This is a genomic window from Bradyrhizobium sp. Arg237L (assembly GCF_029990105.1).
Taxonomy (GTDB): Bacteria; Pseudomonadota; Alphaproteobacteria; order Rhizobiales; family Xanthobacteraceae; genus Bradyrhizobium.
The window spans coordinates 1-52,794 of record NZ_JAQMIL010000074.1 but is presented as its reverse complement, the minus strand read 5'-3'; the positions used below and the strand labels follow the sequence as shown (position 1 = coordinate 52,794).

The window sequence follows — 52,794 nt, the reverse complement described above, 5'->3', positions numbered from 1 at the left end:
ACCCCCGTGCTTTTTGTTGCACGGGACCCATGGGTGCAACCGGCACCCGGCTTTCCCTGCGCCCTCTATTCGATGAGGGTGGAAAGTGAAGCAAAGCTCGGACGCAACGCGCCGCGAGAATGCGGATTCACATTCTCTCACCAACTCCACCGTCATGCCCCGCGCAGGCGGGGCATCCAGTAACCGGCGGCTTCTCGGCTCAAGCACTGCTGCCTCTGGAATACTGGATCGTCCGCCTTGGCGGACGATGACAGCGGGGAGCTGTTTGACATTTGAATCAGAAACCAAACCCACGTCGTCCCGGGCTTGACCCGGGGCCCATAACCACCGATCTGAGTTGTGGCGCGAGCAAGCGGCCCGAGTTTTCGCATCCCGAGCACCTGTGGCTATGGGTCCCGGGTCAAGCCCGGGACGACATCGAGAATGACGTGTAGAGCGGCGCACATGACCTATCTGCCCTTGCCGCGCGGCGAGCCCCAACCCGTTGACCCCGCAGCCAATTCTATGGCCTAGTCCGCCGTCTTCTAAACGGCCGAAAGGCCCCCCAAGAGCCCTGCTCCATGACCTCCGAACGTTACAACGCCCGTGAATCCGAGCCGCGCTGGCAACGCCAGTGGGACGAGAAGGCGATCTTTGCGTCGAAAAACGACGATCCGCGGCCGAAATACTATGTGCTCGAGATGTTCCCGTACCCGTCCGGGCGCATTCATATCGGCCATGTCCGGAACTACACGCTCGGCGACGTGCTGGCCCGCTACATGCGCGCCAAGGGCCTCAACGTGCTGCATCCGATGGGCTGGGACGCATTCGGCCTGCCGGCGGAGAATGCCGCGATCGAGCGCAAGGTGGCGCCGAAGGCGTGGACCTACGACAACATCGCGGCGATGAAGAAGCAGCTTCGCTCGATCGGCCTGTCGCTGGACTGGTCACGCGAGTTCGCGACCTGTGACCCCAGCTACTACAAGCATCAGCAGAAGATGTTCCTGGACTTCCTGCGCGCCGGCCTCGTCGAGCGCGAAAAGCGCAAGATCAACTGGGACCCGGTCGACATGACCGTGCTCGCCAACGAGCAGGTGATCGACGGCCGCGGCTGGCGCTCCGGCGCGGTCGTCGAGCAGCGCGAGATGAATCAGTGGGTCTTCAAGATCACGAAATATTCGCAGGAGCTGCTGGACGCGCTCGACGGGCTGGATCGCTGGCCCGACAAGGTGCGGCTGATGCAGCGCAACTGGATCGGCCGCTCCGAGGGCCTCTTGATCCGCTTCGCGCTGGATCGCACAACCACGCCGGACGGCGAGCGCGAATTGAAGATTTTCACGACGCGGCCGGACACGTTGTTCGGCGCCAAGTTCATGGCGATCTCGGCGGACCATCCGCTGGCGCAGGCTGCGGCGGCGAAGGATCCGAAGCTTGCCGAGTTCATCACTGAGGTCAAACGGATCGGCACCGCGCAGGAGGTCATCGACACCGCCGAGAAGCAGGGCTTTGACACCGGCATCCGGGCGATCCATCCGTTCGATCCGAACTGGAAATTGCCGGTCTATGTCGCGAACTTCGTGCTGATGGAATACGGCACCGGCGCCATCTTCGGCTGCCCGGCGCACGACCAGCGCGACCTCGACTTCGTCAACAAATACGACCTCGGCAACACGCCTGTTGTCTGTCCGGAGGGGCAGGATCCGAAGACGTTCGTGATCACGGACACCGCCTATGACGGCGACGGCCGCATGATCAATTCGCGCTTCCTCGACGGCATGACCATCGAGCAGGCGAAGGAAGAAGTTGCGAAGCGCTTGGAGAGCGAACTCCGTGGCAACGTGCCCGTCGGCGAGCGCCAGGTGAATTTCCGCCTGCGCGACTGGGGCATTTCACGCCAGCGCTATTGGGGCTGCCCGATCCCGATCATCCACTGCCCCAAATGCGACGTCGTGCTCGTGCCCGACAGCGCGCTGCCGGTGACGCTGCCGGAGGATGCGACCTTCGACAAGCCGGGCAATGCGCTCGACCACCATCCGACCTGGAAGCATGTCACCTGCCCGCAATGCGGCGGACCCGCTAGCCGCGAGACCGATACCATGGACACCTTCGTGGATTCGTCCTGGTATTTCGCGCGCTTCACCGATCCCTGGAACGAGACATCGCCGACTACGCCGGCCGTCGCCAACCGGATGATGCCGGTCGATCAGTATATCGGTGGCGTCGAGCACGCGATCCTGCATCTGCTCTACAGCCGCTTCTTCACCCGCGCGATGAAGGCGACCGGCCACATCGCGATGGATGAGCCGTTCGCCGGCATGTTCACGCAGGGCATGGTGGTGCACGAGACCTACCAGAAGGCCGACGGCACCTTTGTGATGCCGGCGGACGTGAAGATCGAGGCCGTCGATGGCGGCCGGCGCGCCACCACGATCGACACCGGCGAGGAGGTCACGATCGGCCCGATCGAGAAGATGTCGAAGTCGAAGAAGAACACGGTCGACCCCGACGACATCATCGCGACCTACGGCGCCGACGTCGCACGCTGGTTCATGCTGTCGGACTCCCCGCCGGACCGCGACGTGATCTGGAGCGACGAGCGCGTGCAGGGCGCGGCGCGCTTCGTGCAGCGGCTGTGGCGGCTGGTGAATGAATCCGCCGAGATCGCGAAGGCCGCGCCGGCGGCCCGGCCGGCGTCATTCGAGCTCGAGGCGGCCGCCTTGCGCAAGGCGGCCCATGGCGCGCTGGACAAGGTGTCCTCCGGGATCGAGCGGCTGCATTTCAATGTCTGCCTCGCCCATATCCGGGAATTCACCAATGCGCTCGCCGAGACCCTGGCCAGGGGCGGCAGGCCTGCCCCCGACCTCGCCTGGGCGGTCCGGGAAGCGGCGGTCATCCTTGTTCAACTGTTCGCGCCCATGATGCCGCACCTCGCCGAGGAATGCTGGCAGGTTCTAGGCCAGGAAGGGCTGATTTCGGAGGCTCCCTGGCCGCAAATCGAACGCGATTTGCTGGTTGAAGACAGCGTGACCCTGGTCGTGCAGGTCAACGGCAAGAAGCGGGGTGATGTTACCGTGCCACGGGCGGCGGAAAATCCTGAGATCGAGGCTGCCGTTCTGGCGCTTGATGCGGTAAAAGCCGCCTTGGACGGCAAGCCCGTCCGCAAGGTGATCGTGGTGCCCATGAGGATCGTGAATGTCGTCGGCTAGGATCCGGATCGCTCTCCGGCTCGTCGCGGTGGCCGCTTTGGCCGCGGTGACGGCAGGTTGTTTCCAGCCGATGTATGCCGAGCATACCGACGGCACGCCGGCGTTGCGCGAGAAGCTGATGGGCGTCGAGCTCCCGCCGATCAGCGACAAGCCGAACGCGTCCCGCGAGGCCCGCATCGGCGTGGAAGTCCGCAATGCGCTGGCGTTCAAGCTCTATGGCAACGCCACCGGCATGCCGCCGACCCATCGACTGGTGATCCGGTTCACGACCAGCCGCTCCTCGCTGATGATCGATCCGAACACCGCGCTGCCGACCGGCGAGAATTTCGGCATCGACGCGCAATACAATCTGGTCGATATCGCCTCCAACAAGTCGGTGATGACGGGCTCCACCTTCTCGCGGGTGTCCTACGACATGCCGGGCTCCTACCAGCGCTTCACCCGCACGCGCGCCTTGCGCGACGCCGAAGATCGCGCCGCGCAGGAGATCGCGGACAACATCAATACCCGGCTGGCGTCCTTCTTCACCGCCGGGACCTGATCGCCGTTGGTCGCGCTCCGCGGAAAAGAGATCGACGCCTTCCTCGCCCGGCCCGATCCAGGCCGACCGATCATCCTGCTCTACGGCCCCGACGCCGGCCTCGTGCGCGAGCGCGCCGATGCGCTGATGGCTTCCGCAGTCGATGACCCCAACGATCCGTTCTCCCTGGTCCGCCTCGACGGCGACGACCTTGCCGCCGAGCCTTCGCGATTGGTCGATGAAGCGATGACGGTGCCGCTGTTCGGCGGGCGGCGCGCGATTCGCGTCCGCGCCGGCTCGCGCAATTTTGCCAGCGGCGTCGAGACGCTCGCCGATTCGCCGGTGAAGGATTGCCGCATCGTGATCGAGGCCGGCGATATCAGGCCGGACTCGCCGCTGCGCAAGATCTGCGAGCGCGCCAAGAATGCGGTGGCGATCGGCTGCTATCCCGACACCGAGCGCGATCTCGCCAAGCTGATCGACGACGAACTGCGGGCCTCCGGCCTGCGCATCGCGTCCGACGCCCGCGCGGTGCTGATGTCACTGCTCGGCGGCGACCGCCAGGCCTCGCGCAACGAATTGCGCAAGCTCACGCTCTACGCCCATGGCAAAGGCGAGGTCACGCTCGAGGATGTGATGACGGTAGTCTCCGACGCATCCGAGCTGAAGCTCGATCCGATCGTGGACAGCGCCTTCGCCGGCAACGCCGCCGCGGTTGAGACTGAGTTCGCGAAAGCGATGGTTGCCGGCACCTATCCCGGCGTCATCATCGCAGCCGCGCAGCGCCAGGCGGCCTGGCTGCACAAATCGGCGCTGGCGATTGCCGATGGTGCGCCGGCCTCATCGGTGCTGGAGGGCGGATTTCCGCGATTGCATTTCTCACGGAAAGGCGCGGTCGAAATCGCACTCCGCAATCTCAGCCCGCAGCGGCTGGTCGGCATCATCGACCAGCTCGGCACCGCGGCGCTCGACATGCGCAAGCAGAATTCGCTCGCCGCCGTGATCGCGCAACGCGCCCTGCTCTCGATCGCCGCGAATGCGCGACGGCGGGGATGAGATACGATCCACCCCGAGGCGTCATTGCGAGCGAAGCGAAGCAATCCATCTCGCCGCTTGCGGCAGCATGGATTGCTTCGTCGCTATCGCTCCTCGCAATGACGAGGCGGGACGAGCGTGGCTAAACTAGCCGCCCTCGAGCCGCCGCATCACCTCGTCGAGCTGCTCGAGACTGCGGTAGCTGATCTGCACGGTGCCGCCGGGGTCGCGATGGTTGACGCTGACGGTCAAGCCCAGCGCATCGGAGACGCGCTTCTCCAGCGCGAGCGTGTCGGGGTCCTTCTCCTTGCCGGCGCCGGCGCGCGCCTTCTGCGGCTTGCGCACCGGCACGCCCTCGTCATGCGCCAGCGCTTCGGCCTGGCGCACGTTGAGGCCTTCCGCGACGATGCGCTTGGCGGCGCTGACAGGATCGGGCACGCCGATCAGCGCGCGTGCATGCCCTGCCGTCAACTCGCCGCTCGCGATGAAGGCCTGCACCTCGGCGGGCAGCTTGGTCAGCCGCATCATGTTGGCGACATGGCTGCGGCTCTTGCCGACGTCCCGCGCGATATCTTCCTGGCTGCGTTTGAACTCGTTGGCGAGCGCGTGATAGCCCTGCGCCTCTTCCATCGGGTTGAGATCTTCGCGCTGCACGTTCTCGATGATCATCATCTCGAGCGCGTCGCTATCGCTGACCTCGATCGGGACGATCGGGACCTCATGCAGGCCGGCGAGCTGGGAGGCGCGCCAGCGCCGCTCGCCGGCGATGATCTCGTAGCGGTCCTGCGCGCCCTTGACCGGCCGCACCACGATCGGCTGGATCACGCCGCGCTGCTTGATCGAATCGGCGAGCTCACGGAGCTCGGCATCGGCGAAGCTGCGGCGCGGATTGCGCGGATTGGCCTTGAGGAATTCGATCGGCACCTTGCGCTGCGTGCGCGGCCGTTCGACATGCGCGGCCTCGCCGCCGACGTCTCCGATCAGACTTGCAAGCCCACGGCCCAGTCGCGAACGCGCTTCGTCGGCCATTGTCGCCAGCTCCCTTGGATTCACGTAGCAAACTCCGAAAACAGAATCTTGGATCGTAGGGTGGGCAAAGCGAAGCGTGCCCACCAGGCGGCGTGGAGGAAGATGGCGGGCACGGCGAAGACGCCTTTGCCCACCCTACCGTCATTAATCCGCGCGCAACTCGCGTTCGCGCTGGATCACTTCGGTGGCGAGCTTGAGGTAGGCTTCGCTGCCGACGCATTTGAGGTCGTAGACCAGCACCGGCTTGCCGTAGGACGGCGCTTCGGAGATGCGCACGTTGCGCGGGATCATGGTGTTGTAGACCTTGCTGCCCATGAACTGCCGGACGTCGGCAACGACCTGGTTCGACAGGTTGTTGCGGGAATCGAACATCGTCAGCACGATGCCGTGGATCGACAGGTTCGGATTGAGCGTCGAGCGCACCTGCTCGACCGTCTGCAAGAGCTGCGACAAACCTTCGAGCGCGAAGAACTCGCATTGCAGCGGCACCAGGATCGCGTCCGACGCCGCCATCGCATTCACGGTGAGCAGGTTGAGCGACGGCGGGCAATCGATCAGCACATAGGTGTAGTCGGCATCCGGCGAGGTGTTGTTGTTGAGCCCGGCGATCGCGTCGCGCAGGCGGAACGCGCGACCCGGCGTCGTGCCGAGTTCGAGCTCGAGGCCGGAGAGATCCATGGTGGAAGGAGCGATGTGAAGCCGCGGCACCGCGGTCGCCACGACCGCCTCGCGCAGCGGCGCCTCGCCGATCAGAACGTCATAGGTCGAGCAGCCCCGATTGCGCCGGTCGATGCCGAGCCCGGTCGATGCATTGCCCTGAGGGTCGAGATCGACGACCAGGACCCGCTCGCCGATGGCCGCGAGTGCCGTCCCAAGATTGATCGCTGTGGTTGTCTTACCGACGCCCCCTTTTTGGTTGGCGAGCGACAAAATGCGCGGATGGCCGGCCGGTTGTGTCGGCCTATCCTCTTGATAAACCTCATCAATTACGGTCATATCGTTGCCCTGCTGATCCCCTGCGTGAAGCTCAACGTCGCCCAATGGAGTCGAGCTCGACAATCCAGCCGTGCCCGCCGGTTCGGCTGGGATGAAGTTGCGGCTCAATTGTCCAATATTTAGTGGCTTCGGTCAATTCAGCCTCTACATCTTGGCCCTTGAGAAACAGCGCTTTCGCACCCTTTCGCACCAGCGGTTCCGCGAAGCCGATGAGCTGATGTAGCGGAGCCAGCGCCCGCGCGGTTACGCAATCGATGGGGCCGGTGATTCTTTCCACAATATCCCCGATGTCAGCCAGATGCACCGTCCCCGGCGTAGCGGTCACGCGCAACGCTTCGCGAAGAAAGGCCGCTTTCTTGGCGTTGCGCTCGACCAGATGGACGGAGGTGCCAGGCGTGTCTGCGAGCGCGCAGGCGAGCACGACACCGGGAAAGCCGCCCCCGCTGCCGAGGTCGACCCAGACCTTGGCCGTTGGAGCGAGGTCAAGCAATTGCAGCGAATCAGCGATGTGACGGGTCCAGAGTTCGGGCAGCGTCGATGGCGCGACGAGATTGGTCTTGGCCTGCCACTCCAGGAGAAGCGCGACATAGCGGTTGAGTCGGGCTTCTGTTTCACGTGAAACGGGGGTGAGGGCGAGGGCCGCGGTCTTGTCGGCAATCGCGCTCCGCTGCGCTGTGTTTGGCGGTGCTTTGATCATCGGTTCGGGAGTGCCAGTCTGGAAGCAAGCCGTCATTGCAAGCGAAGCGAAGCAATCCACTGATTCGATCCGCGAGGGAAGATGTGGATTGCTTCACTGCGCTCGCAATGACGACGGCGCGGGAGGACCGCGCCTGTTTCACGTGAAACGCCTACGCCGTCGCCTTCGCCATCTTCCGCCGTGCCTCACGGCGCAGATAGGCGGCCAGGATGCCCAGCGCCGCCGGGGTCATTCCGTCGATCCGTCCTGCCTGACCGACGGTCCGCGGCCGCGCAGCCTTCAGCTTGGCGCGCGCCTCATTGGAGAGGCCGGGTACGTCATCATAGTCGACGCCGGTCAAGACAAGTCCCTCGTCGCGGCGGAAAGCGTCGACATCGGCGATCTGGCGCTTGAGATAGACATCGTATTTCGCGTCGATCTCCAGGTGGACGGCAATCGATGGATCAATGGCCGACAGCTCCGGCCAGATGCCGCGGAGCGTCGACCACTCCACTTCGGGGTAGGAGAGCAGTTCAAAGGCGGAGCGACGGACGCCATCGCGGTTCAGCGCGAGCCCGTGTTTCGTGGCCTCGTTGGGTGTGATGGAAAGCGATCTGGCCAGCGCCTTGGCAGCATTCAGCGCCGCCATCTTCGCGGCGTGGCGCCTGGAGCGAGCCTGGCCGACGCACCCCAACGCAATCCCTTTATCCGTCAGCCGCTGATCGGCGTTGTCGGCCCGCAGCGTCAGCCGGTATTCGGCCCGGGAGGTGAACATCCGATAGGGTTCGGTGATCCCGCGCGTGACGAGGTCATCGATCATCACACCGAGATAGCCGTCAGCGCGGTCGAAAACAATCGGATCGGTGCCGCCGGCAGAGAGCGCCGCATTCAAGCCGGCGACAACCCCCTGCCCCGCGGCTTCCTCATATCCGGTTGTGCCATTGATCTGACCAGCCAGGAACAGGCCTGGCAATCGCTTGGTCTCAAGTGTCGGCTCGAGCTCGCGCGAATCGACATGGTCGTACTCGATCGCATAGCCCGGCCGGATCATCCTGACCTGCTCGAGACCCGGAATGGAAGCGAGGATCGCCTGCTGAACCTCCTCCGGGAGCGAGGTCGAGATACCGTTGGGATAAACGGTGTTGTCGTCGAGGCCTTCGGGCTCCAGAAAGATCTGGTGGCCATCGCGGTCCCCAAAGCGGACAATCTTGTCCTCGATCGAGGGGCAATAGCGCGGCCCGGTGCTCTTGATCTGCCCGGAATACATCGGTGATCGGTGCACATTGGCCCGGATCACCTCATGCGTCCTGGGTGTGGTGCGGGTGATCCCGCACTGGATCTGCGGCGTGGTGATCCGGTCCGTCATGGTCGAGAACGGCTCAGGCGGATCATCGCCCGGCTGCATCTCGACCGCCGACCAGTCAATCGTGGTGCCATCCAGGCGCGGCGGCGTCCCGGTCTTCAAGCGGCCTAACGTAAAGCCCAGGCGCTCGAACGAGGCTGAAAGCCCCATGGCCGGCGCCTCGCCGACGCGGCCGGCCGGCCAATTCTTCTCGCCGAGATGGATCAGCCCGCGCAGGAAGGTGCCGGTCGTGATCACGACGGCGGCGGCAGACAGGACCCGTCCATCTCCCAGAAGGACTCCGCTGATGCGCCCGTTGGAGGTCAGAAGATCATCCGCCTCACCCTCCACCACGCTCAGGTTGGCGGTTTCGAGGATCGCGGCCTGCATGGCAGCGGCATAGAGCTTCCGGTCTGCCTGAGCACGAGGCCCGCGGACGGCAGGGCCCTTGCGACGGTTCAGCATCCGAAACTGAATGCCGCCGGCATCAGCGACCCGACCCATCAGACCGTCCAACGCGTCAACTTCGCGGACCAAATGGCCCTTGCCGAGGCCCCCAATCGCGGGATTGCAGGACATCGCGCCAATGGTCGAAAAACGGTGCGTCACCAGAGCCGTCTTCGCGCCCATCCGGGCGGCCGCGCTGGCGGCCTCGCAGCCGGCATGGCCGCCACCGATGACGATGACGTCGAATGAAAGCGATTGGGTAGACATGCGCGAACTTCTAGCGCGGAGCGGTGAAAGTCGAAAGACAAGTTTCAACGATCTGATCTGGCGCTGTTTCACGTGAAACAAGGTGCGAGTCTTGGCTCACGGTCCCATGTGAGCCCCGCCGGCTGTTTCACGTGAAACAGCGACCCGCCCCTTTTCACTGACTCAGGGGCCTACTGATCCAGCGGCCTACTTCCCGACGCAGAACTCTCGAAAGATCACGTCGAGGATGTCCTCAACGTCCACACGGCCGAGAAGCCGTCCAAGGCTATAGGCGGCCGCCCGCAGCTCCTCCGCGGCCAGTTCTTCGCCCGCCCCGACCACGTCGATCGCCCGACGCAACGAGTCGGCCGTCTCCTGCAAGAGCTTGCGCTGACGCGTCCGGGTAATCAGACCGCCTTCACCCGATCCGAAATAGTCGTGCGCAAAGCCAACGAGGGCTGTGATCAGTTCCGGAATGCCGTCCCCATTCCGAGCCGAGATCCTGAAGGAGGCGGACGCAGATCCAGATCCCGACAGTCCGGAGGTCGAAGCATCCAGATCGATCTTGTTACGCACCAGCCAGACCGGCACCGATCCTTCATGTGAAATCGCCGCGCTCATCCGGTCGGTGAGCCACAATACCAGGTCGGCCTCCTCGGCGCGGGCACGGGCGCGGCGCACCCCTTCCAGCTCGACCGGATCGTCGGTCTCGCGGATCCCCGCGGTGTCGATCACCGTCACCGGGTAGCCGTCGAGATCGAGCTGCACTTCAATGATGTCGCGCGTAGTGCCGGCGTGCGGCGAGACGATCGCGACGTCGCGCCGCGTAAGCTGGTTGATCAGGGTCGACTTGCCGACATTCGGGGGGCCCGTGATTGCGACCACCAGGCCATCGCGGAGTCGTTCGCTCTGCGCCTGGGCCGCCAACACCTGCTGAATTTCGCTCAGCAGCCCTTTGACCTTCTTGAGCGCCGGCGCGATCAATTCCGCCGGGACATCGCCCTCGTCGGAGAAATCAATACCGGCCTCGATCAGCGCCGACGCCTCGATGATCTCAGCGCGCCAGTCACGTGCACGATCGCCGAGCAGGCCCTTCAACTGGCGCAGCGCCTGGCGGCGCTGCCGGTCGGTGTCGGCATGAATAAGGTCGTCGAGGCCCTCGGCCTCGGTCAGATCGAGCTTGCCGTTCTCGAATGCGCGGCGGGTGAATTCGCCGGCCTCGGCGGGCCGAACACTATCGACGCCAGCGAGCGCATTGAACACCGCGCCGAGCACAGCCCGCCCGCCATGGACATGAAATTCGGCGACGTCCTCGCCCGTGGCGCTCGCGGGCGCGGGAAACCACAGGACCACCGCATCGTCGATCGGCTGGCCGGCCGCATCCTGCAGCAACGCTCTGGTCGCCATCCGCGCCGATGGAATCTTGCCGGCCAGCTTCACCAATGCTGGACCGGCTTGCGGCCCCGACACCCTGACGATGGCGATCGCACTTGGCGGCCGCCCCGAGGAAAGCGCAAAGATGGTCTGGTCTCGCGGATGCATCGCGTATTTGTTAGCGAACGGCCGGGAAAGCAACGCACAATTCGCGCGTTTGATCGTTCGCGCTTTTGCTGCGGTGCAACAAACAGTCTCTCTTGTTGCAGCAATTGTGCAGCAATCTGCTGCGACACCCGCGCCGCGAACCTGTCAGCAGGTCCGCCCGTCGAAGAAATATAAGACTTGTCAGATACTTAGATGACAGGAAATTTTGGGCAGAAATTTTGGGCAAACGAACACCCGCTTATGCTGCAGCCGTGCCGCGGCATAAGCGGGTTTATTGCGTCGCAACGTAAGCGGGCCCACCGGCCGCCGCTTACGTGTTCATCGAATCGAAGAACTCGGAGTTGCTCTTGGTGTTCCGGAGCTTGTCGAGCAGGAAGTCGATGGCGTCCATCGTGCCCATCGGATTAAGGATCCGGCGCAGCACGTACATCTTCTTCAGGAGCTGCGGATCGGTGATCAGCTCTTCCTTGCGCGTGCCGGAGCGGGAAATGTCGATCGCCGGGAAGGTCCGCTTGTCCGAGACCTTGCGGTCGAGGATCAATTCGGAGTTACCGGTGCCCTTGAACTCTTCGAAGATCACTTCGTCCATGCGGCTTCCGGTATCGACCAGCGCGGTGGCGATGATGGTGAGCGAGCCGCCCTCCTCGATATTGCGGGCGGCACCGAAGAAGCGCTTCGGCCGCTGCAGGGCGTTGGCGTCGACACCGCCGGTCAGCACCTTGCCCGATGACGGCACCACCGTGTTGTAGGCGCGGCCCAGGCGCGTAATCGAGTCGAGCAGGATGACCACGTCGCGGCCATGTTCGACCAGGCGCTTGGCCTTCTCGATCACCATTTCGGCCACCTGGACGTGACGCACGGCTGGCTCGTCGAAGGTCGAGGACACCACCTCACCCTTCACCGAGCGCTGCATGTCGGTGACTTCTTCCGGACGCTCGTCGATCAGAAGCACGATCAGATAGCATTCGGGATGATTGTGCGTGATCGAATGCGCGATGTTCTGCATCAGCACGGTCTTACCCGTGCGCGGCGGCGCCACGATCAAGGCCCGCTGGCCCTTGCCGATCGGCGCAACGATGTCGATCACCCTTGCAGAAAGGTCCTTTCGCGTCGGGTCATCGATTTCCATCCGAAACCGCTGATTGGGAAACAGCGGCGTCAGGTTGTCGAAATTGACCTTGTGCTTGGACTTCTCTGGGTCCTCGAAATTGAGCGAATTGACCTTCAGCAGTGCAAAATAGCGCTCGCCCTCTTTCGGGCTGCGGATGTGGCCTTCGATCGTATCGCCGGTGCGCAGGCCGAAGCGGCGGATCTGCGAGGGCGAGACGTAGATGTCGTCAGGGCCCGGCAGATAATTGGCATCGGGCGAACGGAGGAAGCCGAAACCATCGGACAAGACCTCGACGACGCCTTCGCCGATAATGTCGGTTTCCTGGATCGCGAGCTGTTTGAGAATGGCGAACATCAGCTCCTGCTTACGCATGGTGCTGGCGTTTTCGACCCCATTTTCCTCGGCAAACGAGACAAGCTCGGCCGGCGTCTTGGACTTGAGGTCTTGAAGTTTGATTTCCCGCATGGGGGTGGTCCTGTGGAGCATTTTTTGAGAAGGGTCTTGCGAGGTGGCTTTGAGAAAAAGCGGACGCAAAAATGAAGGTCCGCAGGTCTAAGCAAGGAAAGCGCCGGTGGGGCTTCAAACCTGATGTGGCGGCCGGCCCGTTGATGGAACCGGAACGCGATCACATCCGCCTGCGTGGGGTGGGATTGAGACAAATATAGAAAATCGGTTTGCGCTCCGCAAGAAGGACTGAAGCCTGATTCGTGGGCAATGAGCCTGCCTAGAACGGCTTGACCACCACCAGGATCACGATGCCGATCATCAGGACCGTCGGCACCTCATTGATAATCCGATAGAATTTCTGACTTCGGGTATTCCGGTCGGCGGCAAAATCCTTCATCCAGCGGGCAAAAAATCCGTGGACACCGGAGAGCACGAGCACCAGCAGAAGCTTGCCGTGGAGCCAGCCGGAGCTGAACCAGTGACCAGCCCAGGCCAGATAGAGGCCCGCGAGCCAGGTGATGATCATCGCCGGATTGATGATCGCCCTCAGAAGGCGCCGTTCCATCACCTTGAAGGTCTCGGACTGCTTCGAGCCTTTCTCGGCCTCGCAATGATAGACGAACAGCCGTGGCAGATAGAGCATGCCGGCCATCCAGGAGATGACCGCAATGATGTGCAGCGCCTTGATCCACTCGTAGATCCACCCTTGCATCGTGATCGCTGTGCTCCTGGAACATCTCGGACAGTCTCATCGTTCTCTGAGAAGGCCTGCCAGCGAGGTCACCGATACATATCCGCAAGCACCGCTCTCTTAAAACTAATAAATTTTAGAATCTTAGGTTTGAGTCTAAGTGGCCGTGGATTTGACTCACGCAACGCGATCCCGCCGTTCTCGAGCGCTTGTTCACACCGCTCAACAATTCCGCCCCTATCGTCGCGCAGCGAAATATCGTCCGGTGGCTCAAGTGCTTGCAGTGCTCCTTGGCCAGCTTATCAAGAGACAAATTCACATATTCTCACTATCATCCCACCGGCACGGCGGACTTGTCCTCGCAGGAGGCGCTGTGAAGAAAAGGTTTAGATATCCCTAAGGCGGCGATCTCGGCTGAATAGTTGTAGGCAACCTCCACAGGGATTCACAGGATAGACAGAGGTTCTGGTGCCCACATCAGGCAATTACTTTCACCTGCATCTGGTGTCGGACTCAACCGGCGAGACGCTGATCACAGTGGCGCGCGCGGTGGCCGCACAATACGCCAATGTCTCGCCGGTCGAACATGTCTATCCCCTGGTGCGAAGCCAGAAGCAGCTCGACCGCGTGCTCGATGAAATCGAAGAGTCGCCCGGGATCGTGCTGTTCACGCTGCTCGAGAAAGATCTCGTCAGCCGGCTGGAAGCCAAATGCAGGGAGATCAACGTTCCGAGCCTGTCGATCATTGGCCCGGTGATGCAGTTGTTCGAGGCGTATCTGGGTGCGGCGACCTCGGGTCGTGTCGGCGCGCAGCACGTGCTGAACGCGGAATATTTCAAGCGCATCGATGCGCTGAACTACACGATGATGCATGACGACGGCCAGCATGTCGAAGGCCTGGAGGAGGCCGATGTCGTCCTGGTCGGAGTATCCCGCACCTCGAAAACGCCGACGTCGATCTATCTCGCCAACCGCGGCATCCGCACTGCGAATGTCCCGCTCGTACCTGGCATTCCGCTGCCGCATCAACTGGAGCACCTCAAGAAGCCGCTGGTGGTCAGCCTCCATGCGACGCCGGAGCGCCTGATCCAGGTCCGGCAAAACCGGCTCTTGAGCATGGGCGCTGCGTCCGGCAACGACGAATATATCGACAGGCAGGCGGTCGCCGATGAAGTCGCGTTCGCGCGCCGTCTTAGCGCAAAATTCAACTGGGCGCTGCTGGATGTCACGCGACGCTCGATCGAGGAGACCGCCGCAGCGGTGATGAAACTCCATAACGACCGCCAGCGGCAGCGGCCGTGGCCGCCGGAGTGATTCGGCGACCATGACGATCTGGCGCGGAAAAGATCCGCTGATTCTTGCCTCGCAGAGCCGTGCGCGAAAGATGCTGCTGGCCAGTGCGGGGATCGAGTTCGAGGCCCTTCCGGCGGATATCGACGAACGGGCGATCCAGGAAAATTCAGGCCTTTCGGCGCCGGCGGAAATTGCGTCGCTGCTGGCGCGCGAAAAGGCCTTGTTTGTTTCCTCCGAGCGGCCGGGACGATTCGTCGTCGGCGCCGACCAGACGCTGGCGCTCGCCGATCGATTGTTCAGTAAACCTGCCGGCCGCGATCAGGCGGCCGAACAATTGCGTGCGCTCGCGGGTCAGGTTCACGAATTGTATTCCGCCGTTGCCGTCGCCCAAGACGGTAAAATACTGTTTGCCGACACCAGCGTGGCGCGCATGTCGATGCGCCCGCTTCGCGAGGACGGGATCAACGCCTATCTGGGCCAGGCCGGCGAGGCCGTGACCACCAGCGTTGGCGCCTATCAGCTCGAGGGCCTCGGGGTACATCTGTTCGAGCGCATCGACGGCGACCATTTCACCATCCTCGGCCTGCCGCTATTGTCGTTGCTAGCCTTCCTGCGCAGCGAGAATTTGCTGGCAATCTGACATGTTTCCGAGTGATGACTGAAAGATGCTGATACTAGGACTGACCGGCTCGATCGGGATGGGGAAATCCACCACCGCGAAACTGTTCGCGGAAGCCGGCGTTCCCGTCTATGACGCCGACGCGACCGTGCACAAACTCTACGAAGGCGAAGCGGCGCCGGCGATCGAAGCCGCCTTCCCGGGCACCACCGCTGATGGCAAGGTGGATCGCGCAAAGCTTTCCGCGCGCGTGGTCCACGATCCCGCGGCCATGAAGCGGTTGGAGCAGATCGTCCACCCGATGCTCGGCGCCTCCCGGCAGAGATTCTTTGCGGATGCGGAAGCCTCCGGAGCGCCCGTCGTGGTCGTCGACGTGCCGCTGCTGTTCGAGACCGGCGGAGAGAAAAGGGTCGATGCGGTGGTCGTCGTGACGACCTCCCCGGAAATACAGCGCGAGCGCGTTCTGGCACGGGGCACGATGGACGACGAAAAGCTCGATGCGATCCTGGCGCGACAGCTGCCCGATGCCGAGAAACGCAAGCGGGCGGATTTCGTGGTGGATACCTCACACGGCCTTGATCCCGTCCGCGCGCAAATCAAGGACATTCTGGCTGAGGTCGTTAAGATGCCGAAGCGGCGAATCTGATTCGCTGGGTATTCTGCGGTCCTTAGAAGTCCATGCGCGAAATCGTTCTCGATACCGAAACCACCGGCCTTGATCCCTTGCGCGGCGATCGGCTGGTCGAGATTGGTTGCATCGAGATCTTCAACCGCATGCCGACCGGCCAAGCCTACCACGTCTACATCAATCCCGAACGGGACATGCCGGCGGAGGCCTTTGCCGTTCACGGCCTCTCGACCGAATTCTTGGCCAGCAAGCCGGTGTTCACCGAAGTGGTCGACGAATTCCTGGCGTTCATCGCTGACACCCCGCTGGTGATCCACAACGCCTCGTTCGACATCAGCTTCATCAATGCCGAACTCGATCGAATCAAGCGGCCGGTGATCGCCAAGGACCGGCTGGTCGACACCCTGCTGCTGGCGCGCCGGAAACATCCGGGCGTGTCGAACCGGCTCGACGATCTCTGCTCGCGCTATTCGATCGATAATTCCCGCCGCACCAAGCACGGCGCGCTGCTCGATGCCGAGCTCCTGGCGGAGGTTTATGTCGACCTGATCGGGGCGCGGCAGTCGCAGCTCATCCTGGCCTCGGAAGCCGCGATCACTCAGGTTGGCCATGGCGATATGCCGCGGCGGCAGCGCGAGATTCCGCTGGCGCCGCGAGTGACCGCCGCGGAGCGCGAGGCACACCGCGCCTTCATCGCGACCTTCGGCGACAAGCTGATCTGGAACGATTACCTGCCGGCGGCGGCCGAAGCCGCCGCTTAAATTCCTTAAGATCAGCTCGGTTTCACGCCGGGCGCCGGGGCGGCTTGTGTCGCTGCCTGCCGCTCCATGTTCTGGCGGTACAGGCCGACGAAATCGACGGGATCCAGCATCAAGGGCGGGAAGCCGCCATCGCGCACGGCGGTGGCGATGATCTCGCGCGCGAACGGGAACAACAGCCGCGGGCACTCGATCATCACCAGCGGGTGCAGGTTCTCCTGCGGCACGTTCAGGATCCGGAACACGCCGGCATATTGCAGATCGAAGCTGAACATCACCTTGCCGGCACTCTCGGCCTTGCCGTCGACCGAAAGCGTCACCTCATATTCGCTCTCGGCGAGGTTCTGGGCCGAAACATTGATCTGGATGTTGATCGCCGGTTGCTGCTGCTGCGGCCCGAGCGAGGCCGGCGCGTTCGGGTTCTCGAACGAGAGATCCTTGGTGTATTGCGCCAGCACGTTGAGCTGGGGCGGGGCCTGCTCGGGGGGTGCGCCGTTGCCGTTGGTCATGGGAAGCTCTCCTGAGCACTGGCGATCGGAGACGGTCTGACGTCCGAAGCCGCAGTTAAGGTTTTGGAAATGCTGGTGCCGGGCGAGTGGCTATCATAGCCCCACAGTGCTCCACAAGGCGACAGTCCTTGATTGCCAAACCTTCGCCGATTTACCGCCGGGATCGTCAATCGCGGCTGAAAGGCGGCACCATTTGCCCCCTAAACATTTGAAGATGCGTGATTTCCAGGCATCATCGGATTTCCCCTCGCCGCCAAAACGCGCTACAATGCCCGCGCCAAAACGCGCCATTGGCCGAGCGGAGTTTCGTGCCTACATGCTGCAGACTCAATTGGCGAGGTAATCTCCGCCGTTCCCTGAGCGGAACGCCCGCTGGGGCGGACCGTTGCCGGTGCAGATCAGAAAGCGAACACGACGTGGATATCTACACCATCATTTTCCTGGCGCTGGCCGTCTTCATTTTCCTGCGCCTGCGTAGTGTCCTCGGACAGCGCACCGGCAGCGAGCGGCCCCCCTATGACCGTGCGGCCCCGAATGTCCTGCAGCGGGACAATAATGTCGTCCCGATGCCGGGCTCGGTGATCGACCAGCCGCCTCCGCTGCCGAGCAAGGACGTGACGCCGCCTTCCGATCGCTGGAAGGGAATTGCCGAACCCGGCACGGCGCTGGCGCAGGGGCTGGATGGCATTGTCGCCCAGGACTCTTCTTTCGATCCGCGCCATTTCATCTCGGGTGCGCGGAGCGCCTATGAGATGATCGTGCTCGCCTTTGCGAATGGCGATCGCCGCGCGTTGCGCGACCTGTTGTCGAGCGAGGTCTATGACAGCTTCGATGCTGCGATCAAGGATCGCGAGAAGCACGAGCAGAAGACCGAGACCCGCTTCGTCTCGATCGACAAGGCCGAGATCGTCGGCGCGGAAGCACGCGACCGTGCGGCGCAAGTCACGGTTCGGTTCGTGTCGCAGATGATTTCCGTCACCCGCGACAAGGCCGGTACCATCGTCGACGGCAACCCGGAAAAGGTCGCCGATATCACCGATGTCTGGACATTCGCCCGCGATACGGCGTCGCGCGATCCGAACTGGAAACTGGTTGGCACTGGAAGCGCCCACTGATCGGCTTCGCCTTGCGCGTCTCACGGCCGCGTGCTGCGCAATCGCTCTTCTATGCTCGACGGCCGCGCTAGAGGCGCGGCCAAGGCACGCCGCGAAGGCGACCAGGCATTCGGCCGTTCAGCACACCCGTCACCTCCCCTATCCGCACCTGGAGTTGCCGCTGCAGATCAGCGGCAGCCAGTATGAACCGCTGGCCTGGATCGACATGCCAGGCTGGAGCGATGACGATCACCTTGCGGCCTACAAGGCGTTTCGTGCGAGCTGCCGGCCGATCGCCGCCGAGCACGGCCTGCCTTCGGAATCGAAGGCACTCGGCACCTCGTTGCGCGATCCCTGCCGCATCGCCAAGGGCTTGGAACTCACCGACGAGGCCAAGGCGAAAGCGTTCTTCGAGGAGCATTTCCTTCCGCTGCGCATTTCGCGGCTCGGCGAGGGCGAGGGTTTTGTCACCGGCTATTACGAGCCCGTGCTGGATGGGTCGCGGACCCAGACCGACGTCTACAACGTGCCGGTCTACCGCCGCCCCTCGAACCTGTTCGTCCGCGGCGCCAAGCAGAGCTCGAGCGGCCTGCCGAACAAGGGCCAGGTGTTCCGCAAGATCGGCCGCCGCAAGCTCGTGCCGTATTATGATCGCGCCGAGATCGAGGACGGCGTGATCGCCGGCCGCGGCCTCGAGATCTGCTGGCTCAAGGAGCAGACTGATCTGTTGTTCGCGCAGATTCAGGGCTCGGCGCGGGTGCGCTTCGAGGACGGCTCGACATTGCGCATCAATTATGATGCTCACAACGGCTATCCCTATACGCCGGTCGGCCGCATCCTGATCGACCGCGGCATCGTCCCGAAAGAACAGATGTCGATGCAGAAGATCAGGGACTGGATGGCGCAGAACCCTGATGGCGCCAAGGAATTGCGGCGGCAGAACCGCTCCTATGTATTCTTCCGCGAGGTGCAGCTCTCCGACAAGGATGAAGCGGTCGGCGCGCAGGGCGTGCCGTTGACGCCGGGTCGTTCGATCGCGGTCGACAAGGCGCTGCACGTCTATGGCACGCCGTTCTTCATCGAGGGCGAATTGCCGATCGAATCCGAGCAGTCGAAGACGCCGTTCCGCCGCCTGATGATCGCGCAGGATACCGGCTCGGCGATCGTCGGCCCCGCCCGCGCAGACCTTTACTTCGGCGCCGGGGCCGATGCCGGAAAAGTCTCGGGCCGGCTGCGGCATAGTATGCGCTTCGTGATGCTGGTGCCGAGGGGCCTCGATCCCGTCGCGCGCGGACGCAAGATGCCGGTACCGGATGAGCGGCCGTCGGAAAAGATCGCAAAGCTGTTTCCGCAAACCGATCCGAAGGAAAAGAGCGCGGCGAAGCCCGTGGATGCGTCCGCTGCATCGGGCGCGCAAGCTGCATCCGTCGCAAGGCCGGTGCCGCTGCCGGAGCGGCGGCCCGGCATCAAGGCGGGGAATGAGCGGCGCCATCGGCATTTCCGCCATCACCGCTATTACAGATGAAGCGTCCCGTTCCGATTGCAGATCCCGCGCCGCCGCGGCGAAGGCGCGCGCTCAGCGAAGAAGAGCGTGCGCTGTGGGAAAGCGTTGCAAAGCAGGTCAAGCCACTGCGCAAACGCCATCCCGTTGCGAAGGCGCACGCCGCGCTTGAAGCAGAGACCAAGGTCGCCGCGAAGCCAGTTGCCCCCACGAAGCCGATTCCGGTCAAGTCCGCACCCACGCCGCGTCCGCAGACGCCGCCGCCACTGGCGCCGATCGGCCGCCGCGAGCGCGCGCAACTCTCGCGCGGGAAGAAGGAGATCGACGCCCGGCTCGATCTTCATGGCATGACGCAGACACGCGCGCATCGCGTGCTGCTTACGTTCCTGCAGCGTGCGCATAGTAACGGGCTGACTTTCGTGCTCGTCATCACCGGCAAGGGCAAAGCCGGCGGCGCTGATGCCGAGCGCGGCGTCTTGCGCCGCCAGGTGCCGCAATGGCTGAGCCTGCCCGAATTCCGCGCGCTCGTCGTCGGCTTCGAGGAAGCCCATATGGGCCACGGCGGCGAGGGCGCGCTCTATGTGCGGGTGCGGCGAGCGAGGATCTAGTCGATCCGTCATTGCGAGGAGCGAAGCGACGAAGCAATCCATCTCTCCGCAAGTGGAGAGATCGATCGCTTCGCTTCGCTCGCAACGACGGTTGCTCTTACAAAATGAACCTGCTCAAATCGGCGTTCTTGGCGAGGTCGCCGACATGCTTACGCACATAATCGGCATCGACCGTGATGGTGTCGCCGTGGCGATCGGGCGCGGTGAAGGAGATCTCGTCCAGCACCCGCTCCATCACCGTCTGCAGCCGCCGCGCGCCGATATTCTCGACAGTGGAGTTAACGGCGACAGCGACGTCGGCGAGCTCGTCGATGGCGGTGTCGGTGATCTCCAGTTTCACGCCTTCGGTTTGCATCAGCGCAACATATTGCTTGATCAGCGACGCCTCGGGCTCGGTCAGAATGCGGCGCATGTCGTCTCGGGTCAGCGCCTGCAATTCGACGCGGATCGGCAGGCGGCCCTGCAATTCCGGCAACAGGTCGGAAGGCTTTGCGATATGGAACGCGCCGGAGGCGATGAACAGGATGTGATCGGTCTTCACCGGGCCATGCTTGGTCGAGACTGTGGTGCCCTCGATCAGCGGCAGCAGGTCGCGCTGCACGCCCTCGCGCGAGACGTCGCCGCCGGCGCGATTCTCCCGCACGCAGATCTTGTCGATCTCGTCGAGAAACACGATGCCGTTGTTCTCGACCGCGTTGATCGCTTCCTGCACCAATTGATCGGTGTCGAGCAGCTTGTCGGATTCCTCGTTGACGAGGATTTCGTGCGAGCCCGCCACGGTCAGACGCCGGGTCTTGGTGCGGCCACCCATCTTGCCGAAGATGTCGCCGATTGAAATGGCGCCCATCTGCGCGCCCGGCATGCCCGGGATCTCGAACATCGGGAAGCCGCCGGAGGACTGCGTCTCGATCTCGATCTCCTTGTCGTTCAATTCGCCGGCGCGCAATTTCTTGCGGAAGGATTCCCGCGTCGCCGGGCTCGAAGCCGGCCCGACCAGTGCATCCAGCACGCGTTCCTCGGCGGCAAGTTGCGCCCGCGCCTGAACGTCCTTTCGCTTGCGCTCGCGGATCAGCGCAATCGCGACCTCGACGAGATCGCGCACGATCTGCTCGACGTCGCGGCCGACATAACCGACCTCGGTGAACTTGGTGGCTTCGACCTTGAGGAAGGGCGCGCCGGCGAGTTTTGCCAATCGCCGCGCGATTTCGGTCTTGCCGACGCCGGTCGGCCCGATCATCAGGATGTTCTTCGGCAGCACTTCCTCGCGCAGGGAACCGGAAAGCTGCAGCCGCCGCCAGCGGTTGCGCAAGGCGATGGAGACCGCGCGCTTGGCGTCGGTCTGGCCGACGATGAAACGGTCGAGTTCGGAAACGATTTCGCGGGGGGAGAAGTCGGTCATGTCACCTAGCTAGGGGTTCAAGGCTGCGAGAGCAAGCTGAGGTTAGATTGCCGGCAGGCCGGAAATCATGTCGAGTTTGTAACCTGCGGTCATGCGTCACAGACCATCAAGAAAGCCGGGCCGTCGGGCGTGTCGATCATGCGGACTTTCTCAAATCCCGCTTTCTCATAGGCGCGCACGGCGCGAGCATTGTTCGGATCGGGATCGGTGACGATGCGCGGCGCGCCCTGCCCCAACCGCTCGATGACGAAGCGGCGGATCAATGCTGAGCCGTGCCCGCGTCCGATCATGTCGGGCTCGCCGATGAAGAGATCGATGCCGCGTGTGCCTTTGGGATGAGCTCCGAAGCCTTCATTCCAGGCCGTCAACGCGTAGCACTGGATGTAGCCGAAATCGCTGCCATCGACTGAGACGATGAACTGGTCCATCGCCGGCTCATCGAGATCGCCACTCACCAGCGCATATTGCTCGGATGGATCGCCCCACCATTCCCGGACATGCGGCAGCGCCAGCCAGCGCTCGATCAGCGCAAGGTCGGCCGCCGCCATCTCTCGGAAGGTGTAAGACTGCAAGGTTCAGCCTCCCAGCGTCTCGATCGTCACGTTACGGTTGGTGTAGACGCAGATGTCGGCGGCGATATCGAGCGAGCGGCGCACGATCGCCTCGGCGTCCTTGTCGCTGTCGATCAGGGCGCGCGCCGCGGCCAATGCGTAATTGCCGCCCGAGCCGATCGCCATGACGCCGGCCTCCGGCTCCAGCACGTCGCCGGTTCCGGTGAGGACCAGGGAGACGTCCTTGTCGGCGACGATCATCATCGCCTCCAGCCGCCGCAGATAGCGGTCGGTGCGCCAGTCCTTGGCCAGCTCCACGGCCGCCCGGGTCAGTTGCCCCGGGTATTGCTCGAGCTTGCTTTCCAGCCGCTCGAACAGGGTGAAGGCATCGGCGGTGGCGCCGGCAAAGCCGCCGATCACGTCGCCCTTGCCGATCCTGCGAACTTTCTTGGCATTGGCCTTGATCACGGTCTGGCCGATCGAGACCTGTCCGTCGCCGCCGATCACCACCTTGCCGCCCTTGCGGACGGTTACGATCGTGGTGCCGTGCCAGACGGTCGGCTCGTTTTGGGATGCTTGCATGGGGTACCTCTTTGTCCGAGCAGATTTAGGCGGTCGGCCAGTGGCTTACAATCGGCTGATTTGAAGCCTGTTCGGTCACCATGGCCGCAACTTGGCCGCTTTTTGCGTCATCCCGCAGTAGCGAAGGGGTCATCGGCCTGTTAAAAGACGCCCGTTTTCGGCACGGGAAAGCTCAATTTTCATGCGCACGGCGACGATCAAGCGCAAGACCAAGGAGACGGACATCGAGGTGGCGGTAAACCTCGACGGGTCCGGTGTGTCCCAGGTTTCGACCGGGATCGGCTTCTTTGACCATATGCTCGACCTCCTGGCGCGGCATTCGCGCATCGATATCACGGTCAGGGCCGAGGGCGATCTCCACGTCGATTACCACCACACCACTGAGGATGTCGGGATTGCGCTCGGACAGGCCGTGAAACAGGCGCTTGGCAACATGGCGGGCATCACCCGCTATGCCTCGATCCACATGCCGATGGACGAAACGCTGTCGCGCGTGGTGATCGACATTTCGGGCCGTCCGGTGCTGGTGTTCAAGGTCGCCTTCCCCCGCGACAAGATCGGGGAGTTCGACACCGAGCTGGTGCGCGAATGGTTCAATGCGTTTGCGATGAACGCCGGCGTGACTTTGCACGTCGAGACCCTATATGGCGAGAACAGCCATCATATCGCCGAATCTTGTTTCAAGGGTCTTGCGAGAGCGCTTCGCGCGGCTGTCGCGATCGATCCGCAGGCCGCGGGCGAAGTGCCCTCCACCAAGGGCAAGCTCGGCGGTTGATTTCCCGGGCATGGTCCGGAAAACTCGGTCCTGGCTTTCCCTCGCGACAAACGCGAAGCGTTTGCGCGGAGATCATGCTCAAACCAAAAGTTCGCGGCGGAGAGTTTTGATGCCGGTCTACACAGTGCATGCCCCCGTAGGGAACAATGCCGATCTTGCGGCAACCGACAAGTTCACCTTCGTGCGCGACGGCTTTCATTTCTGGGCGGCCATTGCGAGCGTGATCTGGCTGGCCTGGCACCGGCTGTGGCTGGCGCTGATCGGCTGGGTCTTGCTGATGGCGGCGATCGATTACGGCTTGGCAAAGCTCGGCATTGGCCGCGGCACGATCCTTGCCGTGGATGTCGTGCTGGCGCTGCTCTTGGGATTCGAGGCTGCAAGCCTGAAGCGCTGGACATTGTCGCGCGGCAGATGGCGCCAGCTCGACGTCGTCGTGGCCGATGACGAGGAATCCGCCGAGCGCCGCTTTTTCGATCGCTGGACCGCGGCGCATCGTGGCCTCGTCAACGACCAATGGTCGGTCGACCGCGGCGGCCCGCCGCCGACGCGGAACAATCCGGGCCAGCCGTTCTCCAAGCCGCCGCCGCTGCCGCAGGGCGGCATTATCGGGTTGTTTCCAGAGCCGGGAGGATCGCGATGACGGTTGCCATCATCGATTACGGTTCGGGCAACCTGCACTCGGCGGCGAAAGCGTTCGAGCGCGCCGCGCGCAGCATGGAAGATCCGCAGAAGATCATGGTGACGCGCGATCCCGACGCGGTGTTCCGCGCCGACCGCATCGTGCTGCCGGGCGTCGGCGCCTTCGCCGATTGCCGCCGGGGCGTCGATGCGCTCGACGGTATGCTCGAGGCGTTGACGGAAGCCGTGCGGGTCAAGGCGCGGCCGTTCTTTGGCATCTGTGTCGGCATGCAGTTGATGGCGACGCGCGGCAAGGAACACGTGACGACCGACGGCTTCAACTGGGTTGCCGGCGACGTTGAAAAGATCCAGCCTCGCGAGGAGAACCTGAAGATCCCGCACATGGGCTGGAACACGCTCGAAGTGCTGCGCGAGCACCCCGTGCTGGAGCGCCTGCCCCTTGGGCCGGACGGCCGCCACGCTTATTTCGTGCACTCCTATCACCTCAATGCGGCCAATGAGCAGGACGTGCTGGCGCGCGCCGATTACGGCGGGCCGGTCACAGCCGTCGTTGCAAAAGACACCGCGATCGGTACGCAGTTTCACCCCGAGAAGAGCCAGCGCTTCGGGCTGGCGCTGATCTCGAATTTCCTGAAGTGGAAGCCGTGATCCTCTTTCCTGCCATTGACCTCAAGAACGGACAGTGCGTGCGCCTGGAGCAGGGCGACATGGCGCGCGCCACCGTGTTCAATCTCGATCCGGCGGCGCAGGCGCGCGCCTTCGCTGCTCAGGGATTCGAATATCTGCATGTCGTCGATCTCGACGGCGCCTTTGCCGGCAAGCCGATGAATGCGCAGGCCGTCGAGGCGATGCTGAAGGCGGTCACGATGCCGGTGCAGCTTGGCGGCGGCATCCGCGATCTCAGGACGGTGGAAGCCTGGCTGGAGAAGGGCGTGGCGCGCGTCATCATCGGCACCGCGGCGGTCCGCGACCCCGAGCTCGTCAAGAGCGCCGCGAAGAAGTATCCCGGCAGCGTCGCAGTCGGGCTCGATGCCCGTGACGGCAAGGTCGCGGTTCAGGGCTGGGCCGAAACATCGGAGGTGACGGCGCTCGAGATCGCGCAGCGTTTCGAGGACGCCGGCGTTGCCGCAATCATCTTCACCGACATCGCCCGCGATGGCCTTTTGAAGGGCCTCAACCTCGATGCCACGATCGCTCTCGCCGAGAGCATCTCGATCCCCGTCATCGCTTCCGGCGGCTTTGCTTCGATCGATGATGTGAAGGCATTGCTGGAGCCACGCGCGAAGAAGTTGGCGGGTGCTATCGTCGGCCGCGCGCTCTATGATGGCCGGCTTGATCCTGCAGCCGCATTGCAACTGATCCGCAGCGCCAGCGCCGCGGCTTAGGAGACGATATGTTCAAGGTCCGCGTCATTCCCTGCCTCGACGTCAAGGACGGCCGCGTGGTCAAGGGCGTCAATTTTGTCGATCTGCGCGACGCCGGCGATCCCGTCGAGGCCGCGATCGCCTATGACGCCGCCGGCGCCGACGAGCTCTGCTTCCTCGACATCACCGCGACCCACGAAAATCGCGGCACCATGCTGGACGTGGTACGGCGGACCGCCGAGGCCTGCTTCATGCCGCTGACCGTCGGCGGCGGCGTCCGCACCATCGACGATATCCGCACGCTCCTGCGCTCCGGCGCCGACAAAGTGTCGATCAATTCCGCAGCGGTCAGCCGTCGCGAATTCGTCAAAGAGGGCGCCGAGAAGTTCGGCGAGCAGTGCATCGTGGTCGCGATCGATGCCAAGCGCGTCAACCGCGCGGGCGGCTCGGACCGTTGGGAGATCTTCACCCATGGCGGCCGCAAGGCCACCGGCATCGAGGCGATCGAATATGCCCAGGAAGTGGTCTCGCTCGGCGCCGGCGAGATCCTGCTGACGTCGATGGATCGGGATGGCACTCGGCAGGGCTTCGACCTGGAGCTGACGCAGGCGATTGCCGATAGTGTCCCCGTACCGGTCATCGCGTCCGGCGGGGTCGGCAACCTCGATCATCTCGTCGACGGCATCCGCAAAGGGCACGCTACCGCCGTCCTGGCCGCCTCGATATTCCATTTCGGCGAATTTACCATCCGCCAGGCCAAGGAGCACATGGTGCGTGCAGGGCTGCCCATGCGTCTCGATCCCTAGGACTCGCCGTCACAAAAGTGCTAAGTCCCCTCCGGGGGAAATTGCCGGCTTTCACGCCGGTCCGGGTGCTCAAGTATGTCGCGTTTCACGGTCCACGATCTGGACGCCATCATCGATGCCCGCGCGGCGTCGGGGGGAGAGGCGTCCTATACGAAGAAGCTGCTCGACAAAGGCGCCGAGCATTGTGCCAAGAAGCTCGGCGAGGAAGCGGTCGAGACCGTGATCGCCGCGATCGAGAACGATCGCGATCATCTCATCGCCGAAAGTGCCGATCTGGTGTTTCACCTGCTGGTGCTGTTGAAGGCCCGCGGCGTGAAGCTCGAGGACGTCGAGGCGGCGCTGGCGCAGCGCACATCCATGTCCGGGTTGGAAGAGAAAGCGGCGCGCAAGCGCGATTAGGGCACGGCCATGGATATTCAGGCACCCGACCAGCAATATAATCCGTACCGGATCTTCTCGCGCGAGCAATGGGCGAAATTGCGCGACGACACGCCGATGACGCTGGAGCCAGGCGAATTCGAGCGGCTACGCTCGATGCACGATCGGCTCGACATCCACGAGGTCGAGGACATCTATCTGCCGCTGTCGCGGCTGCTCTCGATCTATGTCGACTCCACGCAGCGGCTCTATTACGCGCAGCGGCAATTCCTCGGCATCCAGGACCGCAAGATGCCTTACATCATCGGCGTTGCGGGCTCGGTCGCGGTGGGAAAGTCCACTACCGCCCGCGTGCTGCAGGCGCTGCTGGCGCGCTGGTCGCCGCGGCCCAAGGTCGACCTCGTCACCACTGACGGCTTCCTCTATCCCAACGCCGTGCTCGAGCGGCTGGGATTGATGCAGAAGAAGGGCTTTCCGGAAAGCTACGATCAGCAATTGCTGCTCTCGTTCGTGAGCGACATCAAGGCCGGGCGGCGGCCGGTGCGCGCGCCGGTTTATTCGCACCTGACCTACGACATCGTTCCGAACCAGTTCATCGAGATCGATCGTCCCGACATCCTGATCGTCGAGGGTGTCAATGTGCTGCAGACGAGCCGCTTGCCGCGTGACGGCAAGGCGGTGCCGGTGGTTTCCGACTTCTTCGATTTCTCGGTTTATATCGATGCCGATGAGCCGGTGTTGCGCGAATGGTACGTCAAGCGCTTCCTTGCGCTGCGCGATACCGCGTTCCACGATCCCCGCTCCTATTTCCACCGCTATGCCGTGCTGTCGGACGAAGAGGCGACCGCCACCGCGATCGCGATCTGGGAACGCACCAACCGCGCCAATCTCGAGGATAACATCCTGCCGACCCGTCCGCGCGCCACGCTGATCCTGAAGAAGGGCGCCGACCACGTGGTGGAGACCGTCGCGCTGCGGCGGCTGTAGCTGCTGTCGCCCGGCATCGTCATTGCGAGCGCAGCGAAGCAATCCATCGCGCCTCACATGCGGAGGCATGGATTGCTTCGCTGCGCTCGCAATGACGGCGGAGGCAGCGGAGGCTACGCAGCCAGATGCCGCGCCGCTGCCAGTCCTCTCAGCGCCTCCTCGAGCTTCTCGCGATCGAGCGGCTTGATCAGAAAGCCGTCCATCCCCGCTTCGAAGCAGGCGGAGCGATCTTCCGCTAAGGTGTTGGCCGTCAGCGCGAGAATTGGCGTTGGTCGGCCGGGCTGGTCGGCTTCCGATTGCCGGATGCGTTTGGTGGTCTCGATGCCGTTGAGCTGCGGCATCTGGACGTCCATCAGCACGAGGTCGTATGGCGCGCCCGTTGATTTCGCCGACAACCAGGATTGAAGCGCCTCTTCGCCGTTGGTGGTGATCACTACCTTGTGGCCGAGGCGCGTCAGCAGCGAGCGCATCAGGAGCGCGTTGATCTCATTGTCCTCGGCGACCAAGATCGACAGCCCCTTGTCGGACAGGGAGGCCGGTGCCGAGCCAGCCTCGATTGGCTCGACGACGAGCTCTGCGGCGACGCTTGGGGAAGCGATCTCGGGCGTGGCGGTCAGACGAGCGGCGAGCGAGACGGCGCGCAGTGGCTTGACCAGATAGCCGGTGAACGGCGAGTCGGCGGACGGCTGCAGTTCCTGCCGGGTTGCCGGCGTGAACATCACGATCCGCTGCGTCGCATGCATCCGCGCCGCTTCCCCGAGGTGGCCGATCTCGGCCGCTCCCAGCGCGTGGTCGATCAGCACGGCATGCCATGAACGCTCGGGCAACAAGGCCTCCGCCACCATGGCATCCGACACCATGCAGGTCTGTGCACCCCAGCGCTGCAAGCGGCGCGAGATCAGCGAGGCCTCGATGCCTTGCGGCGCGACCAGCATGATCGACTGGCCCGCAAGGTCGGGCGGGCTGAACATCGGCGGTCCGTTGCTGTCGGAAGCCGCGAGCGGGATCGATAGTTCGAAGGTCGAGCCCGCGCCCGGCGTGCTTGCGAGTGCGATGCGGCCGCCCATGCGCTTGATGATGCGGTCGCTGATGCTGAGGCCCAGCCCGGTGCCGCCATAGCTGCGCGCAATGCCTTCGTCGGCCTGCTCAAACTCGCGGAAGATGCGCTGCTGCGCCTCCGGCGCAATGCCGATGCCGGTGTCGCGGACCAGGAAGCTGATTTCATTCGGCCGGATGCCGGGCTCGACCACCAGGGCGACGCCGCCGGTTGCGGTGAATTTGATCGCGTTGCCGGCGAGGTTGAGCAGCACCTGGCGCAGCCGGGCGGCGTCTCCGACCACATCCATCGGCAACCGCTCATCGATATAGGCGGCGATCTCGATTCCCTTTGCCTCCGCCCTCGGTGCCAGCAATTCGGTGATGTCCTCGATCAGTTTCGAGAGCGCGAACGGGCGCTGCTCGAGATCGATCTTGCCGGCCTCGATCTTGGAATAGTCGAGGAGCTCTTCGATCAGCGACAGCAGCGCGTCGCCGGAGGTCTTCACCGCCTTGGCGTAGGTCATCTGCTCCGGCGTCAGCGGCGTATCCATCAAGAGTCCGCTCATGCCGATGATGCCGTTCAGCGGGGTGCGGATCTCGTGGCTCGCCATTGCGAGGAAGCGCGACTTGGCGCGGTTGGCCGCATCGGCCTGATCGCGCGCCTCGGCAAGCACGCGCTCGCTTTCGGTGCGGTCGGTCACGTCACGCCCGACGCTTTGCATCTCCGCAGGCCTCCCAGCGTCGGTGCGGACGAGGCCCTCGCGCCAGGCGATCCAGCGCGGCCCGAAGGGGCCTGCGATCTTCTGGTCGTAGGTGCGGGTGCTGCTTGGCTCCAGCGCGGTGTCGCCCTGTTCCAGCACCTCGAAGGCGAAATGGCTGCCGATCAGTTCGCCGCGCGGCTTTCCCGCGAGGTCGCAATACGCGTCGTTGACGAAGGTGATCATGCCATCGCTGTCACGCAGGACGATCAGGTCGCTCTGCGACTCAAACAGGCTACGCGCGCGTTGCTCGGCTTCCTGCAGTTCCCAGTTGCGGTCGGCGAGCGCCTCGTTGTGCTCTGCGATCATGCGCAGCTTTCCGCGCATCAGCCGCAGTCGGACATTCAGCACGACCAGCGCCACGCAGGTGAGTGCGAACAGCAGACTGACAGCCACGGCAATGGTACGCGGATCACGGTCCGAAACGGCGCCAACGAGGAACGCATAACCGCCGGCGAAGGCTGCGGCGAAGACGATGAAGGCGCGGAGGATGAAGACGATCCAGGGGTGACGCCGCCCGAACCGAAGCAAGCGGAGCCTCAGTCGATAGGTCCACGTCATCGCCGATCCCCTGATCACCTGCTGAAGGCTGGCGGCTTGAGCCGCCCTTGCATGTTGGGTCGACGATGCGTCGGCGACCTTGCAAAGTGCTTGAGACAGCGTCGGGTTCCGGCCCGCGATGCGAACAGGGTTGATAAAGCGTTAACGATCGTTGCTACAGCGAAGCCGCCTGCAGATGGCGGTGCCCGCCATGCGCGCCGACGATCAGCGCCGCGGCATCGCGCGCGGAGAAGCTCTTCGAATGGACGAAGATCCGGTAATCGGCCGGGCCATCCTGCGAAAGATAGATCACGGGGTCGGTTGCGGCGGGATTGGCCGAGATCGCGACCAGTTGCGGCACGCCGTTGCTCTCGCAGGCGCCCGGCTCGGCGTCGTCGTCGATATCATCGATAACAGCGAAATCGGCGGCCTCCGCGCTGTCGGAGACCTGGACCCGCACCGTGGCGGCAGCCGGGTCGTCCGTGAAGCTGACATGGAGCTGGGCGAGCCAGGGGATCGATGCGATCTGGACGGTGGCGCCGCCAGCCTCGATGCAGGGGTGTGGGCCCGGCAGGAATTCACCGCGGGCAACGAGCGCGAACACGGCCAGCGGCACGGCCGAGGCCAGAATCTTCAAACGCAACATGACACCACTCACTCAACCAAAGCTGGCTACGATTGCGCAGGCCTATGGTTGGCGGAGTGTAAAGAGAACTGGTTACCGTCGCGTTGACGCGACGCTGCTGGACGCTTTACGCCGCGCGCCTGATGTCGTCGGCGAGCGCGCGGTAGGACAGGGCCTCCGCGAGATGCAATCGTCCGATCTTCTCCGTGCCGTCGAGATCGGCGAGCGTGCGCGCGACGCGCAGCACGCGGTGATAGCCGCGCGCGGTGAGGCGCATGGTCTCGGCGGCATCGCGCAACAGCTTCTGCCCCTGCGCGTCCGGCTGGGCGATGGTCTCAAGCAGCGATGCCGGCGCTTCCGCATTGGTGCGGACGTTCGGCATGCCGGCGGCGGCATAGCGCGCAAGCTGGACGTCGCGCGCCGCAGCGACCCGCGCCGCCACTTCCGCCGATCCTTCGGCAGGCGGCGGCAGGATCAGGTCGGCGGCGGTCACCGCCGGCACCTCGATCCGCAGATCGATGCGGTCCATCAGCGGGCCTGAGATGCGCATCTGGTAATCGGCGGTGCAGCGGTCGATGGGTCCGCGCTTGCAGGCATAGCCGGGCTCATAGGCATGACCGCAGCGGCACGGGTTCATCGCCGCCACCAGCATGAAGCGCGCCGGATAGGTGACGCGGTGATTGGCACGCGAAACCGAAACCTCGCCCGTCTCCAGCGGCTGGCGCAGCGAATCCAGCACGCGTGGATCGAATTCCGGCAGTTCGTCGAGGAACAGCACGCCCTGATGCGCCAGCGAGATTTCGCCGGGCCTGGCGCGCATGCCGCCGCCGGTGAGCGCAGCCATGCTGGCGGAATGATGCGGGCTGCGGAAGGGCCGCCGCGCGGTCAAGGCGCCGTCGCGGATCTCGCCGGCCACCGACGCGATCATCGACACTTCCAAAAGTTCCGACGGCGACAGCGGCGGCAGGATCGAGGGCAGCCGCGCCGCCAGCATCGATTTGCCGGCGCCGGGCGAGCCCATCATCAACAAATGATGCCCGCCGGCCGCTGCGATCTCGAGCGCCCGCTTGGCGCTTTCCTGGCCCTTGATGTCGCGCAGGTCGAGCAGCGTCTCCTTCTGCTCATGCACCTTCGGCTGTGGGCGCGACAGCACCTGCGTGCCCTTGAAGTGATTGGCGATCTGGATCAGCGAGTGTGCTGCGATGATCTGGATGTCCGGGCTCGCCCACGCCGCTTCGGAGCCGCAGGCCGCGGGGCAGATCAGCCCCTCGTCGCGCGAATTGGCGCCGATCGCCGCCGGCAAGACGCCCGCAACCGGAGCGATCGAGCCGTCCAGCCCGAGTTCGCCCAGCACTGTGAAGCCGTTGAGCGCATCCGGCGGGATGGCCCCGATCGCCGCCATCAGCCCGAGTGCGATCGGCAGGTCGTAATGGCTGCCTTCCTTTGGCAGGTCGGCCGGCGCCAGATTGACGATGATCCGGCGCGCCGGAAGGGCGAGGCCGGAGGCGATCAGCGCCGAGCGAACCCGCTCCCGCGCCTCGGAGACCGCCTTGTCCGGCAGGCCTACGATCGCAAAAGCCGGTAGTCCCGGCGCGACCTGCACCTGCACGTCGACCGCACGAGCCTCGATCCCCTCGAAAGCGACGGTGGAAACGCGTTGAACCATGCTGCCCCCTTGCCACAATCGAGGGTAGCCGAAGGCAACGCCAAGCGCAAGAACATTACGGGAACGTGGGCTCCGGGGCCGCTTTTCCGCTGTCCCGGAGCCCACGCAGCTTACAGCGTCATCTGCATCGGTTCGGGATAATAGTGGAAGCCGTCGCCGACCTTGGCGACATGGCCGTAGCCGGGCCAGGCGAAGTGGTAGGACATCACGGGGGTCTTGTTGGCCGCCAGCATCTCCAGCAGCCTCACCCGCGAGGCCGCCGCCTGTTTCGGGTCGGTATCGTAGGAGAATTCCATCCGCGGCCGCTCGAGCAGCAGCACGGCGTGGTGCGAGAGGTCGCCGAGGAAGGCGAAGGATTTGCCGGCCGAGGTCACCATAAAGATGTGGTGGCCGATGGTGTGGCCGGGCGCCGCGATCGCCTGCACGCCGGGCAGGAATTCCTGGCCGTCCTTGAAGAACACCAGCCGGTCCCGGACTGGCAGCAGATTCTTGCGCGCGTGAACGACGAAGTCCTTCAGCGGGCTGCCCATCTTGCCTTCATCGGTCCAGTAATCGAAATCGCTCTGGGCGATATAGACCTGCGCGTTCGGGAACAGCGGCTTGTCGTTGGCACCGACGATGCCGCCGATGTGGTCGATATGCGCATGCGAGCAGACGACGGCGTCGATGTCCTCCGGCTTGATGCCGGCTTCCGCCATGCTCTTCTGCTGGCGGCCGGTGGTCGGACCGAACGCTTTCGAAGTGCCCATGCCGGTGTCGAACAGGATCAGCTTGTCGCCGGTGTTCACGATCGGCGAATTCTGCTCCAGCACCACATTGTCGGGCGACAGGAAGTTGTCCGACAGCATCTTCTTCACTTCTTCCTTCGGCACGCCGGTGAAGGTGCCGGAGGGATCGCCAAGCGGCAGCGGGCCGTCGGAGACGACGGTGACTTCGGCATCGCCTAGAATGAAGCGGTGCCAATACGGCGTTTGCGTGCCGAGCTTCGGCGCGCGTGCCAGCGCGCTGCCCCCGAGCAGCGTGCTTGCACCAAGGCCGGCGCCGAGCGCGAGCAGGGACCTTCGCGAGACGTTGATTGTCATGCTTTTCCTCCACGATTTTTATCGAGTTATATTTTGGCAATCATCGCGTTGCCGCCCGCGAGCAGGTCCTGCCCCACGACCTGAAGGCGAGCAAGGCCATGCTGCGCTCGCCGTCGCAAGCTGACAAGAGGTCTCAGAGCGGAAGAAAGGCAGACGCGCCCTAAGATTTTGCGCGCTTCGCCTCGATGACGTCCCAGATCATGGCCGCCACGTCCGGGCCGCCGAGCCGCGCGATGGCGCGGATGCCGGTCGGCGAGGTGACGTTGATCTCGGTGAGGTAGCCGTCGATCACGTCGATGCCGACGAACAACAGGCCGATCTCGCGCAAGGCCGGGCCGAGGGTTGTGCAGATCTCGCGCTCGCGGTCGGACAGCTCGGTCGACTGCGCCGCGCCGCCACGCACCATGTTGGAGCGCAGGTCGTCCGCCGCAGGCACGCGGTTGACGGCGCCGGCGAATTCGCCATCGACCAGAATGATGCGCTTGTCGCCATGCTTGACCTCGGGAAGGAAGCGCTGGATCACCCATGGCTCCTTGAACGTCACCGTAAACATGTCGAACAGCGAACCGAAATTCATGTCCTGCGGCATCACGCGGAACACCGCGGCGCCGCCATGGCCGTGCAACGGTTTCATGACGACGGCGCCATGCTCGTCGCGGAACGCGTTGATCTCGTCGAGGTCGCGCGAGATCAAGGTCGGCGGCATCAACTGCGGAAAATTCATCACGAACAGCTTTTCCGGCGCATTACGGACGCTGGCGGGATTGTTGACGACCAGGGTCTTCGGGTAGATACGCTCGAGGAAATGCGTAGAGGTGATGTAGGCGAGATCGAACGGCGGATCCTGCCGCAGCAGGATCACGTCGAAATTGGTCAGCGGCTCGCGCTTGGGCTCGCCAAGCGTGAAGTGATCGCCGACCTCGTCGCGCACGGAAAGAATCTGCACCGGCGCCACCAGCTCATCGCCGCGCAGCGAGAGCTTGTCCGGTATGTAATAGGAAATGCCGTGGCCGCGCTTCTGCGCTTCGAGCAGCAGCGCGAACGTCGAATCGCCGCGAATGTTGATGCGCTCAATGGGATCCATCTGGACGGCGACGTTCAATTTCATGGGCTTTGGGTCCGGTCTCTCGAGGAAGTCATGCGCTGGCGTCGAACGCCGCCAACAGATGGCGCGGCAAACGCTTGGGCGCAATCAGCATGGCGTCGAAACGCATGTCGAATTCCGCATGTTCGGGATGCGTCATCAGCCAGGCCTGGGCGGCCGCAATGATGCGCTGCTGCTGGCGCGGCGTGACGGCATAGGCGGCCTCATCAAAGCTGGCGCGGGCCTTGACCTCGACGAAGGCGAGCAGGTTGCGCTTGCGCACCACCAGGTCGATCTCGCCATAGGGCGTGCGGAAACGCTTGGCGAGGACGCGATAACCCTTGGCCATCAGATAGGCCGCAGCGCGGCTTTCCGCCGACAGCCCGGTGCGGAACGCAGCGACCCGTTCGGGCGAAGCGAGCTTTGCGATTGCGTCCGGCGGCACGTCATCACTCTTCGCCATCGTCGCCCCGCCGTTCTTTTGCGAGTTCGAGCGCGCGGGCATAGACCTCGCGGCGCGGCCGGCCGGAAAGCTCGACTGCATGCGCAACCGCATCCTTGACGCTGTCGCGCAGGAGCGAGGTGCGCAGCAGTTCGTCGAGCTGATCCTGCCCCATCGTCTGCGCATCCGCCGGCGGCGGACCGATCACCAGCACGAATTCGCCGCGCGTCTCCAGCTCATCTTTTCCTGCCGCCAGTTCGGCGATCGGGGCGCGCCTGATCTCTTCGTGCAGCTTCGTCAGTTCGCGGCAGATCGCGGCATCGCGTCCGCCCATGATCGCGGCGAGGTCGGCCAGCGTCTCCTGCACGCGGCTGCCGGATTCGAACAGCACCAGCGTTGCATCGATCCTGGCGAGCTCTACGAGGCGCGTGCGCCGGGCCTGTTCCTTCGTAGGCAAAAAACCCTCGAAGAAAAAGCGGTCGGTCGGCAGCGCCGCGACCGAGAGCGCCGTCAGCACCGATGACGCCCCGGGCACCGCGATCACGTGATGCCCGGCGGCGCAGGCCTCGCGCACCAGTTTGAAGCCGGGATCGGAAATCAGCGGCGTGCCGGCGTCGGAGACCAGCGCGATCGCGGCGCCCTCGGCCAGCCTCTGCAGGATTCTTGGCCGGGCCTGGGCCGCATTGTGCTCATGGTAGGGGGTCAGCTCGGCCGTAATCGTGTAACGCTCGGTCAAACGGCGGGTGATGCGGGTGTCCTCGCAGGCGATCAGGTCGACGCCGGCGAGCGTCTCCAGCGCGCGCAGGGTGATATCGGCGAGATTTCCGATTGGTGTTGCGACCAGATGGAGGCCGGGAACCGGCTTTGGCGCAGTCAGCACATGACCGCCGATGGAAAATGTCCTGTTGGGGACGTCCATCCCGGCGTCAGCACCGTATCTTGAGCTGGCTTTTGCGCGCATAATGCCAATCTAGAGCATGATCCGGAAAAGTGGACACCGGTTTTCCGAAAGATCATGCTCGAACGAAGAGTGGGGGAGCGCCGGCGCCATAACGTGCTTGCGTCTTGCAGAGTGAGGGCGGCTGTGCTGCGCATTTGGTGAGGGGTTCACGGTCCACAGCCGGCAATTCGCCATGGGGATAATCCCGTTGTTTTGGTTAACTATTCGCCGACAATATGCCTGATTCCATCCCCCATTTGTTCGGCAGTTGGAATCCCGGCCCGAGCACGGCTGGTCAAGAGAAGAGACGAGATGGTGGGCCCGCATAGTCGCAAACCAAAATCCTCGGGTCTGCAAGGTTCCGCCGCGACCCGCCGGACAGCACTTGGCCTGATGCTGGGTGCTCCCTTGCTGGCCGCCTGCTCGGGGGTGCAGCAGACCCTTAGCCAGTTTACCAGTCCGTCGAGCCCGTCGCAGCCGGAAGCGCCCGCCGGCCCGCAACAGCAGCCGCAGGCGATCGGCAACGGGCAGGTCAAAGTGGGGCTGATCCTGCCGCTCTCGGCGGCCGGCAATGCCGGCCTCGCCGGGCAGTCGATGAAGAACGCCGCCGAATTGGCGCTGGCGGAATTCCAGAACCCGAATATCCAGCTCCTGATCAAGGACGACGGCGGCAGTCCGCAAGGCGCCTCCCAGGGCGCGCAGCAGGCGATCGGCGAGGGCGCGGAGATCATCCTGGGCCCGCTGTTCGCCCAGTCGGTGCCGGCCGTCGCCCAGGTGGCGCGCGGGCGCGGTATCTCAGTAATCGCGTTCTCGACGGATTCGAGCGTGGCGGGACGCGGCGTCTATCTCCTGAGTTTCCTGCCGGAGTCCGACATCAACCGGATCGTCGAATATTCCGCGAGTATCGGAAAGCGCTCCTTTGCCGCGCTGGTGCCCGACAATGCCTATGGCAATGTGGTCGAGGCGGCGTTCAAGCAGGTGGCCGGTCGCAAGGGCCGCGTCGTCGCATTCGAAAAATACGGCGCCGATCGCGCCACGCCGGCACGTACAGTGGCGCAGTCGCTCGCGCAGGCCGACGCGCTGTTGCTCGCCGATGACGGTGATTCGGTGGTGGCGACGGCAGACGCGCTGACCGCAGCCGGCGCCAATCTGCGCAACATCCAGCTCTTGGGGACAGGCCTGTGGGACAATCCGCGCGTGTTCGCAAGCCAGGCGCTGCAGGGCGGCCTGTTTGCCGCGCCGGATCCGTCCGGCTTCCGCGCCTTCGCCGGTCGTTACCGCAGCAAATACGGCTCCGAACCCGTGCGCACCGCGACGCTCGCCTATGATGCCGTTGCGCTGGTGGCCGCACTGGCGCGAACGCAAGGCGCTCAGCGCTTCCAGCAGGAAACGCTGACCAATCCCTCCGGCTTTGCCGGTATTGACGGCCTGTTCCGTTTCCGCGCCGACGGCACCAACGAGCGCGGACTTGCGGTGATGAAAGTCGCCAGCGGCGGCACGCAAGCGGTCGCGGGGTCACCGAAGAGTTTCGGGGCCTGAAGAAGCAGCCGTAGCCCGGGTGAAGCGCAGCGCAACCCGGGATTCTGTCGTGAGCTAGAGCATTTTTGGTTCTGATCGAATCAGAACCGAAGCTCTAGATTCTTATTTTGACGCGTTTTCTTCACGCGAACCGGTGTCCACTTCGCTCGAAAACGCTCTAAATGCAGACACCCCGGATTGCGCTGCGCTCCATCCGAGCTACGAACTGCACGTCACTATGCGGCTAAATCCGCCACCACGGCATCCAGCACGGGGAAACCCGACTTGGTCACGCGCAGCCGTCCGTCGGTGTCGACGATGATAGCGCCCTCTTCGCGCAGCAACGCGATGCGGCGCGGGTCGAGTACGCGGCCGGAAAGCGACGCATAGCGCTCGGGGTCGATGCCTTCGGCGAGACGGAGCCCCATCAGCAGGAATTCGTCGGCGCGCTCTTCGCTGTTGAGCACCTCGTCGGTGACGACGCCGCTGCCATTGGTTTCGACCCGCATCACCCAGGCTTCCGGCCGCTTCTCCGTTGCGGTGGCGTGACGTCGGCCGTTGATGTCGAGGCGGCCATGCGCGCCCGGGCCGATGCCGGCATATTCGTCGCCACGCCAATAGACGAGGTTGTGCCGGCACTCCGCGCCGGGGCGGGCGTGATTGGAAATCTCGTAGGCCGGCAGGCCTGCTTGCACACAGACTTCTTGCGTCACGTCGTAAAGCGCGCGTGCGACGGCCTCGTCCGGCGTCTGCAATTTGCCCGCGGCATGCAGGCCGAAGAATGGCGTGCCTTCCTCGATCGTGAGCTGATAGAGCGAGAGATGCTCGGCAGCTTCCGCGATCGCATGCCTCAGCTCGTCGGCCCACATCGCAGGGGTCTGATCGGGCCGGGCGTAGATCAGGTCGAAGGAATAGCGATCGAAAGACTGGCGCGCGACGGCGACCGCATCGAGCGCTTCGCGCGCGGTGTGCAGCCGCCCCAGCGCCTTCAGCGAAGCGTCGTCGAGCGCTTGCACGCCGAGCGACACGCGGTTGACGCCGGCGGCACGGTAGCCGCGAAACCTCGTCGCTTCGACGCTCGTCGGGTTGGCTTCCAGCGTCACCTCGACATCGGACGCGACGCGCCAATATTTGCCGATCGCATCCAGGATCGCGCCGACCGTCTGCGGCTGCATCAATGACGGCGTCCCACCGCCGAGGAAGATCGAAGACACTTCACGGCCGGGGACGCGCGCCGCAGTCGTCTCGATCTCGCGCGCGAAGGCGCGGGCAAAGCGCGCCTCATCGATCTGCGTATGCCTGACATGGCTGTTGAAATCACAATACGGGCATTTCGACAGGCAGAACGGCCAGTGCACGTAGACGCCGAAGGCTGCCTGGTCCCGGTCAGTCAAGGCATATCTCCGCCAATTTGACGAAGGCGCGGGCCCGGTGCGACAGGCCGAGCCCGAGCGGTGGCAGCCCGTGCTTCTCGACGCTCGTCATCTCGCCGAAGGTGCGGGTATGGCCATCCGGCAGGAACATGGGGTCGTAGCCGAAACCGGCGGTGCCGCGCGGCGGCCACACCAAGGTTCCATCGGCGCGCGCCTCGACCTCTTCGAGATGTCCGTCCGGCCAGGCGACGCAGAGCGCGGAGACGAAATGCGCGCTTCGGCGGTCGGGCGCGGTCGCGTCGCGTTCCTGCAACAGGCGTTCGATCCGCGTCATCGCGGCGGTGAAATCCTTGTTTTCGCCGGCCCAGCGCGCCGAATAGATGCCGGGGGCGCCGTCCAGCGCATCGACCGCCAGCCCGGAATCATCGGCAAATGCCGGAAGATCGGCGGCCTTGGCTGCGGCGATCGCCTTGATCGCGGCATTGGCGCGAAAACTGTCGCCGGTCTCCTCGGGCTCGCCAAGACCGAGATCGCCCGCCGAGATCGCCTCCACGCCATGCGGTGCCAGCAATTCGCGCATCTCGGCAAGCTTGCCGGGATTGTGGGTCGCGATCACGAGCTTTCCAGTGATTCGACGGTGCATGGCCTATTGACTACGACACCGCCATTTTCTGCAAGTCGACCAGCCGCGCCACACCCTTGCGCGCCAGCCCCATTAGGGCCAGGAACTCGTCCTGCGAGAACGGCGTCTTTTCCGCGGTGCCCTGCACCTCGATGATGCGGCCGTCGCCGGTCATCACGAAATTGGCGTCGGTCTCGGCTTCCGAATCCTCGGCATAGTCGAGGTCGAGCACCGGCGTGCCGTTATAGATGCCGCAGGAGATGGCCGCGACGTTGTCGCGCAACACGTTGGTTTTCAGCATGTTGCGGGCCTTCATCCAGTTGATGCAGTCGGCGAGCGCGACCCAGGCGCCGGTGATCGAGGCGGTGCGCGTGCCGCCGTCGGCCTGCAACACGTCGCAATCAACAGTGATCTGGCGTTCGCCCAGCGCTTCCAGGTCGACCGTGGCGCGGAGCGAGCGGCCGATCAGGCGCTGGATCTCGATGGTGCGGCCGCCCTGCTTGCCGGCGGAGGCCTCGCGCCGGGTACGTTCCAGCGTCGCACGGGGCAGCATGCCGTATTCGGCGGTCACCCAGCCGCGGCCCTGGCCCTTCAGCCACGGGGGCAGACGGTCTTCCAGGGTCGCAGTGACCAGCACATGGGTGTCGCCGAATTTCACCATGCAGGAACCCTCGGCATATTTGACCACGCCGCGTTCCAGTGAGACGGGGCGCAGTTCGTCGGGTGCACGGCGGCTTGGCCGCATGGGAATCCTCCGGGAATTCAAGCGATATGGCTGGCGGTGCTTGTAGGAGCGGGCAGGCGTAGCGGCAAGCTTTTTGGCCGGCTCCCGGGCGGTAATGCACGCTTGTCAGCGGGCGTGTGGATGGTCAAATTAGAGGCAGTTGTGAGGGAGTTGGAGTTATTGTGGCTCAACACGAACCGGTCGGTTTGATCACGCCGCACGCCGGGCTTGCCCAGCTCAACGAGCGTTCGCGCGACATTTTCCGTCAAATCGTCGAAAGTTATCTGGCGACCGGCGAGCCGGTCGGCTCGCGCAACATCTCGCGCCTGATCGCGCTGCCGCTGTCGCCGGCTTCGGTGCGCAATGTGATGTCCGATCTCGAGCAGCTCGGCCTGATCTACGCGCCGCATACCTCCGCCGGCCGGCTGCCGACCGAATTGGGCCTGCGCTTTTTCGTCGATGCGCTGATGCAGGTCGGCCACCTCACCGAGGCGGAACGGCAATCGATCCAAAGCCAATTGGCTACCGTCGGCCGCGCGCAGTCGGTGGAGGCAGCGCTCGACGAGGCTCTGATCCGGCTATCCGGCCTCACCCGCGCCGCCGCCGTGGTGCTGACGCCGAAGTCCAACGCGCGGCTGAAGCATATCGAGTTCGTGCGGCTCGAGCCGGAACGTGCGTTGGTGGTGTTGGTCGGCGAAGACGGGCAGGTCGAGAACCGGGTGCTGGGCTTGCCGCCGGGTGTTCCATCCTCGGCGCTGATCGAGGCCACCAACTTCCTCAATGCGCGCATCCTCGGGCGTACGCTCGCCGAAGCGCGGCTTGAGCTCGAGACCGCGCTGGCACAAAGTCGTGCGGACCTCGATCAACTGACGCAGAAAGTGATCTCGGCAGGGCTCGCAAGCTGGTCCGGTGGCGACAATGAAGACCGGCATCTCATCGTGCGTGGGCACGCCAATCTCTTGGAGGATTTGCATGCGCTCGAGGATCTCGAGCGCATCAAGTCGCTGTTCGACGATCTCGAGACCAAGCGCGGCGTGATCGACCTTCTGGGGCGCGCGGAAAGCGCCGATGGCGTGCGGATCTTCATCGGGTCGGAGAATAAATTGTTCTCGCTGTCGGGGTCCTCGACCATCGTTGCGCCCTATAGCGACGGCGCGGGCCGTATCGTGGGCGTGCTCGGCGTGATCGGGCCGACCCGGTTGAATTATGCGCGGGTGATCCCGACCGTGGACTATGCCGCGCGCCTCGTCAGTAGGATCCTGGGCGGTTAGATCATGATCTCATCTCTTTGTTTGAGCATGATCTCCGCGCAAACGCTTCGCGTTTGTCGCGAGGGAAAACCGGTTTCCACTTTTCCGGATCATGCTCGAATCCTCGAAACCGGGCTGGTTGCGCTTGATTTTCGTTGCCCAAAGCACGATATCCCGGCCAGCCAATCCCTTACATGTTGACCAGACGCGATTTTTCGAAAAGGCAAGCCATGACCGATCCGAACCGGCCGAACGACAACGCCGAGAACCCGGCGCAGACCGGCGAGCCCGTGGTCTCGAAGCCCTACGTCATGCCCGACGATCCCGAGCAGGGATCGGCGGAGGCCCTGACCAAGGAGCTGAACGAAGCGCGCGATCGGACGCTGCGCACGCTGGCCGAGATGGAAAACCTGCGCAAGCGCACCAGCCGCGAGATCGCGGACGCGCGCGCCTACGGCATCACCGGCTTTGCCCGCGACATCCTCGACATCGCCGACAATCTGCAGCGTGCCCTCGATGCTGTCCCGGCGGAGGCCAAGGCGGCCGCCGACCCTGGGCTGAAGGCCCTGATCGAGGGCGTCGAATTGACCGAGCGTTCGCTGCACGCCACGCTGGAGAAGAACGGCGTCAAGAAATTCGATCCTACCGGCGAGAAGTTCGATCCGAACTTCCAGCAGGCGATGTACGAGGTTCCCGATCCCTCCGTGCCCTCAGGCACGGTGGTGCAGGTGGTACAGGCCGGCTACACGATCGGCGATCGCGTGCTGCGTCCGGCGCTCGTCGGTGTCTCCAAGGGTGGCGCAAAGACCGCGCCGGCTTCGGCCGCACAGCAAAACTGAATCTGCTCAACGCATCGGCTGATGCAACGCCGTTGATGCCGGCCTCGACAGAGGCCGGCAGAGATCGATGTTATCGCGGCTGAATTCCGTCGCGCACGCTGCGGAAGCGCGGGAATGCGGTCGACCATTGATCGCGCGGCGAGGAGCCGATGATGCGCAGCGAGGTCTGCGCACCGAACCGCAGCCACTGCACGATGGTAACGGGCGTGTTGTCCTTGCCGCTGACCGCATCGATCCGTGTCTCGTAGCCGGGCTGGCCATCGATGCGGATCGGCTCCGACATCGTGATCCGTCCGTCGCGCACGCCGGGGATCGTGGTCGCGATCTGCTGGGCAAAACGGCCGCGATCATCGGGAGAGGCCGCGGTCGAGCCGATGATGCCGATGATCATGAAGGGCGCCACCTCGAACCCGCTCTTCTCGTCGCCATCGGCGACAATCAGCGCGGCGCCGGGCGCCAGCGTGCGGACGTTCTTGAAGTTCGCCAGTTCGGTTATCTTGAACGGCATCAGCCCGAGCTGCTCGTCGACCGGAACCTGATCCCGGATCGCTGCCGTCGAAAACATCTGGCGGACGGCGTCGTCGGTATAGATCCTGGCGGCATTCTCCGGGACCTGCATGGCGATGTAGCCGGAGAAGGTCGGGCCGGGCAGGATCATCGAATAGCGCCGCACGCCGCCGGCGCCATCCTTGGCATTCTCGACCGTGTAATAGGCAAGGCCGGCCGCGGTCTCGATGCTCTCCGGCTTGATCCCGCCGGCGCCGCCCGGGTTCGCCTTGAAGGCATTGGCGACCTCGCCATAGGCCTCCGCCGGCAGGTCGGTCACCAGCACCTTGACACCCTGGTCCTCGGTCTCGAAGCCGGTGAAGGTTTTCGCGCGATTGAGCCCCACCAGCGGCTTCATCCCGACCCGGGCGCCCGGCGGAAAGACCACGTCCGCGGCAAAGGCGGGAAATGCGGCGGCAATGAACAGGGCGACCGCGGCGAGGAGGCGAATGGGGTTCATGTCAAGGATCTACCGGGTTTGGCATTGAAGCCGTTCGATGGGCGGCCGGCGCGGGCCGCAAGCTGTCGGGCCTCGTTCAGTTGGCCCGCTTTTAGCGGTTTTGATGGCCCGACGACAGGGGCGGGCGGCTTCATGCCGCCTGATGGCGCAGGGTGCAATGTCGCAGCTTTCTTGCGCATTCGTTAATGTCGGCCCAAGGACCAAGCCGGGCCCAAGCCGATCCCGGCCCGGGCTGACACAATCTTTCAAACGTCAGTCTTTTCAGGTCTCAAGGTTGCGTCCAGTCCTTGCAGGCCTTACCCCCCCTCCTATATGAGCCTCATCGTCGCAATATCGCGAGCATTTGAACGTGTGGGGGTTCGGTTCGGTGCGCCGCCAGGGCCCAGCCAACCTGCCTTAGAGAAGAGAAGGAAATCAGAACCATGGGAAAGGTCATAGGGATCGACCTCGGCACCACGAATTCGTGCGTTGCTGTAATGGATGGCAAGAACGCGAAGGTCATCGAGAATTCCGAGGGCATGCGGACGACGCCGTCGATCGTCGCCCTCACCGATGATGGCGAGCGCCTCGTCGGTCAGCCGGCCAAGCGCCAGGCGGTGACCAATCCTGAACGGACATTCTTTGCGGTGAAGCGCCTCATCGGCCGCCGCTATGACGACCCGATGGTCGAGAAGGACAAGAAGCTTGTCCCCTACAAGATCGTCAAGGCATCGAACGGCGACGCCTGGGTCGAGGCCGACGGCAAGACCTATTCGCCCTCCCAGGTCTCCGCCTTCATCCTGCAGAAGATGAAGGAGACCGCGGAAGCGCATCTCGGCCAGAAGGTCGATCAGGCCGTCATCACGGTTCCCGCCTACTTCAACGACGCGCAACGCCAGGCCACCAAGGACGCCGGCAAGATTGCGGGCCTTGAAGTGCTGCGCATCATCAACGAGCCGACCGCGGCCGCGCTCGCTTACGGTCTCGACAAAACCAAGTCCGGCACGATCGCCGTGTACGACCTCGGCGGCGGCACCTTCGATATCTCCATTCTCGAGATCGGTGACGGCGTGTTCGAGGTGAAGTCGACCAACGGCGACACCTTCCTCGGCGGCGAAGACTTCGACATGCGGCTCGTCAGCTATCTCGCCGACGAATTCCAGAAGGAGCAGGGCATCAACCTGCGCAACGACAAGCTTGCCTTGCAGCGCCTGAAGGAAGCCGCTGAGAAGGCCAAGATCGAATTGTCGTCGACGACGCAGACCGAGATCAACCTGCCCTTCATTACGGCCGACCAGACCGGGCCGAAGCATCTGACGATGAAGCTGACCCGCGCCAAGTTCGAGGCGCTGGTTGACGAACTCATCCAGAAGACCATCGAGCCCTGCCGCAAGGCCCTGAAGGATGCCGGCCTCACCGCCGCTGAAGTTGGCGAGGTGGTGCTGGTCGGAGGCATGACTCGCATGCCGAAGGTTCAGGAAGTGGTGAAGCAATTGTTCGGCAAGGAGCCGCACAAGGGCGTCAACCCGGACGAAGTCGTCGCCATCGGTGCTGCGATCCAGGCCGGCGTGCTGCAGGGCGACGTTAAGGACGTCCTGCTGCTCGACGTGACCCCGCTGTCGCTCGGCATCGAGACGCTGGGTGGCGTGTTCACCCGCATCATCGACCGCAACACCACGATCCCGACCAAGAAGAGCCAGGTGTTCTCGACCGCTGAGGATAACCAGAACGCGGTCACCATCCGCGTCTTCCAGGGTGAGCGTGAAATGGCGGCCGACAACAAGATGCTCGGCCAGTTCGACCTGATGGGCATTCCGCCGGCCCCGCGCGGCATGCCGCAGATCGAGGTGACCTTCGACATCGACGCCAACGGCATCGTCAACGTCTCGGCCAAGGACAAGGCGACCGGCAAGGAGCAGCAGATCCGGATCCAGGCATCCGGCGGCCTCTCCGAAACCGACATCGAGAAGATGGTCAAGGACGCCGAGGCCAACGCGGCCGAGGACAAGAAGCGGCGTGAGGCCGTCGACGCCAAGAACCATGCGGACGCGCTGGTGCATTCCACCGAGAAGGCGCTGGCCGAGCATGGCTCGAAGGTCGCCGAGACCGAGCGCCGCGCCATCGAGGACGCCGTCAGCGACCTGAAGGAAGCGCTGAAGGGCAATGATGCCGAAGCGATCAAGGCCAAGACCAACGCGCTGGCGCAGGCTTCGATGAAGCTCGGCGAAGCCATGTACAAGCAGCAGGCCGAAAGCGATGCCGCCAAGGACGCTGCGAAGGATGATGTCGTCGACGCGGAGTTCACCGAGGTCGACGACGACAAGAACAAAAAGTCTGCTTAAGACACGGGCGTAGGATGATGACCCCCATGCCAAGAGCGCGCCAAGCGTCTCCATGGATGGGGGTCATTTTTCGTTAAGCCGAACACTGCATCTTGCCGAACGCATGGTCCGGCATGAGGATGAATTCGGGCGGGTTTGACTGATGTCTACCAAGCGCTGCTATTACGAGACCCTCGAGGTCGAGCGGAACGCGGACGAAACCAAGCTGAAATCGGCTTTCCGCAAGCTCGCGATGAAATGGCATCCGGACCGTAATCCCGGCGATGCCACGAGCGAGGTCAGATTCAAGGAAATCAACGAAGCCTACGAGGTCCTGAAGGACAACGACAAGCGCGCCGCTTATGACCGCTACGGCCATGCCGCGTTCGAGCAGGGCATGGGCGGTGGCGGTCCGGGCTTCGGCGCTGGTTTTGCCTCTTCCTTCTCCGATATTTTCGAAGACCTGTTCGGCATGGCCGGGCAGCGTCGCAGCGGCGGCCGCGAGCGCGGCGCCGATCTTCGCTACAACATGGAGATCACGCTCGAGGAGGCGTATCTCGGCAAGACCGCGCAGATCGAAATTCCCGTCTCCGTCACCTGCGAATCCTGCTCCGGCACCGGCGCCAAGGCCGGCACTAAGCCGAAGACCTGCTCGATGTGCGGCGGCGCCGGCCGCATCCGCCAGGCCCAGGGCTTCTTCACGCTGGAGCGCACCTGCCCCGGCTGCCAGGGTCGCGGCCAGATGATCGAGGACGCTTGTCCGTCTTGCTCCGGCTCCGGTCGGGTCACGCGCGAGAGGACGCTGTCGGTCAATATTCCCCAGGGCGTCGAGGATGGCACCCGCATTCGCCTCGCGGGCGAGGGCGAAGCCGGCGTCCGCGGCGGCCCGTCCGGCGACCTCTATATCTTCCTGTCGCTCACCCAGCACCCGTTCTTCCAGCGCGATGGCGCCGACCTGCACTGCCGCGTGCCGATCTCGATGGTCACCGCGGCCCTGGGTGGCGAGTTCGATGTGCCGACCATCGACAAGGGCAAGACCAAGGTGAAGGTACCGGCCGGAACGCAATCCGGCCGCCGATTCCGCATTGCATCAAAAGGCATGCCGGTGCTGCGGTCGCGTCAGACCGGCGACATGTATGTCCAGGTCGTGGTCGAAACGCCCCAGAATCTGACCAAGAAGCAACAGGAATTGCTGACGGAGTTCGAAAAGCTCTCCTCCGGCGCGACGCAACCGGAGGCGGTAGGTTTCTTCTCCAAGGTCAAGGACTTCTTCGGCACTCGGACGGGTACCTAGCGTGCTGGCAGAAGTGGTCCTGGCAGCGCGCGCCATGGCGCTGAAATCCAAATTGGTGCATGGCGTTATCGCCAAACCCCGTCACAGTTTGGCGGATCAGATGCGTGGGCGATCTGCTTGACCATAACGGTTTCGACCTATACCTCTTTATGACTGTTTTCTGACAGCCGCTCGCGCGGTCCCGCCTGGTAGCGACATGCCCCTGCAATCGTCCGTGCGTCCGTTGAAGAAGCCCCGTCTCGACGACGAGGTCCGCTTCCTCCGGTCATGGATCGAAAAACCGCTGCATGTTGGCGCAGTGATGCCGTCGAGCCGGCTGCTGGCGCGCACGATGGCGCAATATGTCGATGTCAGATCGGAAGGTCCCGTCGTCGAACTTGGTCCCGGGACCGGTGCGATCACCAACGCGCTGATCGAACATGGCGTCGATCAGAAGCGTCTCGTACTGGTCGAATACAATCCCAGCTTCTGCGCGCTGCTGCGCGAGCGCTATCCGCAGGCCAAAGTGGTGCAGGGCGACGCCTACAAGCTTCGGGACTCGCTCTGGGATGTGTTGCCCGCACCGGCCGCGGCGATGGTTTCTGGCCTGCCTCTGGTCACCAAACCGATGATCACCCGCCTAAGGCTGATCCGCGATGCCTTCGTGGCGCTGGCGCCGGGCGCTCCCTTCGTCCAGTTCACCTATTCGGTCGTCCCGCCGATCCCGAAATCGCTGCCGGGCGTGTCCACAGAAGCTTCCGAGCGGATCTGGATGAACCTTCCGCCCGCCCGGGTCTGGGTGTATCGCAAAGGGCGGTAGGCGCGTATTCCGCAAAAGTGGACGCCGGTTTTGCGCATAGAATACGCGCAATTTATTGGCTAAGAGCATTTTCTGCGAAAATGCTCGCTGCGCATCGCGCGGCGGGTCTGCCGAACGCGATTCAAAAATAATGTCTGCGCTGAAAATACTTGTGATCCCGGGGTCGCTGCGATCAGGTTCGCTCAACGCGAAGCTTGCGGCCGTTGCGGCGCATGAGCTCGCGCAGGCGGGCGCCGAGGTCAGCCGCATCTCGCTGGCCGATTTTCCGCTGCCGATCTATGACGGTGACTTGCAGGCGAAATCCGGCGTGCCGAAAAACGCGATCAATCTCAAGCGCATGATCGGCGCGCATCATGGCGTGCTGATCGTGACGCCGGAATATAATTCCTCGGTGCCGCCGCTGGTCAAGAACACCATCGATTGGGTGAGCCGCGTGCAGGATCCCCATGAGGTTCGCGGCCAAGTGTTTCGCGATCGTGTCTTCGCCATCGCTGCCGCTTCCGGCGGCCGGCTCGGCGGCAGCCGCGCATTGGCGGCGCTGCGCCTCATCCTGTCCGCCTGCCAGGCCACCGTGATCCCGAACCAGCTCGCGCTGTCATTTGCCGAACATGCCTATGACGACATGGATCACCTGAGGCATCCCGCCGATATCGAGGCGATGCAGGCCATGGCGCGGCAGTTGATCGACCTTTCCCAACGCATGATGTGAGGTGACATGCAGCCAGCCGATATCGCACCGAAGGACCGCCTGATCGTGGCGCTCGATTTGTCCAGCATCGCTGCGGCGGAAGCGATGATCGACAAACTCGGCGACAGCGTGAACTTCTACAAGATCGGCTATCAGCTCGCTTATGCCGGCGGCCTGCCGCTGGCGCGCGCGCTCGCAACTGCCGGCAAGAAGGTCTTCATCGATCTCAAGCTGCATGACATCGGCAACACCGTCGCGCGCGGCGTCGAGAGCATCGCGACACTTGGCGCCACCTTCCTCACCGTGCACGCTTATCCGCAGACCATGAAGGCGGCCGTGGAGGCGCGCGCGGGATCGAACCTCAGGATTCTCGCGGTCACGGTGCTGACGTCCTATGACGACAATGATCTCCACGCCGCAGGCTATCGCTTCAACGTTGCCGATCTCGTCGAGGCGCGCGCGCAGCAGGCGCAGGTGCTCGGCGTCGACGGGCTCGTGAGTTCGCCGGAGGAGGCGGCCTCGTTGCGCAAGATCGTCGGACACCAGATGAAGCTGGTGACGCCCGGCATCCGCCCGGCCGGTTCCGCGAGCGGCGATCAGAAGCGCATCATGACGCCGTCACGTGCAATCGCCGCGGGCGCCGACTATCTGGTGGTGGGGCGGCCGATCCTGGAGGCCAGTGACCCCAAAGCCGCCGCAGATATCATTCAGGCTGAGATTGCGCAGGTGCTAGGCTAACGACAAGGGAGAAAAAGGGATGGCCAAGGGATACTGGATCGGACGCGTCGACGTTCACAACGAGGAGGGATACAAGCCCTACATAGCGGCCAACCCGGCCATCTTCCAGAAATTCGGTGGCAAGTTTGTCGTGCGCGGCGGCAAGTTCACTGCGGTCGAAGGCCAGAGCCGTTCCCGCAACGTCGTGATCGAGTTTCCCGACTACGAAACAGCGCTAGCCTGCTATCGCTCGCCGGAATATCAGGCCAACATCAAGGTTCGGCAGCCGCATTCGATCGCCGATCTCATCATCATCGAAGGCTACGAGGCGCCGCAATCCTGAGCGAGCATTCTGCGCGAGAGGATGGCGAGCCACGCTTTGTCCGAATGTTGGTCGGGAAAGTTCCTCCGCTGGATAGCTGATAGGCTTCCGCCAGATGATACCGAGGCCATTTATCATCTCCCACGGATTCATGCGGTCCGTCGCAGTGATTGCGGCGGCAGTCGGCTTTGCCGGCTCCGCGCGGGCGGAGAACATCGAGCTCGCAATGCCCGTCGGCTGCGAGATTGGCCAGACCTGCTACATCCAGAACTATGTTGATGACGACCCTTCGCAGTCGAGCCGCGATTATAAATGCGGCTCGCTCACCTACGACGCACATAACGGGACGGACTTTCGTATTCCCTCACTCGCGGCGCAAAAATCCGGCGTGGACGTGCTCGCTTCCGCAAGCGGCCGCGTTCTTCGCATGCGCGACGGCGCGCCCGATGGCGCTTTCGGCAAGACGGCGCGCGAGGCCGTGCGCGATGTTGAGTGCGGCAACGGCGTCCTCATCGAACATCCCGGCGGTTGGGAAACCCAATACTGCCATATGGCCAATGGCAGCCTGGCGGTGAAGCCCGGCGACGACGTCGCCCGCGGGCAGCGGCTCGGCCGCATCGGTCTGTCCGGTCTGACCGAATATCCTCATTTGCATTTCACCGTCAGGTACAAAGGAGCCATCGTAGATCCCTTCGCCTATGGTGCCGTTCCCGGCTCATGCGGTGGCGGCGAATCTCTTTGGCAGCCTGCGCTCCGCGCCCGGCTTGCGTATCAGGAACGAGCGGTCCTGAACGCCGGCTTCATGAGCGGTCCGCCGACCATGGAACTCATTGAGGAGGCAAGTGCGGAGGGGCAATCCGTATCCGCCAATTCCCCCGCGCTTGTTGCCTTCATCCGTGCCATTGGGCTGAAAGCGGGAGACACCCAGGGGCTGGTGATCAAGGACCCGCAGGGACAAGTTCTTGCCGAAAATCGAACCGCGCCGCTTCAGAGCAACAAGGCGCAGTACATGTTGTTTGCGGGCAAAAAGCGCCCGCCGAACGGCTGGGACCACGGCACCTACAAGGCGACCTATACTGTCGAACGCGACGGCCAGGTCGTCTTGGAAAAGCAGTTGGAACTAGCCCTATAGCCACGCGGGCACGCGGGATGGCGGCCTGGGCGATCCCGCCGGCGGGGCCAGGTTGGGCTATCCTTCTACCCGGCTCGTTTCCAGCTTTTGCTTGCCTATGGGAACGTCTCGCAAGAGACTCGGTTGCCGGAATGGGCTGCGCCCGCTATAGGCGTGGAGAGGGATAAGCCATGGCCGATATGCGCTTGATCGTTGCGGGGGCCGGCGGCCGGATGGGCCGCGCCTTGACGCGCGCTATCTCGGAGACCCCGGGCGCGGTTCTGACCGGTGCGCTGGAAGCGCCCGGCTCCGAGCTTCTCGGGGAGGACGCCGGCGTGCTCGCGGGCCTGCCTGCCAACGGCGTCAAATTGTCGGCTGATCTTTGGTCGCTCTCGGCCAATGCCGACGGCATCCTGGATTTCACCGTGCCGGCGGCGACGATCGCCAATGTCGCGATCGCAGTCGAGCGTGGCCTCGTCCATGTCATCGGCACCACCGGGCTGTCGGCGTCCGATGACGCGGTGATCCGAAGCGTCACCAATCGCGCCGTGGTGGTGAAGTCCGGCAATATGAGCCTCGGCGTCAATCTCTTGGCGGCCCTCGTTCAGCAGGTCGCGAAATCGCTCGACAATGCCTTCGACATCGAGATCGTCGAGATGCACCACAAGGCCAAGGTCGACGCACCCTCCGGCACCGCACTCCTGCTTGGCGAGGCTGCCGCGGCTGGCCGTGGCATTGCGCTCGACAGGCACTCGGCCCGTGGCCGCGATGGCCACACTGGTGCGCGCCGTGCCGGCGATATCGGCTTTGCCTCGCTGCGCGGCGGCACGGTGCCCGGCGACCACAGCGTGATCTTCGCCGGACCGCATGAGCGCATCACGCTGTCGCATCTTGCCGAGGACCGCATGATCTTCGCGCATGGCGCGATCAAGGCGGCGCTATGGGCACATGGCAAGGAGCCCGGGCTATACTCCATGATGGATGTGCTGGGGCTCTCCGACGTCTAACGCATGATCCGGAAAAGCGGGAACCGGTTTTCCGAAATGATCATGCTCAAACAAGAACGGAATTTGGAATGAGCGATCGTCTTCTCGTGCTGGTGCGCCATGGCCAGAGTGAATGGAATCTGAAGAATCTCTTCACCGGTTGGAAAGACCCCGATCTCACCGAGCAGGGCATTGCCGAAGCGAAAGAGGCCGGCCGCAAGTTGAAGGCGCAAGGACTGTCGTTCGACATCGCCTTTACGTCGGTGCTGAAGCGCGCGCAGCATACGCTCGATCTGGCGCTCGCCGAAATCGGCCAGACCGGATTGAAGACGCTAAAGAACCTCGCGCTCAATGAACGCGACTACGGCGATCTCTCCGGTCTCAACAAGGACGACGCCCGCAAGAAGTGGGGCGAGGAGCAGGTCCTGATCTGGCGCCGCTCCTACGACGTCTCGCCGCCCGGCGGTGAAAGCCTGAAGGATACGCTGGCGCGCACGCTGCCATATTACGTGCAGGAGATCCTGCCCTGCGTGCTGCGCGGCGAACGAACGCTGGTCGCCGCCCACGGCAATTCGCTGCGCGCGCTGATCATGGTGCTGGAGAAACTGTCGCCCGAGCAGATCCTGAAGCGCGAGCTGGCGACCGGCGCACCTATCATCTACCGCCTCAACGCCGATTCCACCGTCGCCTCGAAACTCGACCTGGCGGCGTGAGCGGCAGCGTCGAGATATCCGTTCTCGACGCGCCCGTACCGGACGCAGCCCTCGAGCAGCTCGCATCGGTCCTCGTCGATTGCGTCGAGGGCGGCGCCAGCGTCAGCTTCATGGCGCCGTTTTCGCAGGCCGATGGGCTTGCGTACTTTCGTGAAGTCGCTGGCGCAGTCGCGTCAGGCGACACTGTGCTGCTTGCAGCAAAGCTCGATGGCAGGATCGTCGGCACGGTCCAGTTGGGACTCGACACGCCGCCCAACCAGCCGCACCGCGCCGACCTGAAAAAGATGCTGGTCCACCGTTCCGCGCGCGGGCGCGGCATCGGCGCAGCGCTGATGGCGCAGATCGAAGTCGAAGCCATCAGACGCGGCCGCTGGTTGCTCGTGCTCGATACCGTGCCGGGCGAAAACGGCTATCGTCTCTACAAGCGCGCCGGCTGGACCGAGAGCGGGATCATCCCGAACTACGCGCTGTTTCCCGACGGCCGGCTCTGCGACACGGCGGTGTTCTGGAAGCGATTGAATAAGTAGGATTGTAGATTCCATGGGGCGGTGAGCGCGCCCTTTCCGGTAGGTTTGGGTTTCCACACTCGAACCATCGGA

Annotated in this window: 52 protein-coding genes; 30 read left to right on the top strand and 22 right to left on the bottom strand. The window is 63.8% G+C overall.

Annotated elements, in window-relative coordinates; translation table 11 throughout:
- Positions 1–560 precede the first annotated feature (560 nt).
- Genes leuS through holA form a run of 3 tightly spaced genes read left to right on the top strand, consistent with a single transcriptional unit; the run spans position 561 to position 4,761 of the window.
- Positions 561–3,185: a leucine--tRNA ligase gene (gene leuS, locus OZ411_RS33990; protein ID WP_282531430.1), complete on the top strand. Its 2,625-nt coding sequence runs from the start codon at positions 561–563 to the stop codon at positions 3,183–3,185.
- The gene (lptE, locus tag OZ411_RS33985; protein WP_282531429.1) at positions 3,172–3,726 is read left to right on the top strand and encodes an LPS assembly lipoprotein LptE; all 555 of its coding nucleotides are present in this window, start codon (positions 3,172–3,174) and stop codon (positions 3,724–3,726) included. The genes leuS and lptE overlap by 14 nt, the downstream gene beginning before the upstream one ends.
- Positions 3,727–3,732: 6 nt before the next feature.
- The gene (holA, locus tag OZ411_RS33980; protein WP_282531428.1) at positions 3,733–4,761 is read left to right on the top strand and encodes a DNA polymerase III subunit delta; all 1,029 of its coding nucleotides are present in this window, start codon (positions 3,733–3,735) and stop codon (positions 4,759–4,761) included.
- A 126-nt stretch (positions 4,762–4,887) separates the two neighbouring features.
- Here the strand turns inward: holA and OZ411_RS33975 are convergent, their stop codons facing one another.
- The 7 genes from OZ411_RS33975 to hemJ all read right to left on the bottom strand — a co-directional run bounded on the left by OZ411_RS33975 (position 4,888) and on the right by hemJ (position 13,288).
- Positions 4,888–5,769 carry a ParB/RepB/Spo0J family partition protein gene (locus tag OZ411_RS33975; protein ID WP_165421339.1) on the bottom strand — a complete coding sequence of 294 codons (882 nt, stop codon included), beginning with the start codon at positions 5,767–5,769 and terminating at the stop codon, positions 4,888–4,890.
- Positions 5,770–5,913: 144 nt separating this feature from the next.
- Complete coding sequence (locus OZ411_RS33970) at positions 5,914–6,765, bottom strand: ParA family protein (protein WP_282531427.1); 852 nt, start codon at positions 6,763–6,765, stop codon at positions 5,914–5,916.
- Between the two features lie 31 nt (positions 6,766–6,796).
- Positions 6,797–7,462 (bottom strand): 16S rRNA (guanine(527)-N(7))-methyltransferase RsmG, encoded by a 666-nt coding sequence (rsmG, locus tag OZ411_RS33965; protein ID WP_282531426.1) that lies wholly within the window; start codon positions 7,460–7,462, stop codon positions 6,797–6,799.
- A 151-nt stretch (positions 7,463–7,613) separates the two neighbouring features.
- Entirely contained in the window at positions 7,614–9,497 is a 1,884-nt protein-coding gene (mnmG, locus tag OZ411_RS33960; protein ID WP_282531425.1) for a tRNA uridine-5-carboxymethylaminomethyl(34) synthesis enzyme MnmG, read from the bottom strand.
- A gap of 186 nt (positions 9,498–9,683) precedes the next feature.
- Positions 9,684–11,018 (bottom strand): tRNA uridine-5-carboxymethylaminomethyl(34) synthesis GTPase MnmE, encoded by a 1,335-nt coding sequence (gene mnmE / locus OZ411_RS33955; RefSeq protein ID WP_282531424.1) that lies wholly within the window; start codon positions 11,016–11,018, stop codon positions 9,684–9,686.
- A gap of 310 nt (positions 11,019–11,328) precedes the next feature.
- Entirely contained in the window at positions 11,329–12,594 is a 1,266-nt protein-coding gene (rho, locus tag OZ411_RS33950; protein ID WP_130225505.1) for a transcription termination factor Rho, read from the bottom strand.
- Positions 12,595–12,853: 259 nt separating this feature from the next.
- Positions 12,854–13,288, bottom strand: coding sequence for a protoporphyrinogen oxidase HemJ (gene hemJ, locus OZ411_RS33945; RefSeq protein WP_207234563.1), 435 nt, complete (start codon positions 13,286–13,288; stop codon positions 12,854–12,856).
- A gap of 447 nt (positions 13,289–13,735) precedes the next feature.
- On the opposite strand from hemJ, the gene OZ411_RS33940 reads away from it, so the two are divergent.
- From OZ411_RS33940 to dnaQ, 4 genes are read left to right on the top strand one after another with little or no spacing between them, the layout of a single operon-like run.
- Positions 13,736–14,581, top strand: a complete 846-nt coding sequence (locus tag OZ411_RS33940) for a pyruvate, water dikinase regulatory protein (RefSeq protein WP_282531423.1) — start codon at positions 13,736–13,738, stop codon at positions 14,579–14,581.
- Positions 14,582–14,591: 10 nt separating this feature from the next.
- Complete coding sequence (locus tag OZ411_RS33935; RefSeq protein WP_282531422.1) at positions 14,592–15,200, top strand: Maf family protein; 609 nt, start codon at positions 14,592–14,594, stop codon at positions 15,198–15,200.
- Between the two features lie 25 nt (positions 15,201–15,225).
- Complete coding sequence (gene coaE, locus OZ411_RS33930) at positions 15,226–15,825, top strand: dephospho-CoA kinase (protein ID WP_282531421.1); 600 nt, start codon at positions 15,226–15,228, stop codon at positions 15,823–15,825.
- Positions 15,826–15,857: 32 nt separating this feature from the next.
- A complete protein-coding gene (dnaQ, locus tag OZ411_RS33925; RefSeq protein ID WP_282531420.1) occupies positions 15,858–16,568 on the top strand; it encodes a DNA polymerase III subunit epsilon in 711 nt (236 codons plus the stop codon).
- Between the two features lie 11 nt (positions 16,569–16,579).
- Here the strand turns inward: dnaQ and secB are convergent, their stop codons facing one another.
- The gene (gene secB / locus OZ411_RS33920; RefSeq protein ID WP_130581413.1) at positions 16,580–17,074 is read right to left on the bottom strand and encodes a protein-export chaperone SecB; all 495 of its coding nucleotides are present in this window, start codon (positions 17,072–17,074) and stop codon (positions 16,580–16,582) included.
- A gap of 416 nt (positions 17,075–17,490) precedes the next feature.
- Here secB and OZ411_RS33915 point away from each other — a divergent pair, with 416 nt between their 5' ends.
- Genes OZ411_RS33915 through OZ411_RS33905 form a run of 3 tightly spaced genes read left to right on the top strand, consistent with a single transcriptional unit; the run spans position 17,491 to position 20,277 of the window.
- Complete coding sequence (locus OZ411_RS33915) at positions 17,491–18,189, top strand: Tim44/TimA family putative adaptor protein (RefSeq protein ID WP_282531419.1); 699 nt, start codon at positions 17,491–17,493, stop codon at positions 18,187–18,189.
- Positions 18,113–19,693, top strand: coding sequence for an MltA domain-containing protein (locus tag OZ411_RS33910; RefSeq protein ID WP_282531418.1), 1,581 nt, complete (start codon positions 18,113–18,115; stop codon positions 19,691–19,693). The genes OZ411_RS33915 and OZ411_RS33910 overlap by 77 nt, the downstream gene beginning before the upstream one ends.
- Positions 19,690–20,277, top strand: a complete 588-nt coding sequence (locus OZ411_RS33905; RefSeq protein WP_282531417.1) for a Smr/MutS family protein — start codon at positions 19,690–19,692, stop codon at positions 20,275–20,277. The genes OZ411_RS33910 and OZ411_RS33905 overlap by 4 nt, the downstream gene beginning before the upstream one ends.
- Positions 20,278–20,374: 97 nt before the next feature.
- Here the strand turns inward: OZ411_RS33905 and hslU are convergent, their stop codons facing one another.
- The 3 genes from hslU to hslV form a co-directional block, all read right to left on the bottom strand.
- Complete coding sequence (hslU, locus tag OZ411_RS33900) at positions 20,375–21,676, bottom strand: ATP-dependent protease ATPase subunit HslU (RefSeq protein ID WP_282531416.1); 1,302 nt, start codon at positions 21,674–21,676, stop codon at positions 20,375–20,377.
- Between the two features lie 89 nt (positions 21,677–21,765).
- Positions 21,766–22,224: a GNAT family N-acetyltransferase gene (locus OZ411_RS33895; RefSeq protein ID WP_282531431.1), complete on the bottom strand. Its 459-nt coding sequence runs from the start codon at positions 22,222–22,224 to the stop codon at positions 21,766–21,768.
- A gap of 27 nt (positions 22,225–22,251) precedes the next feature.
- Positions 22,252–22,809: an ATP-dependent protease subunit HslV gene (gene hslV, locus OZ411_RS33890; RefSeq protein ID WP_130578044.1), complete on the bottom strand. Its 558-nt coding sequence runs from the start codon at positions 22,807–22,809 to the stop codon at positions 22,252–22,254.
- Positions 22,810–22,990: 181 nt separating this feature from the next.
- Here hslV and hisB point away from each other — a divergent pair, with 181 nt between their 5' ends.
- From hisB to coaA, 7 genes are all read left to right on the top strand, one after another.
- Positions 22,991–23,584: an imidazoleglycerol-phosphate dehydratase HisB gene (hisB, locus tag OZ411_RS33885; protein WP_130225513.1), complete on the top strand. Its 594-nt coding sequence runs from the start codon at positions 22,991–22,993 to the stop codon at positions 23,582–23,584.
- Between the two features lie 109 nt (positions 23,585–23,693).
- On the top strand, positions 23,694–24,224 hold the full coding sequence (locus tag OZ411_RS33880; RefSeq protein ID WP_282531415.1) for a DUF2628 domain-containing protein: 531 nt from the start codon (positions 23,694–23,696) through the stop codon (positions 24,222–24,224).
- Positions 24,221–24,871 (top strand): imidazole glycerol phosphate synthase subunit HisH, encoded by a 651-nt coding sequence (hisH, locus tag OZ411_RS33875; protein ID WP_282531414.1) that lies wholly within the window; start codon positions 24,221–24,223, stop codon positions 24,869–24,871. Before OZ411_RS33880 ends, hisH begins: the two co-directional genes overlap by 4 nt.
- Positions 24,868–25,608: a 1-(5-phosphoribosyl)-5-[(5-phosphoribosylamino)methylideneamino]imidazole-4-carboxamide isomerase gene (hisA, locus tag OZ411_RS33870; RefSeq protein ID WP_282531413.1), complete on the top strand. Its 741-nt coding sequence runs from the start codon at positions 24,868–24,870 to the stop codon at positions 25,606–25,608. The genes hisH and hisA overlap by 4 nt, the downstream gene beginning before the upstream one ends.
- 8 nt (positions 25,609–25,616) lie before the next feature.
- Positions 25,617–26,393 (top strand): imidazole glycerol phosphate synthase subunit HisF, encoded by a 777-nt coding sequence (gene hisF / locus OZ411_RS33865; protein ID WP_282531412.1) that lies wholly within the window; start codon positions 25,617–25,619, stop codon positions 26,391–26,393.
- 75 nt (positions 26,394–26,468) lie between these two features.
- A complete protein-coding gene (locus OZ411_RS33860; protein WP_282531411.1) occupies positions 26,469–26,792 on the top strand; it encodes a phosphoribosyl-ATP diphosphatase in 324 nt (107 codons plus the stop codon).
- Between the two features lie 9 nt (positions 26,793–26,801).
- Positions 26,802–27,758: a type I pantothenate kinase gene (coaA, locus tag OZ411_RS33855; RefSeq protein ID WP_028164789.1), complete on the top strand. Its 957-nt coding sequence runs from the start codon at positions 26,802–26,804 to the stop codon at positions 27,756–27,758.
- A 113-nt stretch (positions 27,759–27,871) separates the two neighbouring features.
- Here the strand turns inward: coaA and OZ411_RS33850 are convergent, their stop codons facing one another.
- From OZ411_RS33850 to rsmI, 7 genes are all read right to left on the bottom strand, one after another.
- On the bottom strand, positions 27,872–30,115 hold the full coding sequence (locus OZ411_RS33850; protein ID WP_282531410.1) for a response regulator: 2,244 nt from the start codon (positions 30,113–30,115) through the stop codon (positions 27,872–27,874).
- Positions 30,116–30,269: 154 nt separating this feature from the next.
- Entirely contained in the window at positions 30,270–30,740 is a 471-nt protein-coding gene (locus OZ411_RS33845; RefSeq protein ID WP_282531409.1) for a hypothetical protein, read from the bottom strand.
- A gap of 106 nt (positions 30,741–30,846) precedes the next feature.
- Positions 30,847–32,385 carry a YifB family Mg chelatase-like AAA ATPase gene (locus tag OZ411_RS33840; RefSeq protein WP_282531408.1) on the bottom strand — a complete coding sequence of 513 codons (1,539 nt, stop codon included), beginning with the start codon at positions 32,383–32,385 and terminating at the stop codon, positions 30,847–30,849.
- 110 nt (positions 32,386–32,495) lie between these two features.
- Positions 32,496–33,467, bottom strand: a complete 972-nt coding sequence (locus OZ411_RS33835) for an MBL fold metallo-hydrolase (RefSeq protein ID WP_130578037.1) — start codon at positions 33,465–33,467, stop codon at positions 32,496–32,498.
- Between the two features lie 160 nt (positions 33,468–33,627).
- Complete coding sequence (gene gshB / locus OZ411_RS33830; RefSeq protein WP_282531407.1) at positions 33,628–34,575, bottom strand: glutathione synthase; 948 nt, start codon at positions 34,573–34,575, stop codon at positions 33,628–33,630.
- Positions 34,576–34,603: 28 nt separating this feature from the next.
- Positions 34,604–35,014: a YraN family protein gene (locus tag OZ411_RS33825; protein ID WP_282531406.1), complete on the bottom strand. Its 411-nt coding sequence runs from the start codon at positions 35,012–35,014 to the stop codon at positions 34,604–34,606.
- Complete coding sequence (gene rsmI / locus OZ411_RS33820) at positions 35,001–35,954, bottom strand: 16S rRNA (cytidine(1402)-2'-O)-methyltransferase (protein ID WP_282531405.1); 954 nt, start codon at positions 35,952–35,954, stop codon at positions 35,001–35,003. Before rsmI ends, OZ411_RS33825 begins: the two co-directional genes overlap by 14 nt.
- A gap of 291 nt (positions 35,955–36,245) precedes the next feature.
- Between rsmI and OZ411_RS33815 the strand changes: the two genes are divergently transcribed.
- On the top strand, positions 36,246–37,472 hold the full coding sequence (locus OZ411_RS33815) for a penicillin-binding protein activator (protein WP_282531404.1): 1,227 nt from the start codon (positions 36,246–36,248) through the stop codon (positions 37,470–37,472).
- A gap of 215 nt (positions 37,473–37,687) precedes the next feature.
- Here the strand turns inward: OZ411_RS33815 and hemW are convergent, their stop codons facing one another.
- The 3 genes from hemW to rph are packed head-to-tail and all read right to left on the bottom strand — an operon-like array spanning position 37,688 to position 40,191.
- Positions 37,688–38,845 (bottom strand): radical SAM family heme chaperone HemW, encoded by a 1,158-nt coding sequence (gene hemW, locus OZ411_RS33810; protein WP_130578032.1) that lies wholly within the window; start codon positions 38,843–38,845, stop codon positions 37,688–37,690.
- Positions 38,838–39,467 carry an RdgB/HAM1 family non-canonical purine NTP pyrophosphatase gene (gene rdgB / locus OZ411_RS33805; protein WP_130578031.1) on the bottom strand — a complete coding sequence of 210 codons (630 nt, stop codon included), beginning with the start codon at positions 39,465–39,467 and terminating at the stop codon, positions 38,838–38,840. Before rdgB ends, hemW begins: the two co-directional genes overlap by 8 nt.
- A 10-nt stretch (positions 39,468–39,477) precedes the next feature.
- Positions 39,478–40,191: a ribonuclease PH gene (gene rph, locus OZ411_RS33800; protein WP_130578030.1), complete on the bottom strand. Its 714-nt coding sequence runs from the start codon at positions 40,189–40,191 to the stop codon at positions 39,478–39,480.
- Between the two features lie 161 nt (positions 40,192–40,352).
- On the opposite strand from rph, the gene hrcA reads away from it, so the two are divergent.
- Together hrcA and grpE are read left to right on the top strand one after the other, a co-directional pair.
- A complete protein-coding gene (hrcA, locus tag OZ411_RS33795; RefSeq protein ID WP_282531403.1) occupies positions 40,353–41,441 on the top strand; it encodes a heat-inducible transcriptional repressor HrcA in 1,089 nt (362 codons plus the stop codon).
- A gap of 209 nt (positions 41,442–41,650) precedes the next feature.
- Complete coding sequence (gene grpE / locus OZ411_RS33790) at positions 41,651–42,259, top strand: nucleotide exchange factor GrpE (RefSeq protein ID WP_028164802.1); 609 nt, start codon at positions 41,651–41,653, stop codon at positions 42,257–42,259.
- Between the two features lie 70 nt (positions 42,260–42,329).
- On the opposite strand, the gene OZ411_RS33785 is transcribed toward grpE, so the two are convergent.
- Complete coding sequence (locus OZ411_RS33785; protein WP_130578028.1) at positions 42,330–43,265, bottom strand: hypothetical protein; 936 nt, start codon at positions 43,263–43,265, stop codon at positions 42,330–42,332.
- A 422-nt stretch (positions 43,266–43,687) separates the two neighbouring features.
- On the opposite strand from OZ411_RS33785, the gene dnaK reads away from it, so the two are divergent.
- From dnaK to OZ411_RS33735, 10 genes are all read left to right on the top strand, one after another.
- Positions 43,688–45,586 (top strand): molecular chaperone DnaK, encoded by a 1,899-nt coding sequence (dnaK, locus tag OZ411_RS33780; protein WP_130225528.1) that lies wholly within the window; start codon positions 43,688–43,690, stop codon positions 45,584–45,586.
- A 142-nt stretch (positions 45,587–45,728) separates the two neighbouring features.
- A complete protein-coding gene (dnaJ, locus tag OZ411_RS33775; protein WP_282531402.1) occupies positions 45,729–46,859 on the top strand; it encodes a molecular chaperone DnaJ in 1,131 nt (376 codons plus the stop codon).
- A 196-nt stretch (positions 46,860–47,055) separates the two neighbouring features.
- Positions 47,056–47,658, top strand: a complete 603-nt coding sequence (locus OZ411_RS33770) for an rRNA adenine N-6-methyltransferase family protein (RefSeq protein ID WP_130578026.1) — start codon at positions 47,056–47,058, stop codon at positions 47,656–47,658.
- Between the two features lie 130 nt (positions 47,659–47,788).
- Entirely contained in the window at positions 47,789–48,367 is a 579-nt protein-coding gene (locus tag OZ411_RS33765; RefSeq protein ID WP_130578025.1) for an NAD(P)H-dependent oxidoreductase, read from the top strand.
- Between the two features lie 6 nt (positions 48,368–48,373).
- The gene (gene pyrF, locus OZ411_RS33760; RefSeq protein ID WP_282531401.1) at positions 48,374–49,084 is read left to right on the top strand and encodes an orotidine-5'-phosphate decarboxylase; all 711 of its coding nucleotides are present in this window, start codon (positions 48,374–48,376) and stop codon (positions 49,082–49,084) included.
- A 19-nt stretch (positions 49,085–49,103) separates the two neighbouring features.
- Complete coding sequence (locus tag OZ411_RS33755) at positions 49,104–49,406, top strand: DUF1330 domain-containing protein (RefSeq protein ID WP_130578023.1); 303 nt, start codon at positions 49,104–49,106, stop codon at positions 49,404–49,406.
- A 205-nt stretch (positions 49,407–49,611) separates the two neighbouring features.
- Positions 49,612–50,517, top strand: coding sequence for a M23 family metallopeptidase (locus tag OZ411_RS33750; RefSeq protein WP_349017061.1), 906 nt, complete (start codon positions 49,612–49,614; stop codon positions 50,515–50,517).
- 170 nt (positions 50,518–50,687) lie between these two features.
- Positions 50,688–51,503, top strand: a complete 816-nt coding sequence (dapB, locus tag OZ411_RS33745) for a 4-hydroxy-tetrahydrodipicolinate reductase (RefSeq protein ID WP_130578021.1) — start codon at positions 50,688–50,690, stop codon at positions 51,501–51,503.
- A 68-nt stretch (positions 51,504–51,571) separates the two neighbouring features.
- Positions 51,572–52,195, top strand: coding sequence for a 2,3-bisphosphoglycerate-dependent phosphoglycerate mutase (locus OZ411_RS33740; RefSeq protein ID WP_130578020.1), 624 nt, complete (start codon positions 51,572–51,574; stop codon positions 52,193–52,195).
- Positions 52,192–52,722 (top strand): GNAT family N-acetyltransferase, encoded by a 531-nt coding sequence (locus OZ411_RS33735; RefSeq protein WP_282531399.1) that lies wholly within the window; start codon positions 52,192–52,194, stop codon positions 52,720–52,722. Before OZ411_RS33740 ends, OZ411_RS33735 begins: the two co-directional genes overlap by 4 nt.
- The last annotated feature ends 72 nt before the right edge of the window (positions 52,723–52,794 follow it).

Bases quoted from the DNA above. Each gene is read 5' to 3' on its own strand.
- OZ411_RS33770 (WP_130578026.1), top strand. From the start codon at position 47,056: ATGCCCCTGCAATCGTCCGTGCGTCCGTTGAAGAAGCCCCGTCTCGAC.
- secB (WP_130581413.1), bottom strand. From the start codon at position 17,074: ATGACCAACGGCAACGGCGCACCCCCCGAGCAGGCCCCGCCCCAGCTC.
- OZ411_RS33970 (WP_282531427.1), bottom strand. From the start codon at position 6,765: ATGACCGTAATTGATGAGGTTTATCAAGAGGATAGGCCGACACAACCG.
- dnaK (WP_130225528.1), top strand. From the start codon at position 43,688: ATGGGAAAGGTCATAGGGATCGACCTCGGCACCACGAATTCGTGCGTT.
- OZ411_RS33815 (WP_282531404.1), top strand. From the start codon at position 36,246: ATGGTGGGCCCGCATAGTCGCAAACCAAAATCCTCGGGTCTGCAAGGT.
- pyrF (WP_282531401.1), top strand. From the start codon at position 48,374: ATGCAGCCAGCCGATATCGCACCGAAGGACCGCCTGATCGTGGCGCTC.
- OZ411_RS33835 (WP_130578037.1), bottom strand. From the start codon at position 33,467: ATGACAATCAACGTCTCGCGAAGGTCCCTGCTCGCGCTCGGCGCCGGC.
- OZ411_RS33975 (WP_165421339.1), bottom strand. From the start codon at position 5,769: ATGGCCGACGAAGCGCGTTCGCGACTGGGCCGTGGGCTTGCAAGTCTG.
- OZ411_RS33880 (WP_282531415.1), top strand. From the start codon at position 23,694: ATGCCGGTCTACACAGTGCATGCCCCCGTAGGGAACAATGCCGATCTT.
- lptE (WP_282531429.1), top strand. From the start codon at position 3,172: ATGTCGTCGGCTAGGATCCGGATCGCTCTCCGGCTCGTCGCGGTGGCC.
- OZ411_RS33910 (WP_282531418.1), top strand. From the start codon at position 18,113: ATGTCTGGACATTCGCCCGCGATACGGCGTCGCGCGATCCGAACTGGA.
- hisB (WP_130225513.1), top strand. From the start codon at position 22,991: ATGCGCACGGCGACGATCAAGCGCAAGACCAAGGAGACGGACATCGAG.
- OZ411_RS33935 (WP_282531422.1), top strand. From the start codon at position 14,592: ATGACGATCTGGCGCGGAAAAGATCCGCTGATTCTTGCCTCGCAGAGC.
- rdgB (WP_130578031.1), bottom strand. From the start codon at position 39,467: ATGCACCGTCGAATCACTGGAAAGCTCGTGATCGCGACCCACAATCCC.
- OZ411_RS33905 (WP_282531417.1), top strand. From the start codon at position 19,690: ATGAAGCGTCCCGTTCCGATTGCAGATCCCGCGCCGCCGCGGCGAAGG.
- rsmG (WP_282531426.1), bottom strand. From the start codon at position 7,462: ATGATCAAAGCACCGCCAAACACAGCGCAGCGGAGCGCGATTGCCGAC.
- OZ411_RS33740 (WP_130578020.1), top strand. From the start codon at position 51,572: ATGAGCGATCGTCTTCTCGTGCTGGTGCGCCATGGCCAGAGTGAATGG.
- OZ411_RS33750 (WP_349017061.1), top strand. From the start codon at position 49,612: ATGCCCGTCGGCTGCGAGATTGGCCAGACCTGCTACATCCAGAACTAT.
- OZ411_RS33765 (WP_130578025.1), top strand. From the start codon at position 47,789: ATGTCTGCGCTGAAAATACTTGTGATCCCGGGGTCGCTGCGATCAGGT.
- OZ411_RS33895 (WP_282531431.1), bottom strand. From the start codon at position 22,224: ATGGCGGCGGCCGACCTTGCGCTGATCGAGCGCTGGCTGGCGCTGCCG.
- dapB (WP_130578021.1), top strand. From the start codon at position 50,688: ATGGCCGATATGCGCTTGATCGTTGCGGGGGCCGGCGGCCGGATGGGC.
- OZ411_RS33850 (WP_282531410.1), bottom strand. From the start codon at position 30,115: ATGACGTGGACCTATCGACTGAGGCTCCGCTTGCTTCGGTTCGGGCGG.
- hslU (WP_282531416.1), bottom strand. From the start codon at position 21,676: ATGACCGACTTCTCCCCCCGCGAAATCGTTTCCGAACTCGACCGTTTC.
- OZ411_RS33860 (WP_282531411.1), top strand. From the start codon at position 26,469: ATGTCGCGTTTCACGGTCCACGATCTGGACGCCATCATCGATGCCCGC.
- mnmE (WP_282531424.1), bottom strand. From the start codon at position 11,018: ATGCATCCGCGAGACCAGACCATCTTTGCGCTTTCCTCGGGGCGGCCG.
- leuS (WP_282531430.1), top strand. From the start codon at position 561: ATGACCTCCGAACGTTACAACGCCCGTGAATCCGAGCCGCGCTGGCAA.
- dnaJ (WP_282531402.1), top strand. From the start codon at position 45,729: ATGTCTACCAAGCGCTGCTATTACGAGACCCTCGAGGTCGAGCGGAAC.
- gshB (WP_282531407.1), bottom strand. From the start codon at position 34,575: ATGAAATTGAACGTCGCCGTCCAGATGGATCCCATTGAGCGCATCAAC.
- coaE (WP_282531421.1), top strand. From the start codon at position 15,226: ATGCTGATACTAGGACTGACCGGCTCGATCGGGATGGGGAAATCCACC.
- hemJ (WP_207234563.1), bottom strand. From the start codon at position 13,288: ATGCAAGGGTGGATCTACGAGTGGATCAAGGCGCTGCACATCATTGCG.
- OZ411_RS33755 (WP_130578023.1), top strand. From the start codon at position 49,104: ATGGCCAAGGGATACTGGATCGGACGCGTCGACGTTCACAACGAGGAG.
- rph (WP_130578030.1), bottom strand. From the start codon at position 40,191: ATGCGGCCAAGCCGCCGTGCACCCGACGAACTGCGCCCCGTCTCACTG.
- dnaQ (WP_282531420.1), top strand. From the start codon at position 15,858: ATGCGCGAAATCGTTCTCGATACCGAAACCACCGGCCTTGATCCCTTG.
- grpE (WP_028164802.1), top strand. From the start codon at position 41,651: ATGACCGATCCGAACCGGCCGAACGACAACGCCGAGAACCCGGCGCAG.
- rho (WP_130225505.1), bottom strand. From the start codon at position 12,594: ATGCGGGAAATCAAACTTCAAGACCTCAAGTCCAAGACGCCGGCCGAG.
- OZ411_RS33840 (WP_282531408.1), bottom strand. From the start codon at position 32,385: ATGGTTCAACGCGTTTCCACCGTCGCTTTCGAGGGGATCGAGGCTCGT.
- mnmG (WP_282531425.1), bottom strand. From the start codon at position 9,497: ATGTCTACCCAATCGCTTTCATTCGACGTCATCGTCATCGGTGGCGGC.
- OZ411_RS33845 (WP_282531409.1), bottom strand. From the start codon at position 30,740: ATGTTGCGTTTGAAGATTCTGGCCTCGGCCGTGCCGCTGGCCGTGTTC.
- hisF (WP_282531412.1), top strand. From the start codon at position 25,617: ATGTTCAAGGTCCGCGTCATTCCCTGCCTCGACGTCAAGGACGGCCGC.
- hisH (WP_282531414.1), top strand. From the start codon at position 24,221: ATGACGGTTGCCATCATCGATTACGGTTCGGGCAACCTGCACTCGGCG.
- hslV (WP_130578044.1), bottom strand. From the start codon at position 22,809: ATGCAAGCATCCCAAAACGAGCCGACCGTCTGGCACGGCACCACGATC.
- coaA (WP_028164789.1), top strand. From the start codon at position 26,802: ATGGATATTCAGGCACCCGACCAGCAATATAATCCGTACCGGATCTTC.
- rsmI (WP_282531405.1), bottom strand. From the start codon at position 35,954: ATGCGCGCAAAAGCCAGCTCAAGATACGGTGCTGACGCCGGGATGGAC.
- OZ411_RS33785 (WP_130578028.1), bottom strand. From the start codon at position 43,265: ATGAACCCCATTCGCCTCCTCGCCGCGGTCGCCCTGTTCATTGCCGCC.
- OZ411_RS33825 (WP_282531406.1), bottom strand. From the start codon at position 35,014: ATGGCGAAGAGTGATGACGTGCCGCCGGACGCAATCGCAAAGCTCGCT.